Here is a 57,003-nt window from a genome sequence, read left to right as displayed (position 1 = left end):
AATGTTGAACCGGGGATTTATCCTTTGGCTAAAGCTTTGGCACTTGCTGATGAACTGGAATTGGATTTGGTAGAGATTTCGCCGAATGCAGTGCCTCCGGTTTGTAGAATTATTGATTACAGTAAGTTTGTTTACGAGCAAAAGAAAAAGCAGAAAGAGATAAAATCGAATGCAAAGCAAACTGTAATTAAGGAGATTCGTTTTGGTCCTAACACGAACGACCACGATTTCCAGTTTAAGCTAAAACATGCAGTGAGTTTTTTAGAGAACGGTGAGAAGGTTAGAGCTTACGTGCATTTTAAAGGTAGAGCAATTGTTTACAAAGAACAGGGTGAAATTTTATTATTAAAATTTGCTCAGGCTTTGGAAGATGTAGGAAAAGTAGAATTATTACCTAAGTTAGAAGGTAAACGTATGTTCCTTACAGTTGCGCCTAAAGTAGCAAAAAAATAAAAATAGGTTTATAAATTAAAAAACAGGTTATGCCAAAAATGAAAACCAATTCCAGTGCTAAAAAGCGTTTTTCGCTTACTGGAACAGGTAAAATCAAAAGAAACAACGCATACAAAAGTCACATCTTAACAAAGATGAGTACTAAACGTAAACGTGCACTTGGAAATGCTAGCATGGTAACAGCAGCAGATACTGGTAACGTTAAACGTATGCTTTGTATCGGAAAGTAATTTATTAATTCACCAGGTATCAGGCTTTAAGTTTCCGGTTAAACGGAACGCCGCTTGCCAAAAAACAACAACAACATGCCACGTTCGGTAAACGCAGTAGCTTCGAGAAGAAGAAGAAAAAAAATCCTTAACCTTGCGAAAGGTTATTGGGGAGCAAGAAGTAAGGTTTATACTGTTGCTAAAAACACAGTAGAAAAAGGTTTGCAATATGCATACCGTGACCGTAAAGTTAAGAAAAGAGAATTCCGCGGATTATGGATCCAACGTATTAATGCAGGTGCTCGTCAGCACGGTATTTCTTACTCTCAATTAATTGGTAAACTTGCTTCAAAAGAAATCGGTTTAAACCGTAAAGTATTGGCTGATTTAGCAATAAATCACCCGGAAGCTTTTAAAGCTGTAATTGATGCAGTAAAATAGAAATTTTCGCTTCGGCGGTAATCATATTTTAAAAAGTCACGATGCAAATCGTGACTTTTTTGTTTAGCGGTAATCCATCTTGAATTTAATTAAATCAGGTTTCTTATTCCTGCCCCGCGACAATTCAAATTCATAAATCGTTCGGCCCAGATTTTTCATAAAAGGATAACATACCGTTTCATATTCGTACTTGTTATCATTAAAAATACCGTCTTCATTGCTTTGTACTACCGCTGTTAAGAAAAATTCAATTCCATTCTCAAAATCTACGAAATAAGAATTGTCGATAATAAAGCCATAACTATCGCCATATTTATTAAAAATCCGAATGCCTGGTTCTGGTTCAATATTTTGTTCGCGGCCATAAAAAAGCATTTTCGCATAAGTTGGCCAAAACGCTTTCGGGTCATACTTCGGATATTTACTTTGTGTTGGGTATTTGCTCATATAAGTGTAAATGAGTTTGTAATCTTCAGCAGTTAATTTATACCGCTCCTGAGCCGGAAAAGCTTCTGGAAAAATTAGTTTCTGCATAAGTTTTTGCTGGTCGTTAATGGCAAAGGCATTTTTATTTTCCAGGTTAAAAGGTTTATTTACTAATCTATCTGCACTGTCGAGATAACCCTTTCCCATCATCGTGTTAGTTAATTGGAGCACATATTCTTTTGGGTCGTATTGGGCCGGTTGTTTATAAACCAGCTTGTCGCCATTATAAAAATTTATTGGATTGGTGTGTTTAGCTGCTTCCCCGGCATCGCCAATGGCTAAACGATTCAAGATTCTGCTGTCATTTAAACCGTTTGCTTTCAACTTTCGATTTAATTCTGCACGCCCTACAAATTCGTAAAGGCGATTGAAAGCATCATTATCACTCGTTAAAAGAATTTTTTTTATGTAATGTTCAATCGATGGTAAGTGATGCTCTGCGGAGGTGTCTTTTGTTACTTTTGTTTGTCCGGCAAATGCGCTGTCTGTTAGCATGGTACTTTTTGACGTTAAGCCCTTAGCCTTTAAACCATTTACTTTTTCCAACGCAAAAATTACGGCTGCGAGTTTTACCGTACTGGCGGGATAAAAATAATGGTGTGGATTTAAATTATAGCTGTATGTTTTGAAGGTAGGCCTATTTTTTTCATCCCGATTTATCTGTGTATATAACACCTGAACTTGATTTTTATCCGGATGGTTTAGTATAGAACTGAACAATTCAGGCTTAGCTTCCATCAATTTTTTCAAAAAAACACTATCTGCTTTTTGTGCGTTTGCAGTTAAACCCATTATAAAAAGTGCTGATGTAAATATCCATCTCATAAATAAAATTTTATCTTAAAGTTAGTTATTTGTAGTACAAAAGCCATTTTACAACATCCATTTTACATCTTACTTAATTTTACTACTTTTGCAGCGCTTTTGGTTTCCGGCTTTACAACCGGAATTAAAAGGGAATGCAGTGTAATTCTGCAACTGTCCCGCAGCTGTAAGCTCCATAACGGTATTTCAATCTAAAGCCACTGTTTTTAAAAAAAGGCGGGAAGGCAGAAAATCCGGGAGCAAGTCAGAAGACCTGCCTTAGCGAATAATTTCATAGCTTTCGGGGATTGAAGCTAGGATTGAGGTACTAAACGTTTTCGTATTTTCATTTCCTTTCCTAATCTGTTGGCTGTGGGCAAAACTCACAATCAAATGAACAAAAAAAGAATTTTAATTGCGGCAAGCCTAGGGTTTGCTCAGTTAAGTATTTGTCAACTAGCTGCTGCGCAAGATAGTTTGCAACTAAAAGATGTCGTTATCACGGCAACAAAAAATGACCAGAAACAATCGCAAACGGGTAAAGTTGTTACCATAATTAGCAGCGAAGTTTTAGAAAGAAGTCATGGAAAGTCTCTTCCGGATTTAATTAGCGAACAAGCCGGAATAATTGTAGCGGGGTCTAGCAGCAATCCAGGGCTGAACAAATCGGTATTTTTCCGGGGTGCAGGAAGTGCATATGCGGTAGTTTTAATTGACGGAATTGTTCAGAATGATCCATCAGGAAATGGCGGTGCTTTTGATTTACGTTTGTTGTCAATAGATCAGATAGACAGAATTGAAATCCTTCGTGGCGGTCAGTCGACCATTTACGGTTCTGATGCTGTTGCAGGCGTTATAAACATCATCACAAAAAAAGGTGGCCCAAAAGGCAATACTATATATGGTGTTGCAAGTGCCGGCAGTTATAATACCTACAAAGGAACCATTGGCTTGAACGGTGGGGTTGAAGGCTTTACCTATAATGTGAACTACACTCAAAACAAAACTGACGGAATCTCTGAGGCTGCAAATCCTGTTGGCAATACCGCGGAGTTTGACAAAGACGGTTTTAGAACAGGCGCCTTAAATGCAAATTTTGGGCTTAAGCTTACAAACCAACTGTCAATTAATCCATTTGTAAGATATTACTATGGAAATTATAGCTTTGACGGCGGTGCTTTTACCGACGCTGGCAACTATTCGATTTTAAAAAATGTAGCCGCAGGTACAAACGCTAAATACGAATTTGGAACAGGAAAAGTAACGTTAAATTACAGCTATGAAAGTACATCAAATGATGCGCATAGTTCTTTTCCAAGTTTTACACAAGGAAAAGTAAACATTGTTGACCTATTTTATAACCAGAAATTAAATGATAAACTCGATTTATTAGTTGGGATTGATAATCGTGTGATGAAACTCACTGCTTCTGGTTCGAACCCAAAATCGAATATTTTTGCAGCCTACAGTTCATTGTTTTTACATGATTTAAGCATTTTCAACTTAGAAGTTGGCGGGCGTTACAATAAGCATGAACAATATGGCGAAAATTACACCTATTCGATTACACCGAGCATCAATATTATCAAAGAAATTAAGCTTTTTGGTACCGTATCTACCGCATTTAAAGTGCCTACATTAAATATGCTTTTCGGGCAATTCGGCGCAAACCTGGCACTTAAGCCTGAAAAATCTCAAAATTACGAGGCAGGAGTTAATTTTAGTTTTGCTGATGATAAGTTTTCCTTACGCGTTGCTGGCTACAAACGTGACCTAAAAGATGCGATAATTTATGCTTATCCCGCAGGTTATGTAAACCAGGTAAATCAAAAAACAAAAGGATTCGAGGTTGAGCCGGCAGTTAAATTAGGTAAATTTAGTTTTAACGGATATTACGCATATGTTGAAGGAAATGAATTTAACTTCGTAGATAATGCAATTGCCGATTATCTTTTCCGCCGCCCGAAACATACATTCGGATTAACTGCCGGTTTGAAAGCCACTGAAAATTTATTTTTGAGTGCTAACTACCGCTACTTTGGCAACCGCACAGACGGAAATTTTAGCACTTATACGGTTGATACCTTGCCAGCATATAAGTTACTTGGTGCTTATGCTGAATATGCAATCGCAGCTAAAAGGGTAAAAATATTTTTCGATGCTAAAAATATTTTGAATGAAAAATACAGTGAAATAATTGGTTACAATAGCTTAAGTTTCAACTTTAATACGGGTGTAACTTTTAATATCCGCTAATAAAATTTAACTTTGCGCTAAAGGGCAGAACACCTTCTAACTAAAATTTATAATATTGGCTGCAGCTGCCGATTAATTACTGCTTTAAACAAATATTTGATACAATAAGAATGGCACATTTAAAATTCAATCCACGTACATTCATTTTATTATTAATGATACTGGCAATAACAGGTTTCCGGTTACTGGTAACTTTTAATTCTGACGAACTAAAGTTTGCTAACTTTTCATCAATTGGGGCGGTTGCTCTATTTGGAGGTGCCTACTTTAAAGACAATCTAAAAGCATTCTCGTTTCCGCTTTTGAGCTTGTTTTTGAGCGATTTTATTTTGTCGACAACGATTTTTAGCAAGTATAGCAACGGTTTTCTTTATGAAGGCTGGTATTGGGTTTATTTGGCTTTCGCCTTAATGGTTTTGGTTGGCCGTTTGATGCTAAAGAATATAAATGTTGTTAACCTTTTAGCCTCTACACTGGTAATTGTGCTCATTCACTGGATTGTAACCGACTTTCCAATCTGGTTTAAAAACCCTGCTTATACGCAAGATTTAGCCGGCTTCTGGCTTGTACTGGAAAAAGCGATTCCATTTGAAATTCGTTTCCTTGAAGGAACATTAATTTACGGCGCACTACTTTTCGGTGCTTTCGAAATATTGAAATCAAGATATCCTGTGCTGAAATTGCAAACTCAAAAAGTTTAGTATCAGCTAATCATAATAATCCTCTTTTGATGTATTTCAAAAGGGGATTTTTTTTAACTTAACCTACAAGCTGATTTAAATGTCAGCTTGAAACCTTGTCTATTCCATAACGCAGAAATCCTTACACTATGAAAGTTGTTTCCTTTTTACCTGCCGCCACGAAAATGATTTATGACATGGGCCTGCAGGATTATCTTCACGGCGTAACCTTCGAGTGCCCGAAAGAAGCTGCTAACATGCCTAAAATAGTAAGGTGTATTTTAGAAGGCAAGAATTACTCAAGCATCGAAATAGACAGGATTTTTTCGGCATCAAAAGCACAGGGAAAAAGTTTATATTGGGTAGATGACGAGCTTCTGGAAAGCATAGCACCAGATATTGTTTTCACCCAGGATATTTGTGAGGTTTGCAATATTGATACAGTTTGTACGGAAACTGCTGTGATGAAGTTAAGCAAACAGCCGACGCTTGTGCCTCTATCGCCAAATAACCTGAAAGATGTTTATGATTGCGCAATAATGATAGCAAAAGCGATTGGTAAGGAAGAAATTGCTTTAAAATATCTCGCCAATCTTCAAAGTAAAACCGACACCATTTTAGATACGCTCCGAAAACATAAAGCACCTTTAAAAAGGGTTATGCTCATGGAATGGATCGAGCCAATTTACAATTGTGGCCATTGGATTCCTTTCCAGATTGCAGCCGCAGGAGGCGTCGATATGCTCTCTAACCCAGCCGGCGACTCTATTGTAACGCATTGGGATAAAATTCTGAAGTACAATCCTGAGGTACTCGTTATAGCGCCTTGTGGCTTCGATATAAATAGAAGTGTCGACGAAATGAGTTTGCTAACCTCCAAATCGGGTTGGGACAGCTTAGATGCAGTTAAAACGAATCAGGTTTTCATTGCCGACTTCGACATGTTTACCCAACCTAGTATTGGTACTTTGGTTGATGGTATTGAAGCACTGGCTTGTATGTTTCATCCTGAAATTTTTGAAGGTAATGAACGCATTAAATCCAAATTTATCAATTACTCAGAAATCGGAATCTTCAAATAATGGAAAAAATTGTTGTACTAACAGGAGCGGGCATAAGTGCCGAAAGCGGGCTAAAAACCTTTCGTGATTCTGACGGACTTTGGGAAGGTTATAACATTCATGATGTTGCTACGCCTGAAGCCTGGGAAAGAAACCCGGAATTGATACAGCAGTTTTACAACGAACGCCGTGAACAGGTATTATCGGCAAAACCAAACCGCGGACATGAAATTCTTGGGGAACTTGAAAATCATTTTGATGTTGAAATTATAACTCAAAATATTGATGATTTGCACGAAAGGGCAGGTTCGACACGAGTTACCCATTTGCATGGCATCATAACTAAATCACAGTCTGACAAAAACCCAAATTTAACCTACCCGATAAAGGGAACCGAAATCAAGATGGGCGAATGCTGCGAGTTGGGTTCTCAACTACGGCCACACGTTGTATGGTTTGGTGAATCGGTTCCAATGATTGAATTAGCTGCCGAAATCTGTAAAAAGGCCGACATTTTTGTTTTGATTGGCACATCGCTGGCCGTTTATCCTGCGGCTGGCTTGTTGGATTTTGTTCCTGCAGCAGTTCCGAAATATGTAATTGATCCAGTTATCCCGAATATTCGACGCTATCAAAACATAATTCCTATTGAAAAGGGTGCGGTAAATGGAATTACTGAACTGCTACACGTTTTGGTTAATGGTTAAAAAAAAGCTTTGCATCTTTAATTGGAGTGGCGGAAAAGACAGCACACTGGCGCTGCATTATGCCTTGCAAGATCCTTCAATAAGTATAAAGTATCTTGTTACTACGGTAACAGAAAAATATAATCGTGTTTCCATGCATGGGGTAAGAGAATCGCTTCTTATCGAACAGGCGAATAGTATCGGTATTCCGCTATATCAAATCAGGCTTCCGGAAATGCCAGATATGGATACTTACGACCGAATAATGCACCATCACCTTTCAATTTTTAAGCAGGAAGGCATCAGTCATTCAATTTTCGGGGATATTTTTCTCGAAGATTTAAGAGCCTATCGGGAAGCAAAACTCAAGGATGTTGGTTTGGAGGCAATCTTCCCACTTTGGCAACAAGACACAAAACAACTTATCCAACAATTTCTAAACCTGAACTATAAAACCATCATTGTTTGTGCCCAATACAATTTAAAATCCTTTTGTGGAAAAGTAATTGATAACGATTTGATAGCCAGTTTGCCTTCGATAATTGATCCTTGTGGTGAAAATGGCGAGTTTCACACTTTTGCATTTGAAGGACCCGTTTTTAGGAACAAAATCGCCTTCGAGACTGGCGAGATGGTGTTTAGAAGCTATAAAAAGCCTTCTGTTAATGATGATTTATCAAGCGAAATAACTGAGGATGATGAAGAACTTGGCTTTTGGTTCGCTGATTTAAAATAAGATTTTTCAAATATTTAAAACATTTTGGCATTATTTTTTCTTAAGTATCAGTAATTAACTAAATCATTCACAAATGAATTTTCATAGTGAGGTTAGGTAGCTAGGAAAAATTAATAAAATTAAAAGTTATGAAAAAGATATTCGTAGTGTTGGCACTTAGTTCAGTAATGTTTGCTTGTAACAATAAAGCAAAAGAAGAAGCGGCACTTAAACAACAACAGGCAGATAAAGAATTAGCAGTTAAGGCTGTTAAGGATAGTTTGAGATTAGACAGTTTTAAAAAAGCAGAAATTGTTAAAAAAGAACAAGCTGCAGAAACGCAACGCCAGGCAGAATTAGCTGCTGCACGTAGAGCAGGAGCGAAATCATCTAGGTCATATGCAAGCTCTGGTGGCGGAACAACTAGTTCTTACGGCGGTACGCAACCAACTGCAAAGAAAAAAGGTTGGAGTGATGCTGCAAAAGGTACAGTAATTGGTGCTGCTGCAGGTGCAGTTGGTGGTGCATTAATCGATAAGAAAAAAGGCCGTGGTGCAATTATCGGTGGTTTGGCCGGAGCCGGTGGTGGTTATTTAATCGGTAGAGGCGAGGATAGAAAATCCGGACGAGTACAACCAAAAAACTAAAGAGTACTCTTTAAATATACGAGGCGGTTATCAATGATGACCGCCTTTTTTTTTGTCAAAATTCGTACTATCTTTAAAATAAAATCCCAAATATGGAATATGATAATGTAGAAGTTGGGCAGGTACAGCATTTCGTAATGTTCTGGCTAAAACCCCAATTAACTAAAACTGAAATTGCAGCGTTTGCTAATTTTTTCGAAGCATTAAAACCGATTAAATACATCAAGACTCTCAACTATGGCTTGGCAGCTGCTACGCCAGTTAGGCCTGTTACCGATAATTCTTTTACTTACGCCCTCACGATAACATTCGCAAACCTTGCAGATCATAATGCATATCAGGAAGACAAGACGCATTTAGATGCTGTAGAAAAATTTTCTAACAATTGGTATCGGGTAGTGGTTCATGATATTGTTATCTCTTCAATGAAATAATAGCAACTAAAAAGCCGTTAATTGATTCATAAAAAACAGCTCTGGTTAATATCGCCGGGGCTTTTTTTATATGTCAACTTTAGCTAGAATGTCACTTATTTGGCAAAAAATCAAACAAAATAATATTCTCTTAGATATAATATTTAATTGACTATCAATAAGTTAAAATAATTTAAGTATTTAAAAACTTAATATAGCTCAACGTTTCGATGTCAAAAATGATTTGATATGCAAAATAAAATTCTGTCTGAACAGATTAATACCTTTAAATCAAATAGTTATAGTTTCTAACTTTAGTATTGATGCCTTTTGTAAGCCAGGTTGAAGTCGCTGCGCATGGTTTTAAAACGTTCAACCACAGTGGCGATAAATTCCTCGTCGAGGATTTCGAATACATCGTTGACACCCCCTCCGCTAAGGTCCAATTCGGCAAGTTTATAACTTTGCTCAAATACACCCTGCTCAAATTTTACGATGTATTTTTGGTTCATAGAAAAAATAGATATTTTACATTCAGGATGTGGAAGTTCTGCTATTACTCTCATGTGTTTATGGTGTTTGTGTATGCGCTTAAATTGCTTGCCCGTTTAAAGTACCATGGCTTTCGATTATTTCAAACCTGGCAAATAACTCTTCAGAATACCATTTGCGTTGCCTTGTAAGCTTAATTACATCAGAATGATCGACTGATTTGTAGGCATAATTCTTCATACATTCTACATTCTCCCAGATTGAGAATGTTGCCTGATCTAGAAACGGATTTTCACCAACGCCGGCTGACAAGATATAGCCTTCTGATTTTCTCATCTCTATTGCCGCTCTTTTGATGTTGCTACGAAACTCTTTCAATTTTTTAAATCGAATAGCAGCACGGGTAATAACCGCAACCCTAGGGTCAGCATTTTTTTTATCTTTAACTGTAAATGGTTGCTTACCAGCCCATAATCCGTGTGATGATAAAGGGTTAAGTAAGATTGTGAATTCTTCAAATCCGAAAAAACGAAACCAATTTATTACGAATGAGTTTTGGTAAAACTGGTCGCAATCAGCTTTATTATCCCATGTTGTGAGTATCGCCCAGTGCTTAAAATCCGGCCCTAAATCAACCTGGGCGTTTTTTCCGCTCCCCATTAGTTTCCAAAAGCGACAGTTCCTGTTAAGCATAAGCGGTAAACGTAAAATTGCCATTCCAATAAACGCAAATGGGATAGTTCTATTTCTAAACTTTGTTATGGTTAAAGCGACAATCATGCTTCATTGGGTTAATTCAGTCAAAACTAATGAAATTAGTGTTAGTTTCACTTCAAAATTTGTCGTTATTGGTCACAATTCTGACTTAATCATTCAGATTTGCGTCATTAATTATCGCAGGCTTTAAAATCAGTTTCTGATGTTTAACTTTGTGGCATGGCAGAAGATTTAATTATAAACCAATCAGTAAGTAAGGAAGCACAGTACCAATCGTTGCTTCCACAAATTGAAGGACTATTGCACGGTGAGTCGGATTTTGTTGCAAACATGGCTAACGTTGCGGCGGCATTGAAAGAACAGTTCCAGTGGTTTTGGGTTGGTTTTTATCTCGTTAAAGGTGACGAGCTTGTATTAGGTCCATTCCAGGGACCAGTCGCCTGTACAAGAATTAAAAAAGGTAAAGGTGTGTGTGGCACATCATGGGCGCAAAGAACAACCCTGGTTGTTCCCGATGTAGATGATTTCCCGGGCCACATTGCGTGTGCTTCAGCATCAAAGTCTGAGATTGTATTGCCCCTGATAAACGATAACGAGGTTATAGGCGTTTTAGATGTGGACAGCGAATTTTTGGATCATTTTAATGACACAGATAAGCTTTACTTAGAGCAAGTTATATCAATCTTATTAAATCAAAATAGCAAGTAAAATTGAAATTATCTCCTGCATATTATTCAAATAATGATGTTGTTTTTTTAGCAAAAGACTTACTGGGAAAGATTCTTTTTACAAAAATTGATGGAGCGGTATCTGCTGGAATCATTGTAGAAACCGAAGCTTACTTTGGGATTCAAGACAAAGCTTCACATGCGTACGGCGGGCGAAGAACTAACCGTACAGAGACGATGTACGCACAAGGCGGTGTTGCATATGTTTATCTCTGTTATGGCATGCATAACCTTTTCAATGTCGTAACCTCCTCAAGAGATGATCCACATGCGGTGCTGGTACGGGCTATAGAACCACTAATTAATATTGCGTTGATTGAAGAACGGCGAAATATGCCGGTTTCGAAACCAGCAATTTCGTCTGGCCCAGGCTCTGCTGCGAAAGCACTTGGTATCGATCGCTCGTTTAATGCGAAAGACTTATCAGGTGACGAAATATGGATTGAAGACCATAACATTTCTTATCCTGCAGAAAACATTACGGCAGCGCCTAGAATTGGCATAGCCTATGCAAAAGAACACGCTTTACTGCCCTGGAGATTTTACGTTAAGGGTAATAAATTTGTAAGCAAGCCAAATAAGCTTTAACCTCAGCAAACAATTCGGGCGCATTCCTGTTTTTCATTCAAATACTTAAAAAAATGAAAAACGAAAAAAACATAGCGATATTAAAAGAGATGGCTGAAAGCGTACGTACCTGTATGTTTACGACCTTTTCTTCAAGTGATGAACTTGGAAGCCGGCCAATGGGTACTGCAAAAATAGAAGACGATGGAAGCATTTGGTTTTTCACAAATGAATACTCGCTAAAATCAAAAGAAATATCCAAAGAAAACAATGTATTGCTGGCCTACAGCGACCCTTCTAAAAATACATATTTAACAGTTAAAGGGAAGGCAGAACTTGTTGATGATAAGGTAAGGAAAGAATCTTATTTCTCGCCATTTGTAAAAGCATGGTTCCCTGACGGGGTGGAAGACCCAAGATTGATTCTGATAAAAGTAACGCCAGATGAAGCTGAATATTGGGATTCTTCATCATCAAAATTTGTGGTGCTGTTTAGCATTTTAAAGGCTGTTGTTACGGGTGACACGCCAGATATTGGAAAACATGATACTATGAAATTCTAGAATATTAAACTTCTTTTAAAAGCAGGTTTGGAAACAATACCTGCTTTTTTTGTAATATTGAATAATGAATTTCGAAAACAATTTAAGTTTTGCAAAAGCGCTGGATGAGGCAGACGAGTTGAAAGGCTTTAGGGACAGATTTCTTTTTCCAAAACATGCTGATAAAGAATTTATCTATTTATGTGGCAACTCTTTAGGATTACAACCTAAAGTTGCAAAGGAGGTTATAAACAGGCAGCTAGATAATTGGGCGAATTATGCAGTAGAAGGTTGGTTTGATGGCGCTGAACCCTGGATGTTTTACCACAAGGAGTTGAAAGAGCTTATGGCGCCAATTGTTGGTGCAAATCCAATCGAGGTTTGTCCAATGAACACCCTGACAGTTAATCTTCATTTGCTGTTAGTGAGTTTTTACAAACCCAGTGGAAAACGTTTCAAAATAATTATGGAAGGTGGCGCCTTCCCATCCGACCAATATGCCATTGAGAGTCAGGTGAAATTCCATGGACTTGATCCAAATGAGGCGATTATTGAAGTGTACCCGCGTGAAGGTAGTGATGTGTTGGCAACCGAGGATATTATTGCTGAAATTGAAAAACAAGGTGATGAAATAGCGTTAGTCCTTTTTGGAGGAATTAATTACTATACCGGGCAATGGTATAATATGGCGGCTATTACAAACGCAGGGCACCAGGTTGGAGCGATTGTTGGCTGGGATTTAGCACATGCAGCTGGCAACGTACCTTTAAAACTTCACGATTGGGGTGTAGACTTCGCCTGTTGGTGTTCTTATAAATATCAAAATTCTGGTCCTGGTGGTATAAGTGGTATTTTTGTGCACGAGAAGCATTTTAACAACACATCGTTGAACCGTTTCGCTGGATGGTGGGGATATAAAGAAGACAAACGTTTTTTAATGGAAAAAGGATTTATACCGGAAAGCGGTGCTGACGGTTGGCAGATTAGTTGTTCGCAGGTTATTCCTATGGCTTTATATCACGCTTCACTTGGCATTTTTCGGGAGGCAGGATTTATCGAGCCTTTAAGAGCTAAGAGTATTAGTTTAACTGCTTATCTGGAGTTTATTGTTAATGAGGTAAATAAGGAAATTGGAATAGCACAATATAAAATCATAACGCCTGGCAATCCATCAGATCGCGGAGCGCAATTATCAATTATTGCGAAGGAAAAAGGAAAGCTCATATTTGATGGTTTGGTGGAAAATCATGTGCTCGGAGATTGGCGTGAGCCGAACGTTATTAGATTGAGTCCGGTTCCGCTATACAATTCTTTTCAGGATATTTATCAAGTGGGGAGAATTTTAATGCAGTTAACCAAAAAAATTATTATAGATACGAATGATTAATTATAACCCGAAAGACTGGTTCACTTTCATATTTCATATTCATAAAGCAGATACCTTTAGGAAGTTATGGCCATTGATGTTAAGCGTTGCTATATTCTCGGCATTCATATCTTTTTTAGAATTACACGTCTTCAAACTCTCTAAAAGCGATTATGTTAGCAATATTGGCATGATGCACAGTTTGCTTGGTTTCGTGATTTCAATGCTATTGGTTTTTCGTACCAATACCTCTTACGACAGGTGGTGGGATGGCCGAAAGTTATTAGGTGCGCTGACAAACGTGAGCAGAAACTTTGCCATGAAAATTAAGGCGCTAAACCTGCCCGAAAACGATACACGTTTTTTTGAATACGGTATTCCGAAATATGCGTTTGCACTTAAAGAACATCTACGCGAGAAAAAATACTTCGGCAAGAACAGTTTTTTGATAGAAGTCGAGGGTACAAAACACATTCCGAATCAAATCGCGAGCAGTATGATTTCCCGGCTTTACGAATTGACATCGCAAAACCTGATATCGCAGGAGCAGCTAATCGTGTTAACCAATGATGTAAATCAGTTTACAGATATCTGCGGTGGATGCGAGCGTATAAAAAATACGCCAATCCCGTTCTCGTACAGTGTATTTATAAAAAAGTTTATCTTCATTTATGTGCTGACGATACCAATAGGTTGGGTGTTCAGTTTGGGCTATTACCTGGTTCTTATCGTTCCCTTTATCCTTTATGTGTTGGCGAGTTTGGAGTTAATAGCTGAAGAAATAGAAGATCCTTTCGGGGAGGATGCTAACGACCTGCCGGTTGACGTAATTTGCAATAATATTGAAAAGCACGTTGAAGAGATTTTGAGTAAATGATAAAGATTGCCTGGCATCCAATATACGCCCATCCGCTTCCTGAAGGGCATCGTTTTCCAATGCTGAAATATGAGCTAATTCCTGAGCAACTGCTTCATGAAGGTGTAATTGAGCCTGAGAATTTATTTGAACCAGAACCAATAGCTGAAGACATTATTCTGCTTACGCATGATAAAATGTATTGGCAGCTACTAAAAGCGTTAACCTTGCCGCCAAAAGAACAACGTCGGATTGGTTTTCCGCTGAACGCAGAATTAGTTGAGCGGGAACTAAGAATAACGCAGGGAACAATTGATGGCGCTAAGTTTGCGATGAGGGAAGGGGTGGCTTTTAATGTTGCGGGCGGAACACACCATGCAGGAAGCAATTGGGGCGAGGGATTCTGTTTATTAAATGACCAGGCGATAACCGCTAATTATCTGTTGAATAATGATTTAAGCAAACGGATATTAATCATTGATTTAGATGTTCACCAGGGAAACGGTACTGCAGAAATATTTAATAAGGAATCAAGGGTTTACACTTTCTCCATGCATGGGGATAAAAATTTCCCCTTTCGGAAAGAAACATCAAATTTGGATGTCCCTTTGCCAGACAATATTGAAGATGAAGCCTATTTGGATGCGTTGACAGTTAACTTAAAGAAGGCTTTTGCAGAGGCAAACCCTGATTTTGTTTTTTACTTATCAGGTGTAGATGTTCTTTCCACAGATAAGCTAGGGAAGTTGGCGCTTACAAAAGCGGGATGTAAGGAGCGAGATAGGATTGTTTTGGAAGCCTGCAAAACAAAAAATCTTCCCGTTCAGGTAAGTATGGGTGGCGGGTATTCTGCTGATATAAAAGACATCGTAGATGCGCATTGTAACACTTATCGGCTTGCCTTCGATATGTTTACTTAATGCTATGGGATTGCATCTTAATTGCTGTATTAGCCAATTTCTCGTTTTAAACAATAAAATTTTTTCACATCAAACAGCTTGTCGCTTGCCTACGGCTATGTTTTCACCATTAGTCATCGCTGTTGTTCGAAAGATGAAATCAGTCTTTCAAAATAAAAATATCCTTATCTTCACCGCATGCTGGAGGTAATTTATCAGGACGATTATGTAATTGCGATTAATAAACCACATGGTTTGCTGGTGCATCAGTCATCAATTGCCAGAGATGCGAAAGAATTTGCACTACAGCTACTACGCGATCAGGTAGGTAAACATGTGAGTCCGGTGCACCGGCTAGATAGAAAGACGAGTGGTATCTTACTTTTTGCTTTCGATAAAGACTCAGAAGTTGCTTTGCATCAACAATTTATGAATGCAGAAACAGATAAAAAGTATCTGGCTATCTTACGGGGTTTTACACCAGATAATATGGAAATTGACTATCCATTAGCCAAAGAAAATGGTAGCATGCAAGATGCTTTTACAGCATTTAAAACGCTGCAACGAGCAGAGGTAGACGTAGCATTCGGGAAGCATTTAACCTCCAGATACTCTTTAGTGGAAGCAACCCCTAAAACCGGCCGAATGCACCAGTTGAGGAGGCATTTTAGCCACATTTTACACCCGATTATTGGCGACAGAACACATGGTTGCAACAAACAAAACAAGTTTTTTTTAGAGCAGTGGAACATGACAACAATGCTCTTGCATGCATCGGCATTATCTTTTACCCACCCAAAAACATCAGAACGTATTCACTTGCAGGCAGATTTGCATGATGAGTTTAGAAGGGTGATGGGTTTTATGAAAATGAGCCTGTAGCACAATTTTTTTTTCGAAAATCTGTTTATTAATCATCTATGAATAAATACTTACGTTTAGCTTTCCCAATCTTAGCGCTTTTTGCCAGCAGTTGTTCTTCAGTTTATATGCCCAATGTGCCTAACACGCCCATGCTTAGTCAGCAAGGCGAATTTAGTGGTGGAGGTCACATTTCGCTTAAGGGAAATGCAAGTATTAACGGCGCCTATGCAGTTTCTAATCATATTGGTGTTTTGTTTAGCGGTTCTACGATGAACAGCGAAAGGCGAAGTAAAGATTTCGGACACAAGCTAATAGAAATAGGCGGCGGTTATTTTGATACTTTCGGGCCAGACAATAACCGCATTATCGAAATTTATGGCGGCGTTGGAAAGGGGTGGAGTGATATCACATTTCGTGATTATAAGGACGATGTATTGGTGAAAAGTGAGGTTCAGGAAGTTGATTACAGAAAGTCTTTTCTGCAAGTGAACTACAGCTCGAAACGTAAAAATAATTTCAGGCTATTTGGTAAAGATTTTCCGATAAATTATGGTACTGCACTGAGAATAAGCCATGTAAAAATGGACAGATTTTTCTTGAATGGTGTTGTTCAACCAAAAGAGGATAATATTTTCTTCGAGCCGATATTTTTTACCAGGATGGGTTTAAATAAAAACATACAACTCCAATATACAACTAGTAGCAATATTGGTTTAAAAAACCGCGATTATATGTCTGCCGGCAACTCAATTTTTACCATTGGTGTTGTGGTAAATGTTGGTGGAAAGTAACCCATTCTGCCTTTGCGACACCGATTGCCTTCTATCCTCAGGAAATAAACCCATGATCTAAACCTTTAAGTTCAGCGATTTAGTTTTGTTCTGAAACCTAAGGAAAAGTAGGATAGAAGCAGTTAGTAAACCAAAAGTAAGGCCATACCAGATTCCATTTACACCCAGGTTGAAATGGAAGCCCAGAACGTAGCCAACCGGAATTCCAACAACCCAGTACGCTAAAAAAGTGATGAAGGTCGGCATATTAACATCGCCAATTCCACGCAGGACGCCCAGGCCAACTACCTGTGTTCCATCAAATAGTTGAAAAAAACCGGCAATAATGAGCAGTTGCGCTGCTATTTGCACAACTTTCAAATCTTCGGTATAAATAAAAGGCATCACATTGTGTGCAAGTACAAAAATGATTGCCGTACAACTCATAAACAAGAGAATTACATGATAACTGGCAATGGCTGATTTTCTTAAATCGCTAAAATTGTTTTTGCCAAAATTATTACCCGTTTTTATGGTCGCCGCCGAAGCAATTCCACTGGCAATCATGTAGGTCATTGCTGCCAGACTAATCGCAATTTGATGTGCGGCCTGTTCTACCGAGCCAATGGTTCCGATAAGGACAGCTGCACCACTAAAGGCGCTAATTTCGAAAGAATATTGCATGGCAACTGGCGCACCAATTTTAATAATTTTTAGAGCTCGTAATTTGTCAATCATGGTTATTTTAAACTCCACCAGGTACTTTTTAAAATTTTCAGATTTCAAAACGTAAATTGCCATAACTGTAGCCATCAGAACCCTATCAATGAGCGTACTTAAGCCAACACCACTTACGCCCATCGATTGTATTCCAAACATTCCTTTCACGAAAACAATGCCCAGAATGATGTTAACAATGTTCCCCCAAATTGAAACGAACATGGCTTGCTTGGTAAAACCTAATCCTTCTGCAAACTGCTTAAATGTTTGAAAAATCAGTAGCGGAATAATCGACACAGAAAGTAGGCCCAGATAAGGTTTTGCGTAGTAAACGACCGCTGGGGTTTGATGGAGATTATCAATGATTAACAGTACACCAAAATGTACCAGGATGTAAAGGAAAATACCGACTAAAACATTTATGATTAAGCTGTTTGATAGCAATTTGCCACATTCTTCGTAATTCTGCCGACCATTTTCCTGAGCAATCAGCGGCGTTAATCCATAGGAGATTCCCAGGCCAATTACCATGATGAGTATGAAAATACTGTTTACCAGAGATACTGCAGCAAGTTGTGTAGTGTCTGTAAAATGCCCAACAATAACACTATCTGCCATGTGTACAAGTGTGTGGCCAACCTGCGAGCCAACAATTGGCAATGCCAGGTGAAGATTTTCTTTATAATATGGCTTGTATTTGGCGTAGATTTTCGAAAACATAAGTGGGGCAAAGGTCTGATTTTTAACGCTCAAAATGGCGCCTTTAAAGAATTTGTTTGAACATTATCAAGAGAACCCGACAGCTCGGTTGGTTAAGGTATTTAAACCCTCAATATCAGGGAAATAGAATACGGCAAGCTTACTTTACCGCCGTAAAATATTCTTCTTTTTCGGAAGTATGGGTTTTGACTACGTTGGTTAGAATTAAATTAACCAGAATTTTTTGCGCCTTTCTGAAGGAACACCTAAGCAACTTACTCAATTGCTTTAAAGTAATGCGTTCATTTTCCTCCAGATATCTAAGTAATTTTTGCTCATTTTCAGAGTAGGAAATAAGTACACCGCCATCTTTATTATCATGTTTCAAAACCTCTACAATAATTCTGCTTGCTAAAACACTTTTATCATTGATACGAATATAGGCCCACCATTTCTTCTGGTCATCTAACGCATAATGTGGTTTAGTATCGCTTTCAGGAATATTTACTACCAAAACCAGTTTGTCATCAACATAAATTTCTTCGAAGTTAGGTTCAATAGCAGGCTTACAAAATTGATGTGCTGAGGTTAAAATCATATATTTTTCTTCATCCTCAGATTTCACGCCTTTAATTGTACCATCGTCGGCAACACCAATTAGTAATTTGCCGCCTCTGTTATTGGCAAAAGCGACCAAACTTTTTGCTATCTTCTCGGTGCTGGTAATGGTTTTCTTGAAATCGAGGTTTACGCCCTCGCCCTGCAAAATTAAATTCTTAATACTCGGCATAACGGCATCTTAATAGGCAACCCTAGGCATTTCGCCTTGGTGCAGGTTTCGGATATATACTTCATTCATCACAGTAGCACAGAGTTCGCCTTCTTTATTTGTTATCTCCATTGGATAGGCTTTAACAAACTTTCCGACAGTTTTTAATGCTTCCTCCGCTTCGGCAATCATAACTTCGGTTACACGAATGGTAAAATATAGATTACCGCGACCCGGTTTGAGGTACTGAATAGAAGCACTTTTTAGCCAGACGCGAACTTTAAATCCTCGTCTTTGCATAAGTTGATCGAATAACAAAGCATAAAAAGGGTCGGTTGCCGCATAAATAGTACCACCGAAAATAGAGCCGTTGTAATTTTTGTTTAAAAAGCTTTTGCTAAGTTTTACTGAACAACTTGTGAAATCACCTTCAAACTTTTGAACCCAAATGCGCTGAAAAAACAATGGTGGATATAGGCGCATCACCCATTTAAGCGTGTTTTGAGAAATAATCATATTTACTAATATCAGAAAGATTTATCAGCTTTTAAAGTTTTGCCGCGGATGTTTCCGTAATATTTTAGTAAATTCGAACTATGCATGTTTACGATACAGTTACGGCTGCTTTAGCCGATTTAGATAGCCGGGGATATAATTTAGATTTCAATCTGACGGCCGAAGCCCTTGAGTGTAAAGAAATTGATTTACTCTTAATGCCTGAAGAATTTGAAATTGATGAGGTGTACCGATTTGAGGGGATGACTGACCCTGCAGATAGTTCTGTTGTATATGCAATTTCATCCAATGTTGGCAATTTGAAAGGCGTATTGGTTGATGGTTATGGCGTTTACGCAGAGAATGTTTCGCCACAACTTCTCGATAAGTTGAAAATTCATCATGAGTAGGTTTAGATAAATACCTGTTATACTGATGTTTGTAAATTATTTTGGGTTGATTTGTTTAAAAAATTAAAACCAAATGATTGAAAGGTTGTTAAGACTACAGATAACATTAAAAAAACTATGAAAAAAATAATCTTAAGTCTTGCTTTCGTTGGCACATTAATGGTTGCCACTTCAGCATGCAATTCGTCTAAAAACATGGCTGGCTCATCAGACAGCACTACGATGGATTCGACAACAACAACGACTACAACGCCGATGGATACTACTAAAACCACAACTCCACCGGATACTTCGAAAACGACAACACCGCCGGACACAGCGAAAAAAATGCCTCCAATGTAGGAGAATAAAAGCCACTCTAAATATAGGGTGGCTTTATTTTTATAATCTGTTTTAAATATTTGCGCTAATTTGTACTTTCAGCAAATAAACCAAGTATTTAAAATGGACTTACAAGCTAAAGTCAACAATCGCAATGTAATCTTTCTGGTCATAGTAACCGCCCTGGGCTATTTTGTAGATATCTATGACCTCGTCTTATTCTCCGTTGTCCGTGTCCAAAGCCTCACCGAAATAGGGGTTTCCCCTGAAAACATGCGTAGTGATGGTTTCCTAATTATTAACTCCCAAATGTTTGGCCTTTTATTGGGTGGTATCCTCTGGGGTATTCTGGGCGATAAACTTGGACGAATAAAAGTTCTCTTCGGCTCCATCTTATTATATTCCTTGGCCAATATTGCCAATGGGTTTGTAACCTCCGTTAACAGTTATGCAATAATCAGATTTATTGCCGGCATTGGCCTTGCGGGCGAGTTGGGCGCAGGAATCACCCTTGTTGCTGAAACCATGGACAAAGAGAAGCGTGGTTATGGTACTATGATTTTTGGTGCTATAGGTCTTTTAGGCGCTGCAGTAGCCGCAACCGTTGCATCCAAATACACCTGGCAAACTTCTTATTTTGTTGGTGGCGGTATGGGTTTGGTTTTGCTTTTACTTAGGGTCGGCACTTTCGAATCCGGCATGTTTAAGCACGCTGCTAAAACCGACATATCAAAAGGCAACATTTTAATGCTTTTTAACAATAAAAAACGATTTTTAAAATATTTGTATTGCATTTTAATTGGCATTCCGCTATGGTTCGTTGTTGGAATTCTTGTAACGTTAGCCCCCGAATTCGGAAAAGCATTGGGTGCAACAGAACCATTGAAAGCTGGAACAGGCATCATGTTTACCTATTTTGGTATTGCCATTGGTGATGTGGTTACCGGCTTACTCGCACAGGTGCTTAAATCCCGAAGAAAAACTGTGTTCATATTTCATCTTCTATCGGTTGTAAGTGTAGTTATTTACCTTACCAGTTTCGGCTTGAACAGCAGTTCGTTCATTTGGATTTGTTTATTTATGGGCTTTTCTGTAGGCTACTGGGCAACCTTTGTAACGATTGCCTCCGAGCAGTTTGGCACCAATATCCGGGCGACGGTTACAACAACAGCACCCAATTTTGTTCGTGGTGCACTTATCCCAATAACATTTGTATTTGAATTTTTTACACAGAAATATGGGCTGATTGCTGCAGGATATATTGTAATGGGAATTTTAACTATCATAGCCGTTTTTGGCCTCAGTCAGTTAAAAGAAAGTTTTAATAAGGATTTAGATTACCTGGAAGAATAAATCCGAAAAGCATCGGGGATATCCTTAATGTCAAAAAAATGTACTTTATAATTTTAAATCCCGATAGCTGTTTTAATACCGTTAAATTTGCTTCAGATATTGAATTTGATGATGTTTAAAGAAGAGGTAGCAGAGCGATATAAGCAAATACAGGATGAAATTTGCAAGGGATTGGAACGTGCCGACGGCAGCGGAAAGTTTGAGGAAGAGCTTTGGGAGCGAAATGGTGGGGGAGGCGGACGAACCCGGATTATGCAAAATGGCAATTTAATAGAAAAGGGAGGCGTTAATTTTTCTGCCGTTCATGGAATATTGCCAGAAGCAGTTAAAAAAGCTTTCAACGTAACCGAAGACGAGTTTTTTGCAACCGGCGTTTCAATAGTAATTCATCCAAATCATCCGCTGGTACCAATTATTCACATGAATATTCGGTATTTCGAATTAAATGAAGAAACACGCTGGTTTGGTGGCGGAATTGATTTAACTCCGCACTATGTTTTTGAAAATGATGCCCGTTTCTTTCATCACAAATTAAAACAAGCATGCGACGAATTTGATGCCGGTTTTTATCCAAAATTTAAGGAAAATGCCGACAACTATTTTTTTATTAAACACCGGGAAGAAACCCGTGGGATCGGTGGAATATTTTACGACCGGTTAAAGCCAGAAAACACAAACCTTAGCTGGGAGCAGATTTTGGATTTCTCAGCCAATATCGGGGAAACATTTTTGCCAATCTATACCGAATTAATTGACAGAAATCGCGATAAAGCGTTTACCCAGGAACAGAAAAACTGGCAATTTCACCGCCGGAGCAGGTATGTAGAATTTAATCTCGTTTACGATTCGGGCACAAAATTCGGTTTAGAAACCAATGGCAGAATTGAATCTATCCTGATGAGTTTACCACCGCAAGCGAACTGGGGCTATAATGTTCAGCCCGAAATCGGTTCTGCCGAGCATAACACTCAACAATTGCTTAAAAAAGGAATCAATTGGGTCTAATATCTTAACGGGTCATCGTATGGATAGTTCCGTCTGAAAAAGAAACTTCCAGTGCTTTCATTTATTCTCGCGTCTGCTGCAATATTACAAAGCGTAAATGTCACATCTTCGGTTGTTAAAGGCATGTGGATTGCGCCAACAGACCACAAAAATCGCGGACAACTAATTTCGTCCAGACCAAGATTCTGGTTGATATTGAAGCAGATTATTGGCAACGTAAGCGAGATTACTTTTTTTGAATCCTCCAAAAAAACGGAATGTAAATAATTTGTGCTTGGGCCAATTACAAAAATAATTCCCTGAATATTTTGCTTAGAGATCTCTTTCAAAATATCCATTGATTGATTTCCCTTTATATTAAACGGAAATAAAAAGAAATTACAAGTCGACCATTCTTTCAGCGATTGCGTTTCTGTAGCCTGGTTTTCCGAGTCAAATAATACCAACCAGTTCTGTATCGTATGGGATGAATTCACAGGTTTAATTTATCAATATCACTCAATTGAAATAAACAATGGTTTCGTCTTATAATTAATATTATGTTAATATGGTCTTCAAATTCCTCAGATTTTGAATGGTCCTATCAGCCTATTATTACTAAAGTTCACGCAACCTGCGCTGCAAATCCTGCACCTTATCCTGCTCTTTTTTACGTGTGTAAATTTCAATGAGCAACTGAACAGTTGGTTTATCATTTGGATTGATTTCGTTGGCACGCAACAAGGCAAACTGCGCACGGTTAATCAAGGAATTGTATTGAGAAATCTTATCTGCTTCTGGCTTTTTCAAGGCATCATTTGCCGTGTTCACATATGCTAAGCCCATCTGATATAAGGCATCAAAATAATTTTGATCGGTTGTTAGGGCTTTATTATATGCTAAAATTGCTGTAGAATTATTTCCACCGAGCTGTTGCAGATAACCATAAAGAAAGAACAGCAACTTATTTCCTTTTTCGACTTTCAGGTTATTCTCGATTAAGCCCTGTGCTTTATCGAAGTTTTCTGTATCTAACAAGAGATTTATGTAATCATTTGTAAGCGTGTGGTTATATGCGTTTAAAGCTAAACCGTCTTCTAACACCTTTATAGCGCTTTCATTATCACCTTTTGCACTATATAACTGCGCCATTTTTTGGAAAACAGCTGGATTCCTGATACTATCGTCTTTCGCTCTTTTAAAATACTTCAATGATTCGTCGTATTGTTGTACATTTTGGGCGCAGATTGCCGTATTAAGTGCAAGTGTAGAATCATTAGGAAACTTATCACTTACTTCCCGCAAGTCTTCAAGGGCTTCTTTAAAGTCGTTATCGAAATATGATAGATTGCCCCGCTCCTGCTTCTTAATCAATATGTTATGCTCCGAAGCCTTAATTAAACCAGATGGATCTTCATATTTATCCAAGCTATTGGCTTTTTTTATGGCCACAACAGCAGTATCGAAATATTTGAAAGAAGCGGCTTTTTCCGTTTCAATTATTGAAGCATATGATGTTAAATACGATTTGATTGCCCAGGTTTCGGGCCAGTTTTTAGTTTTGTTGTCCTTTTCGGCCAGCTCAATCGCTTTTAAACCTTCGGTTATTATCCCTAATTGCTTCTTGGCATCCTCTTTACTGGCAAACGAGGCCTGCAATTTGCCAACAGCGTTACGTGCTATTAACATTTGGCTTTTTTGAGCAAATGAATTAAGAGAAAGCGTAAGCAGGATAGCTAATAAGATTTTAGGCACGTTTTGCATATGTAAGTATGGTGATGAGTGGTAAAAATAAACATAAAAAAAAAAGCCCCGAAATTTCAGGGCTCTTTTTTTGGAATTGAATTAAATTATTGTTTAGGAAGTGCGTCTAAACGTTTTTTAATCTCATCGTAGTTTTTTGTATCGTTTTTGAAAGCATAAATCGTTTTCAATGTTTCTAATGCACCGGCATTCTTGGCATCAATATCTAACGCTTTTTTGTAATAAGGTACAGATTTATCAAGCAAACCATTCATTTTGGTGGTTACTTCAGTAAATTCTTTCACTTTTTTCGCGTCAATCTTATTGCGATCGTTTTGAAGCTTTAAAGCCTGCGAGAAGTAAATGTTGCCAAGCAAAACTTGATAGGTTGCATTGTTTGGTTCTTTCGTAGCTAAAGTATTTAACATTTGCTCAGACTTCGCAGCATCACCTTTGTCTATATAGATTTGGGTTTCTGTTTTAATGAAGCTTGGTTCTTCAGGAAACTTCGCTGCTGCCTCTTTAATTAAAGCCAAACCTGCAGTTGTATCTTTCTGTTGTTTCAATGTGATGTCGATAATTTCTGCATACAAATCTTTAGATTGAGGAGAATTTAAAGAAATCACTTTTTTAAATTGTTGAATCGTACCAGGATAGTCACCAAGTGTTCTAGCGGCTATACCGGCATTCAAATACATAGAAGTATCTGCCGGATTAATTGTTGTAGCCTGTACAAATTTGTTGTAAGCGGTTTTAAAATCCTTTTTGTTATATGCTATAACACCTGCATTTCTTACTGCATTTGCAACATTAGTTTCCGCTAAAGCAATGTTCTCTTTTTCGGCACCTTTGGTGTCTAAAGTTTTAGCTTGCGCGATAGCATCTGTAGCAATTTTCAAATTTGCATCAGCATTCTGCACATTTGCAGTATCTACCATCGCAATTGCCGACGATAACAATGCACGGTATGACCAGGCCTCAGGCATAATCTTCGATTTTTCATCAGCGATAGCTTTATCTGTGTGCGCTAATGCGCCAGATAACGTTTCTAATTTTTTAGCCATCGGCACAGAAGCATTTTGTCCTGTAATCTGAAAGATTCCCCAGGCTTTTTTAGCCTCGGCAACTTCACCTTTCTGAGCAAATGCAAAGCTTGTTACACCTGCTAAAATTATACTTAGAATTACTCTTTTCATAAAATTATTATTGTATTCTTATTTAGTGGATTAATTTTCTTCGTCTGTTTCACCTTTGTCCGCTTCGCTTTCATCGTCATCGCTCTCCTCAATTTCAGCAGTTGGGTCGGCTTCTACTTCCTCGCCATCAACAACTAATACGCTGTCCAAATCAACAGTTTCTTCTTCGTCTTCCTCGTGGTCTATTTTTGTAACTGATGCAATTTCGTCATCACCTTTTAAGGAAATTAGTCGCACGCCCTGCGTTGCCCGACCCATAACCCTTAACGCTGAAACAGGTATTCTAATTACAATACCAGAGCGATTAATGATCATTAAATCCTCGCTATCGGTAACGTCTTTAATCGAAACTAACTGACCGGTTTTCTCGGTAACATTTATCGTTTTTACACCTTTACCGCCACGGTTCGTAACGCGGTAATCTTCAATATCAGTCCGTTTTCCGTAACCTTTTTCTGATACTACTAACACCGTAACTTCAGGATTGTTTACAGCAATCATGCCAACAACTTCGTCTTTATCATGCGCCAGTCTAACACCGCGTACTCCAGTTGCCGTTCTTCCCATTGGGCGCACGGTACTTTCGTTAAACCTAATCGCCCTTCCAGAGCGTAAAGCCATAACAATTTCGCTCTGTCCGTTGGTTAAGCAGGCTTCTAAAAGTACATCACCTTCGTTTATATTGATGGCGTTTATACCGTTAACACGAGGACGAGAATAAGCCTCAAGAGAAGTTTTCTTAATTGTACCCTGTTTGGTACACATTATGATAAAGTTATTCTCTAAATATTCCTGATCTTTTAAGTTTTTAACTTTTATGTAAGCCTTAATTTTCTCCTCTTTCGGAATATTTATTATATTTTGAATCGCACGACCTTTACTGGTTCGCGTTCCCTCCGGAATCTCATAAACCCTTAGCCAAAAGCATCGTCCGGCTTCGGTAAAGAACAACATATAATTATGGTTTGTTGCAACCAGCATGTGTTCAATAAAGTCTTCATTTCTGGAATTACTACCTTTTGAACCTTTACCGCCTCTACCCTGCGCTCTAAATTCTGTTGCAGGCGTACGTTTCACATAACCTTCGTGAGAAATGGTAATTACAACTTCTTCATCATCGATGAAATCTTCCATGCTCATGTCTTCTGCAGAATGAACAATAGTTGTTTTACGCTCGTCTCCAAACTTCTGCTTTACCTCTTCCAGCTCATCCTTAATGATCTGCATACGCAAACCTTCATCTGCCAAAATCGACTTCAAATAATCGATGGTTTTCATCAATTCAGCATATTCTTCTTTAATTTTATCACGCTCTAGTCCGGTTAAACGACGCAAGGTCATATCCAGAATCGCACGGGCCTGTATATCACTCAACCCAAAACGCTCCATTAAGCCAACACGGGCTTCTTCTGGTGTTTCTGACGCACGAATTAGTTTAATAACCTCATCTAAATGATCAAGCGCAATTAAGTAACCTTCTAAAATATGTGCACGTTTTTCTGCCTCAGCCAATTCATATTTGGTGCGGCGAATAACAACATCATGACGGTGATCAACAAAGTGTACGATCAAATCTTTCAGATTTAACATTTGCGGGCGGCCTTTTACCAATGCAATGTTATTTACACTAAAAGAAGTTTGAAGAGCAGTATATTTATAAAGGTTGTTTAGAACAATTGAAGCGTTCGCATCGCGTTTAATTTCGTAAACGATACGGATACCGTCCTTGTTAGATTCATCTTTGATGTTGGAGATACCTTCAAGTTTCTTTTCGCCAACTAATTCAGCAGTACGCTCAATCATTTGTGCCTTATTCACCTGGTAAGGAATTTCTGTAACGATGATAACTTCGCGGTCTTTTAAATTTTCAATTTCTGCCTTTGCACGCATCACAATACGTCCGCGGCCAGTTTCGAAAGCTTCTTTTACACCGGTATAGCCATAAATAATACCACCTGTTGGAAAATCCGGAGCTTTTACAAACTTCATTAATTCCTCAATGGTGATATCCCTGTTGTCGATATAGTTAACAATACCTTCAATACATTCGGTTAAATTGTGTGGGGCCATATTTGTGGCCATACCTACAGCAATACCGCTTGATCCGTTTACCAATAAGTTAGGGATTTTTGCCGGTAAAACCGTTGGCTCCTGTAAGGTATCATCAAAGTTCAACTGAAAATCTACAGTGTCTTTATTGATATCAGCAAGCATTTCCTCGGCAATTTTTGAGAAACGTGCTTCAGTATAACGCATTGCAGCCGGAGAATCACCATCGATGTGGCCAAAATTTCCCTGGCCATCTACCATCGGGTAACGCAAGCTCCAATCCTGAGCCATACGTACCATTGTAAAATACACAGATGCATCGCCATGCGGGTGGTATTTACCCAATACCTCACCCACAATACGGGCAGATTTTTTATGAGGTTTATTACTTGTTACACCAAGGTCGAGCATTCCGTATAAAACACGGCGGTGAACCGGCTTTAATCCATCGCGTACATCAGGCAAAGCCCTTGATACAATTACCGACATTGAATAGTCAATGTAGGCCGATTTCATCTGCTCCTCTATGTTAATTTGGATGATTTTGTCGTTTTGTTGATTTTCTAAATCTTCTGCCATAGTTTATTATTCTCGTTATCAAAAACGATATTTAAAAAAGGTATTATTATAACCTTGCGAATTTAACAAAAATATGGCGAAATAAGGCATTGTGGAAAAGTTTTAGCCATTGACAAAGGTTTTTGATGCTTCAAATTTTTAGCTGGCTTAAAGCTGTGTTTAAATCATTTTTGCAATTTATCATTTTCTTCGTAAAGACCTCCGTTAAGTATAAGCGCTTTTCGGTTCGGTGCTATGGTCGAAAGTAAATTAAAGTGCTATTTTTGTGTTCAAAGATAAAGCGAACATGGCAAAGCAAAAGCAATCGGCAATGATTTTCATCATGATTACGCTGCTGATAGACTGCACAGGATTTGGGATAATTATCCCGGTATTACCGAATTTAATAAAAGAGTTTACCGGTGGTGATACCAGCGTTGCAGCAGATTACGGTGGCTACCTAATGGTTGCCTTTGCTTTACCGCAATTTATTTTTTCGCCAATTTTAGGTGGTTTGAGCGATAAATATGGAAGGAGGCCAATTTTGCTGTTCTCGTTGTTCGGTTTGGGAATGGATTATCTCTTTCTATCTTTCGCACCATCCATTTTTTGGTTTTTTATCGGTAGAATAATCGCCGGTATTTCTGGCGCCAGCTTTACCACCGGAATGGCATACATTGCAGACATCTCTACTCCAGAAAAAAAGGCCCAGAATTTTGGCATGGTTGGCGCTGCTTTCGGTTTAGGTTTTATATTAGGGTCAGTTGGCGGTGGCTTACTAAGTCATTTCGGCTTGCGTGTTCCTTTTATGGTTGCTGCAGGTTTATCGCTTATAAATTGGCTTTATGGCTATTTTATCCTTCCAGAATCTTTAGCGAAAGATCAGCGTAGAAATTTTTCATGGAAACGGGCAAACCCTATTGGCTCTTTCGTAAACGCATCAAAATATCCAGCCATCCTGGGTCTTCTGGCTACCCTGCTCCTTTTGTATGTTGCCAGTCATTCGGTACAATCAAACTGGTCTTACTACGTAATCGAAAAATTTCAGTGGAGTCCCACGATGATTGGTTACTCACTGGCCGTTGTTGGCATTACCGTTGCCATTGTTCAAGGAGGGCTAATACGCGTAATTATTCCTAAAATTGGCAACAGGAAAGCAATATATATCGGCTTAACGCTTTACGTTATCGGCTTTATTTGTTTTGCATTTGCCGCCAACGGTTTAATGATGATGCTATTTATCATTCCATATTGCCTGGCCGGTATGGGCGGACCCGCGATGCAAAGCATTATCTCGAATCAGGTTCCTGAAAATGCCCAGGGCGAAATTCAAGGAATAACGACGAGCCTGCAAAGTTTAGCGGCGATTATAGGACCATTTCTTGCGAGCCATATTTTTGTCTACTTTATTCAAGATGGAACACCGTTTTATTTCCCTGGCGCACCGTTTATATTGAGTGCCTTTTTAACGCTTATAGGCTTGTTTATCGCCGTAAGGGCCTTAAGAAAATACCATTAAAGGAGTTCGTTGGCCAGGTTTGCAAGTTCGCTCCTTTCACCTTTGTGCAAGGTAATGTGTGCATAAAGCGGATGGTTCTTTGCATTTTCTATCAGATAAGATAATCCATTACTTTCTGAATCGAGATAAGGGGTATCAATTTGGTAAATATCGCCGGTAAACACAATTTTGGTATGCTCCCCAGCCCTTGATATAATTGTTTTAACCTCGTGTGGCGTAAGATTTTGTGCTTCATCGATGATAAAAAAGATCTTTGTTAACGTTCGTCCCCTTATAAATGCCAAAGGTGCAATGGCAATTTTTTCAGTGCTGATTAGCTCGTCAATTTTTGCCACCATTTTATCGTCGCCATTAAATTGCTCTTTTATAAAACGAAGGTTGTCCCAAATAGGCGCCATAAACGGGTCTGTTTTGGATTTTGCATCGCCGGGCAAAAACCCAATGTCTTTATTGCTTAAGGAAACGATTGGCCTTGTAATGTAAATCTGCCTGAAATCTCTCCTTTGCTCGAGCGCACTTGCCAAAGCCAGCAAGGTTTTGCCGGTGCCTGCATTGCCTTGAATGCTTACCAGTTTAATATCCGGATTGAGAAGGGCATTTATCGCGAAGGCCTGTTCAATGTTTTTAGGCTTAATTTTAAAGATAGGTTCTGTAGAAACCGAGGAAATTGTTTTCAATGCGTGGTTATAGAACACATTCGCTGCTTTTCGCTTATTTTTCAATAAAAAGAAATGGTTCCCATCCTTGGCAGGAAGGTCTATTTTAGAAACATCAACAAGATTTTCTTTTTTTACAAGATCAATAACAGTCTCGGGGAAGTTATACAATTCAGTTTTGCCTGCGTAAAGCTCCTCAACATTTTTTATTTTTCCTGTTTCGTAATCTTCCGCGTTCAAATTAAGCGCTTTCGCTTTTAAACGAAGGCAAATATCTTTCGAAACCAGAATAACCTTGCTGCCGGGGTATTCTTCCTTCAGACTCAGGGCGGCATTTAAAATTTTATGGTCGGTTTTGCCTTTACCGTAAATATCTTCCGCATCTGTTTTCGAAGGTTTTTCATTGAGCAAGACTTTAAATTTACCCGAATTTGGTGGTGCCAAAGCAATCCAGTCACTAATAATCTTTTGCTTTGAGGCAAGGTCTATTAGCCGGATAAAGCTTCGTGCTTCGAAATTTCTTGTGTCGTTTCCACTCTTAAAATTGTCGAGTTCTTCTAGTACCTGAACTGGAATGGCAACATCGTGTTCGTGGAAGTTATTGATCGCATCGTGATCGTATAAAATCACGGAGGTATCTAAAACAAAAATCTTTTTTGATGGATTTAAAACCGATTTGCCTTTTTTAGCCATTCTGTAAATTTAATATTTTCTACAGATAATGAATAAAAGGCTGCAAAATATTACCAGGCTAACTGCAAAAAAAAACGGGGCTCTTCGTCTTGCGATTCAGTTCCCCGTTTTAACCATATTAACAACCGTGGTCGTTAGCAAGGCATCTAATAAATCTGTAATTTGATTTTCTACGTTTTTACCTGGTTTTGCAACTTTCGTAAATCGTTTAGAAATTATTTCCGGTAGCGATGTTCCGTAAAACACGACCACTTTCAATAATGTCTGCTTAAGCCTTTGATTTTCCTACGCTTCCGCCTTTCAACTTCTGCATTCATATTCTTATCGGTTTAACCCGGCTAAGAAACAATCATATCTTTTGAAGATTATTCGAAACAATTACTTTTCAGTGCTTTGTTTCTTTTGAATACTCTCGGCAAACGCTCAAACTACTCCGTATTTGATATAAACTAATATAGGATGTAAAAGCATTCATGTCAACACCTTTTAGGTTATTTTTATAAACAAAGTTATCCACCTGAAAGTCAGTATTATTAACATCTATTTTCATAAATAATATGGGTTAAAAGCCATTCAAATGCAGGTGCTTTCAGGTTATCCACATTTAACGATAGTAGGCTTATAAACAATCACTTACATCGTCTGCTTTTAAAAACATTCTTATTTCTGCGTGCTTTGTTAAAAACCAGCAAAAAGTTAAATAAAAACCTGCAACAAAAGAATGGGTATTATGTTATTTTTGTAACCATGCAGATGAGGCAACCCATTAGAAATGTTCAGGATTTTTTACTTAGCACCTACTTTGCCGATGGGTTGCGCATAACTATTGGTGTTTTGCTGCCTTCTCTAATTCTGGCGCAGTTCGGTATGCTCAAATATGGGATGACATTATCGCTCGGAGCGCTTTGCGTAAGCGTGGTTGATAGTCCGGGGCCAATGGTGCACAGGCGAAATGCAATGTTGGTTACTACGGGATTGATATTTGTGTTCTCCATTTTAACCGGACTTACCAATAAAAGCCACTATTTTATCGGGGTGTTGCTTGCCGCATCGAGTTTTATTTTCTCCATGTTTTACATTTATGGTGTTAGAGCTGCCGCGATTGGTACCGCTACCCTACTGATAATGGTGCTCGGTATTGATGACATCAGGCCTTGGCAGGAAGTGTTAATTCACTCTTTAATGGTTTTAGCAGGAAGCTTGTGGTATACAGGTTTGAGTTATTTCGTTTATCGACTCCGTCCCTTCCGCATGGTGCAACAATCTTTAAGCGATTCGATAATTGAAGTTGCCGAGTTTTTGAGGGAGAAAGCAAAATTTTACCACCGAAATAATAATTATGATAAAACCTATGCCGATTTAATTCAGTTACAGGTTTCGGTACACGAAAAACAGGATGCTGTAAGGGAGCTGCTTTTTAAAACCCGCGAAATTATTCGGGATTCGACTCCTGAAGGCCGGTTTTTAATGCTTGTTTTTGTAGATATGGTAGATTTGTTTGAGCAGGTGATGTCTACCTATTACAATTACAAACAACTTCATGAGCAATTTGATTCTGCAGGAATCCTGTCTGATTATGAGATGGCCATTAAACGCATCTCCTATGCTTTGGATGATATTGCTTTTGCTTTGAAAAGTGGCGGAACGCCTGTAGTTTCGAAACGCTTGCTTATAGAAATTGAAAGGTTAAAAATTAAAATCAACGATTTTGAAAAGCATAACGACAAACAGCAATTTAGCACTTCCGGCATTATTGCATTAAAGAATATCGAAGTTAACATCGAAAACATTTTAGCCAGGGTTAAAACGATAAACAGCTATTTCAAGCTTCGAAATAGTAAAGATATCCGCAAGGCTGATGTAGACACTGAAAAGTTTATTACCAGACAGAAATTCGACTTTAGTCTTTTTACGGAGAATCTTACGTACAGTTCCTCAACTTTCCGGCATTCGTTAAGGGTAACTGTTGTAATGGTACTAGGCTTTGTGGTGTCTCAAATCTTAAATTTTTCGCATAGTTACTGGATACTTTTAACCATACTTGTGATTTCGAAACCCGGTTTTAGTTTAACAAAAGAGCGTAACTACCAGAGGTTAATCGGCACTACCGTTGGTGCTTTTGTTGGTATGGGCGTTTTAAGTTTTGTGCACGATAGAAATGCCCTGTTTGTTATTTTGCTCATTTGTATGATTGGCTGCTACAGTTTCCAGCGAAAAAATTATGTTGTAAGCGTTTTATTCATGACCCCTTACATCTTGATTCTTTTTGATTTTCTGGGCATGGGTTCACTTGCGCTTGCCAGGGAAAGAATTTACGATACGTTTATCGGCTCGGGAATTGCCCTTTTAGCCAGTTATTCTCTTTTTCCAACCTGGGAACACGAAAAATTGAAGGAGGCTATGTTGAATATTCTTCGTGCTAACAAGGCTTATTTTGAGCAGGTTGTAAAGCTATACTTTGAAAAGAATTATAACCGAACGGAATATAAACTGGCCAGAAAAGAGGTATACGTTAGCACGGCGAACTTGGCGTCGCTATTTCAACGGATGTTTTCCGAACCAAAAAGTAAACAAATGTTTATTAAAGAGGTTCATCAGTTTACTGCGCTAAACCATTTGATATCATCATATATTGCTACGCTGTCGCTATACAACAAAGAGCACGACTTTCATTTTGAGAATTTCGATGCCCTGAAGCCAATTGCCAACAATACGATTTATTTGCTGGATACTTGTGTAGAAAGTTTGGAAAAAGGACAAAGTGTTGTAGAAAATGTACCGCTTATCAGACTTAACGATAATGCAATTGTAATTAAGTCTGGCGAAGATTTGGTGCCTGAACAATTCGATTTGATACAAAAAGTTGCGTACGACCTTTACAAACTTTCTGTTAAAATAAATATTTAGTCTTTTAAACCGCTTTCAGTTGTGTTGCAAAGCACTAAAGGCAAGGTATAAATAATGCCGTTATCCATTTTGAACCTAATTTTGGCTTCGCAACCGAGCACTTTCTCGTCAAGTTCTTTTTTACTAAACATTATTGGATAAAATTTTAATTCCGGATTATCTGATGAAACTACGTCTTGCCGCATTTTGAATTTCAGCTTAATTTCCTCTGCTCCTTTCAAAATGTGTATTTTATCGATTTTGCTTAGCGTTCCGTTCGATGCAAAATTGAGCATCAAAACATCATCGTTTGAGGAGGTGTTTTTAAAAAGCTCAAAAGCATAATGCTGCTTGTCATCTCTAAAATATTCGTAATCGATAGTTTGCCTGGCTTGTTGCGCCGTTGAAAACTTTGCCGAGATTAAACAAAGAAGTAATATAATGGTCGTTTTCATAACTTAAAATTTAGGGCACGGAACTTTAAACCCCTTGAAATTGTTGTGGCGGTAAATGAGCGAAATTTCGTATGTACGAGGTGTAGCGCTTAATACCTTATTGCCATAAACCGTATAATTCATTCCGGCGGTAACACGCCCCATTGTTAGCCCTAAGTAGGGATAATATGACGACTCATTAAATTTGTACCATAAACCAGCATCGAGTTTAATTTTTGTTTGGTCATTAGGTTTGAAACCTAAAACAACTCCGGTAAGCTTATCAGTATTTACACCCTGAATATTATAAACACCTGTGAAATTTAAATCGACATAATTGTTTACTAGGTATACCATGCCAAAGTTTATAGTCTTTCTGGAAGACAGTGCATCCTTATTAGTACCAAGCAATGTTTCTACAGGTCTGGTTAAATGGTATTGCGCATAGCCAACGGCAATGCTCATTTGCTCAAAAGTTGCCGAGAAATTAGCGCCAACGCTTAGGTCAAAATACGAAAGCTTATCATTTTGCAAATCGAGGTAATTAGGCAGCGAAGTATCAAAGCCAATGCCATTGTATTGAGAGGCGAAGGTTAGTTTATTATAATCAAGAAACCTGGAAACATAAGATAATTGAGGCGCCAAACCGAACTTGAAACGGTGATTAACATCCAGATATTGATAATACGATGCACTGGCACTTATGTACTGAGATTTTAAGGCCTTGTTGAAAGACTCATCAAACAGACCACTCAAGCCGATACTAAATACGCTGTTTGTGAAATTCTCATCCTGAATCAACTTGATATCACCTGATACACTATAGGTATTATAAGGATCGCCAAGGTTCCCCCACTGCTGCCTGGTGTTTAATGCAACCCGGTACTCGCCATCGAAAAAGCCGGTATAGGCAGGGTTTAATGTTAAAGGTGCAGCAAAATACTGGGAAAATTTCGGGTCTTGTGCAACACAGATTTCACCACAAAGAATTAAAAACAAGGCAGTTACAATATTCTTCATTACAATATCAATATGGTTTTACCTTTCGACTGGAATTTGCCACCCAAAACATCGATACCCTCGGCAAACCATGAGAACGTTTCCATAGGTTGCATTTTGGTCTTAAACTGGCCATCCCACCCTGGCGCAGTCATTGTGTTGGTTTCATAAACAAGTATGCCCCACTTGTTAAAAATTTTAAAGCTGGTTAACTGGGCAATGCTGGTAAAAAATGGATATAGATAATTGTTGTTTAATTTTTGTGGTGTAAAAGCTGTTGGAACGATAATTTTCGGTGCGGGAAGAATGCTTATCTCGAGCGAAGCTGTTATAGAACAACCTTTATCGCTCTCTAAAGTGATGTAATAAATGCCGCCTTTATTCACTTTTGTTGGGTCGGCAACGGGTTTGGTAAGTGCGGCGTCTGTAAAATAAAATGCTTTTACGTAGCCCTTACTGCCTTTAACAATCGGCTCAGCAGTTAAGTCGATGTAGTCGTAATCAAAAATTGGTTTTGGTTTGTTTAAAACAATTATTGGTAACGGATTAATTTTAACCTGAATCTTTTCTGAAACAAAACAGCCGTTCGCATTCGTAACTTTTACATAATAAGTTCCACTTATACCAATCTGGCCCGGCTGCAAAACTTTTGTCTTTAAATCAGCATCGCTGAAAAAAGTATATGTTACGCCTGCTGTTGTTCCCGTATAAAGTGAAGGATCCGTAACGTCAACGGTAGATGGATAACAAACCGGCGCTGGATCTTTAACGAGCAGAACCGGCAATTCGTAAATTAAAACGGAAATTTTTTCATTCACTACACAACCTAGCGCATTCGTTGCCTTTATGTAATAGGTGCCCGATTTATCAATTTTCTCCGGATCGCTTATCGGTTGTGTTAATGCTGCGTCGTAAAAGTATGCATACTTTAAATCAGCATCGCTACCTGCGAAAACATTTGGTGAGGCGATATTTACGGTAGCGGGAAAGCATACACCCGCCGGATTTGTAATCTTCAACACAGGTTTAAGGTTAACAACCACATCAATCGGCAAGACTTTGCTGCAGCCAAGGTTGTTACTCACTTTTGTATAGTATCTGCCGCTTACATTTACCCTCGTTGGGTTTGCTAATGCTTTAGTTGCAGCAATATCGGTAAAGTAAGTTCTTGTAATATCAGTCAAATCGCCCACATAAAGGTCTTCATTCGTAATGTCTACTGTTTCAGTATAGCATACCTGTGCCGGATTTTTGGCCGTAATATTCGCAACCTCAAAAATTGATATGTCCACGCTCGCAACGCTTTCACAACCCTTATAGTTTGTGGCCTTAATGTAATAGGTATTATTTGAGTTGATTACAACCGGGCCAGAAATTGGAATCGTCAAATCCTTATCCGCAAAAGCGAAATAACTGAAAGCTGCATTCCGATTCAATACGTAGTCATCAGATGTTAAATCTACTTTAGTACCCTGACAAACCGTATTTTTTGGTAAAAGTTGCAGGTTGTAATCCACGCTCTGCACCATAGCTGTAAGGGTGCTCGGGCAACCAAATCCAGGAAATGGAATTAAATCCAAAACAATTTTGGTTCCATCGGGCGGCGTTGGTTTAATCTTAACACCCACTCCTGTTCCATACTTTATTGTTCTATCTCCATTATACCAGTTGTAGGTTTGAAACCCACTTGGGCCGGAAACATTTAGTTCATCGGAACTTTTACAATAAGTGTTCCCAACAATAAGATCGCCGCATAAATTATTAACATCAACATATGCGTAACCAAAATGCCCGCCTAATGTGCAATCGCCAGTTACAAATTCAATTAAGAGTTGCTTTCCCTGATAACCCGATAAGTTTATTGTAACAGGTGTCCACTCTTTGTAAATTACAGTACCCGAACCGCTAAGCGATTTTTTAAAACCCGGCAGGGTCGATGTTGCGATATATTCAAATGAAGCACATGGAATGTATTTACCCGTTTCAAGGTCTTTCACCCGTGCTAAAAACCTTGGTTGCTCTGACACGCTGTGGTTCGGATCTTCGAAAACTACCGCGTATTGATAGGTTAAGGTAAATTCTGGTCTGTTGGCCGGAACATTTATTAGATATGAAATACCCTCTGCCTGCGCACCGGTTCCGTTATTCCCCAGTTTTACCGTATAATTTCCAGCATTCTTTGGTACGATTGGGAATTTTCCGTAAGCATCGAGTGCAACCCTGTCGTTTTGGAGCGTATGCCGGCCTAACGTGGCGTTTGCCACTTCGTTTATGCTAACGCCCGATGTTGAGATTGTGCCTGTGTAAATCTTCCAGTTTTTGAAACTTCCATTTTCAAAACCGATATTTTCCGGACAGAGCTGAGCGAATGATTTCGATGTTATAGCCAACAAGACTATAAATAACATTGAGAGAATTTTTTTGACCAATTTAGGGAGCGATTTTAAACAGTTCGGTGCAAAAATATTATTTTCTCATACTTAAACCGCCGTTTCACTATGAGCCTGGCTAATTATTACACAAAGAGCCATAGGTTGTGGCTGAGCTCTTCTTGGTTTTAACAAAATTTTATCGTAATTTATTCTTTATCAGTATCTTAATAATGATTGAGTTGATTTGAAGTTGTCTAAGTCAAAATTTCGCAGAGGGATTTTTTACACGAAATTGCTTTCCTTTTAAGCTTGCTATACTTGCCTGGAGTGAGCAAATGAAACAATGAGGGCTTATTCTTGTTACCTATACTCAATAAAATAATTATGGAAAAGCTATATACAGCTGAAGTTACAGCTACCGGAGGCCGAGACGGACACATTAAATCCGGCGATGGCCAGTTAGATTTTGAAGTTAGAAAACCTAAAGAGTTGGGCGGACAAGGTGGTGCTACAAATCCAGAACAATTATTTGCAGCCGCATGGGGCCCGTGCTATTTGGGTGCATTAGGTTCAATCGCAGAACGCGAAGGCGTAGACGTGAGCGAAGCAAATGTAAATGTGTTGGTGTCTTTTAATAAAGATGGAAATGCATATGTTTTATCGGCAGACTTAGATGTTCACATTCCTGGTATTTCGCATGAAGAAGCACAAACGCTTGCAGAGAAGGCGCACAAGGCATGTCCATATTCTAAGGCTACACGAGGAAATATTGAAGTAAGAATAACAGCAGTTTAAACTGTTAAAAAAAAAGAGCGACTTAGGTCGCTTTTTTTATGCGCTTAAAATCACTTTAAAGTAACAGTTTGCTTGCTAAACCTAGGATTAAAAGAAAGCCAAAAACATCAGTAAAGGTGGTAATTATAATTGATGAAGCAATTGCCGGGTCGATACCTACCCTCTTTAAAATTAAAGGGATACCTGCACCGGTTATACCAGCAATGACGAGATTTCCTGTCATTGCCAGAAAAATTACCAGACCAAGCATCGGGTTTCCATCAAATAAGAAGGCAAAAATAAACACAATAAGTCCGTTGGCGGCGCCATTAATCAGCCCGACAGTAAACTCTTTCAAAACCGTTCGGTAAGCTTGCTTATCGGTCAAATCGTAAAGCGAAATCCGCCTAACGGTTACGGCCAGCGCTTGTGTAGCGGCATTTCCTCCCATTCCTGCAATAATCGTCATGTAGGCAGCTAAAGAAGGAATCAATTTAATAGTTGGGTCGAAATAACGAACAACCGATGAGGCTAAAAACGCTGTTCCCAAATTAATAATTAACCAGGGCAAACGTGATTTAACAGCTTCAACCCAGTTACCGCTTAATTCTTCATCTTCTGATACACCGGAAATTTTCAAGATATCTTCCGTGCTTTCTGCCTGCATCACATCAATTACATCATCGAAAGTTACCCTGCCGAGTAATTTTTGATGCTCATCAATTACCGGTATACTCGTTAGGTTATATTGTGAAATCAGGCTGGCAACTTCCTCCTGGTCGGTGTTTGGGTGTACATAAACAGCATCAACCTTTACCAGCTCGGTAATTTGTGCATTATGCCTGGCTTTAATAATATCTTTTAGAGAAACAATTCCTTTAAAAATTTCAGCATCGTCAACTACATAGATGGTATAAAATTCTTCCATCTCTTCGCTCTGGCGGATGATTTCATCGATCGCATCTTTTTTGGTAAGGTTGATGTTAACGCAAATTAGATCGGTATTCATCAAGCCACCTGCCGTTTTCTCGTCGTAGGTTAACAGATTCCTGATATTCGACGCATCTTCCTCATTCAGCTCGTTCAGAATCTCTTTCTGTTCGTGATCTTCTAGTTGGGAGATGATATCTGTGGCATCATCGTAATCAAGCTCTTCAACAATTTCTGTACGTTTATCTGGATGGAGCTGAAACAGCAGGTCCTCAGGATGAGATTCTTCATCCATCTCAGAAATAATTTCTGACGCAAGTTCTGCAGGCAGTAAATTAATGATGTGCTGCTGCTCGGTTTTATCTAACCGTTCGAATAAAATCGCGATTTCTGAGGCATGGTAATCCGCTAAAACTATTTTTAAAGTCTCATCTCCGGCTAAAATCGCATTTTTAACCTTTAGTACGTCGCTTTTATCTATTTCGAATGATGATTGCATGTTGCTGAAAGCTTCTAAAATAGCAAATCTAAAGCGATTTTAATATTAAATTTTCTTTTTTGACTTCCGTTGGATCTGTTATTTGAACCAGCCTCGTCGCCAAAAGTAAATAACCTGAATAACCGCGATTACGCCCATTACAATCCAGGTATAAATGTAACCATGTGGAGCGTACAGTTCGGGCATATTGGCGGGCAAAACCTTGCCGGTTACAGGGTCTTCCCTGCTAAAGTTCATACCGTAAATTCCGGCTATGAAGGTTAAAGGAATAAAAATTGATGAAATGATGGTGAGCACCTTCATTATCTCATTCATTCGGTTACTGATGATGGAAAGATTCATATCAATGTTGGCCGAAGCTATCTCCTTTAATGATTCGATAAAATCGATAATTTGAATGCAGTGATCATAAGCATCTTTAATATAGGTCTTGGTAACACTGTTAATTAAATCACTATCACTTCTCAAAATGTCGTTAAGTTTATCCCGCTCTGGCCAAGCAACCTTTCTTATTGTAATTAGCGAGCGTTTTATGGCCTGGGTATCGTACATTATCCTTTTATCAGGGTTGTCGAACAAACGGTCTTCAATAGAATCCAATTCCTCGCCCCAGTGATTTAATAGTGTAAAGTAGTTATCCACAATAACATCCATTATGGCATACATAAGGTAACTCGGGCCGCCAATTCTTATATTGCCTTTACCAATTTCCAAGCGCTTCCTTACCGGATTAAAACAATCTTCATAATTTTCCTGAAAGGAAATTAAAAATTTTGAGGTCAGGATAAAAGATATCTGCTCGTTGCATAATTGTTTATCGTCATTTAAATATAGATGGCGGCTAACTGCGAACACGTATTTGTCATTATCATACTCGTCTAATTTTGGTCGCTGATAGGAGCTCGTTATGTCTTCAAGCACAAGCCTGCTTACATTTAATTTGGAGTATAACGTTTCGAATATTGCCGGGTCTGCCAAACCTTTAATGTCAAACCAATAAAAAAAATCAGCATTTTCAGTGAGTTTATCGATGTTATTGATGTTGTCGATTTCCTCCTTTTTATAACTCTTCTCGTTATAGGTATGAAATGTGATTTTTGGTTGCAAGGCGTTCTCGTCAATCGAATATAAACCCGGACTGGTGCCAGGTTCAGGCACTTTATAATGTTTATGACGGTTACGAGGTTTGTTTTTAGCCATTGTTTAAAGATATAACCGGGCTTGCGGGCCTTGATTAAATAGTAAATCTACGATACTCAAATTAGGTAAAAATTGATGTTTATCTTCAAAAACCTGATAATATGGCTTATTGTTTACAAGATCGTCACTTTTCTTCGGACTCATCATCTCCCGATAGTTCATTGATGATGGTAACTCATCTAAATACTCGCTGGTGAATTTGTATTCTACATTAAGTTTTAGTTTTTTCGTTAGCCATTGCAGAAGCTCAAGATTATAATCGAAAAGAAACTCAAATTTTTTCGTGTAAAATGGCAATAATTCATCTTCGTAAAATTCAAAATATGCGGAGCTTCGGTAACAACTTTCAAGGCTCATCCAGTGCAGGCGCTGCCAGTTAAAATCGTAGCTTATTTTAACATCTTTCATTGCGGTACGCATTTTAGAACCTCTAACAACCGGGACGGTAATGTCTAATTTCCCGTTTGGCGAATATATGCTCGCCCTGTTTCGATAGGTTTGTTTAGGAAAATGCTCGTATTTTTCTAATAAAAAACCAGGATTAAGTTGCTGTAATTTAGTAAAGTAGCTAACAGGAGGAAGATAAAATAATGGAAGTATAGCAGTATTTTGCATTTGAAAATATATGTTTGTAGTTCAAACGTTTTAAAATTAATGATTAAAAGAGGGATTGCGCACGTGGGCGTGTTTTTTTTATGCCTGATATCGCTACTACCCCTTCCGGTGTTGTATGTTTTTGCAAGATTACTATATTATCTTCTTTATTACGTAATCCGTTACCGAAAAAAAGTTGTCAGCGCAAACCTAAGTAATTCGTTTCCCGAAAAATCTGCAGCCGAAATCATTCGTATCCAAAAACAGTACTTCAAGTTTCTTGCCGAATTAATTTTCGAAATCATAGAATTAACAACAATATCAAAAACTACTGTTTTAAAGCGGGTAAAATTTTCTGGTTTGGAGCAACTGGAAGCCCATTTTGAAAACGGCGCCAGCGTGCTTGCATGTACCGGCCATTATGGTAACTGGGAATTAGGCACGTTGGCCCTGGGCTTAAACATATCGGCAAAAACGATTGTAATTTTCAAGCCGATAAATAATAAGATTTTCGAAAACTGGTTTAATAAAATGCGTACCAGGTTCGGGAATGTTTTTGTGGCCATGAGGCAGACTTTGCGCTGTATGGCCACGTATAAAAATGAGCCTAGTTTATTGTGCTTTGCCAGCGACCAATCGCCGGTAAGGGAAGAAAGTAAGTATTTTCTTAATTTCTTAAACCAGCCAACAGCAGCTTTGCTGGGGGTAGAAAAAATCGCCAAATCTACTAACAGGCCAATTTATTATTTTAAAGTAACGCCCGTTAAAATGGGTTACTACAACGTAGAAGTTTTGCCAATGTGCTTAAATCCGGCAAGCACAGTTGATGGAGAAATAACTAATTTGCACTTTCGTTTTTTAGAAGATATAATTAAAGAGAAACCACAGTATTGGCTTTGGAGCCACAAACGCTGGAAATTTAAACCTGAATAAATATAAATGAACCCATCAGTAGCGGTTGTAATTTTAAATTGGAACGGAAAATCTTTTCTCGAACAGTTTTTGCCCGGAGTTTTGAAGTCTGAATATGACAACCTCCAAATTGTTGTCGGCGATAATGGCTCTACAGATGATTCTTTAGCGTTTATCGAAACAAACTTCCCCACGGTTACAATTTTAAAAAATGAAAAAAACCTGGGCTTTGCGGGTGGCTACAATAAGATTTTAGAACGCGTAAATGCTGATTACTTTGTGCTGCTAAACTCAGACGTTGAGGTAACGCCGAATTGGATTAGTCCGGTGATTGAGTTAATGGAAAGCGATGATAAAATTGCTGCGGCTCAACCAAAAATTAAGTGGCAACTGGATAAGGACCAATTTGAATATGCTGGTGCCGCAGGCGGTTTTTTAGATATTTATGCCTTCCCTTTTTGCCGCGGGCGATTGTTTAACGTTTATGAGCAAGACCGCGGACAGTACAATGAAGTGAAAGAAATTTTTTGGGCAAGTGGTGCTGCATTTTTTATAAAAAGCAGGTATTGGAAGGAAACCGGCGGATTAGATGCCGACCTTTTTGCGCACATGGAGGAGATAGACCTGTGCTGGAGATTAAAAAACCTGAATTATAAGGTGGTTTTTTGTCCTACTGCAGAGGTATTTCATGTTGGTGGTGGCACACTTCAAACCGAAAATCCTTTTAAAACCTACCTTAACTTCAGAAACAACCTGATAATTATGCAGAAAAACCTCCCGGTTGGCGATGCAGTTTTCAGGATTGCTATAAGAATGTGTATTGATTTTATCGCCTGGTGGCATTTCCTGCTTTCAGGTAAGCCAAAATTTACGCTTGCCGTAACTAAAGGTCACTGGCATTTTGTTAAAGATATAGCCAGAACCGCAACAAAGAGGAAGCTGTTTCAAAAGCCATACAATGAACATACCGGAGTTTACAAAAAAAGTGTGGTCTGGGCATTTTTTATCAGGAAAATAAAATTCTTCTCCGATCTTTAATTCACAGCCAGCGATTCATCGATAGATTTTTGGATCCAGGCAATCGTGTTTGGCGCTAGTCCCAAGGTGCTAAATTTTATTATGCCCATTTTATCGATAACAACATGAGTTGGATAGCCTTTTACGCCATATTTATCTGCAATAAAGCGCCCGCTATCAATAATATTGTAACTAAATGGATTTGTTTTTAAGAATTCTTTCAAGTCGTATTTTGGGTCGAGCGCTACGGCCAGGAAAATAACGTCTTTATCTTTATACGTTTCAGTCAGCTTATTTAGGTCGGGAATTTCGCTTTTGCAGGGCGGACAATTGATGAACCAAAAATTTAGAACGATAACTTTTCCAACGGTGTTTCTAAGGTCAAACTTATTTCCATTGATGTCTGAAGTTCTGAAGCCCTGAAATTTTTCACCTGCAACAAAGGAGGCACTTTGCCTCGGTTTAGCCATTTTCTCCAAAATTGCCTTTGCATGTTCAGCAGTTAATTCATAAACAACCCATTCAGGCTGACCAGTTTCAGTGCTCGTATTTCGTGATTTAATTGCATATTTTCCTGTCTGTACCAGTTTTTTCCAAATGCTTGCCGGGTAAACCTGCCCATTTTCGCCTCGCACTACAGACTGTTCATTTAATACCCGCTTCTTGCTCTGATTGTTAACAGTTTGTGCTCCTGCAATCAATGAAATCATCAGGAGTATAATTGAGAGTGATGCCTTTATCATTTTGTTATTTTATCAGTAAACTTTCCAAGGCTAATCTGTAGCCATTCATGCCGAATCCCGTTAAAACCCCCTGGCAGTTTTTCCCTGTTAAAGAAACATGCCTGTATTCTTCGCGGGCGTAAATATTCGAAATATGCACTTCCACTACCGGCGTTTTTATTGCGGCAATTGCATCTGCAATAGCAACTGATGTATGTGTGTAGCCGCCTGCATTCAAAATTATGCCATCATAACTAAATCCCACTTCATGAAGCTTATTAATTAATTCTCCCTCAATATTGCTCTGAAAATAGTCGATGTCAACAATGCTGTAAATTTCTTTCAGTTCTGCAATATAATCTTCAATGCTCGTGTTTCCATAAATTGAAGGTTCTCGAACACCCAGAAGATTTAGGTTTGGTCCGTTTATTATTTGAATTCTCATCGTTAATTGGTTTTGCTACTACGCCGGGTCCAAAAAATCCTTAGAACCTTGATGTCTTGTAGCGTTAAATTTGTAACGTTGCAATGTTATAAAAAAAAATTAATTAAAAACATGCTTTGGCCATCATATACAAAAGGATTTAAGGCTTATTTAAAGTTGGAACGCTCACTTTCCGGGAACTCCGTCCAGGCATATCTTAATGATATTGATAAACTGAGTCAATATTTTAAATCTATTGATGCAGCACCTAATGTAAGTGAAATTTCGGCGACTGACATTAAAGCATTTATAAGTTGGCTAAACAACCTCGGCATGTTGGGAAGCACCCAGGCCAGAATTATCTCAGGGTTAAAGGCTTTCTTCTCTTATTTAATGCTCGAGGAAATTATCGTTGTAGATCCTATGGCGCTCACGGAAGCACCAAAACTCGTTAGGAAACTTCCGAATACGCTTAATATTAACGAAATAAACAGTCTAATTGATTCGATTGACGCATCAAAACCCGAAGGGATGCGAAATAAGGCCATTATAGAGGTTTTGTATGGCTGTGGCTTACGTGTTACAGAGTTAACAGAACTAAAAATTTCGAACCTCTATCCACAAATAGAGTTTATTAAAGTGATTGGGAAAGGGAATAAAGAACGTATTATTCCGATTGGTAGCGTTGCTTTGAAGCTTTTAGATATTTACTTACATCAAATCAGGGTACATGTAAAAATAAAAAAAGGAAACGAGGATTTTATTTTTCTAAATCGTTTTGGGGCCAAACTGTCAAGGATCACAATTTTTAATTTGATTAAAAGCCTGGCAGTTCAGTCTGGAATCCATAAAACCATTAGTCCACATACCCTGCGCCACTCCTTTGCAACACACTTGATAGAAGGCGGTGCAGATTTGCGGGCTGTTCAGGAAATGCTAGGACACTCGAGTATTACTACAACTGAAATTTATACACACCTGGACCGCGACTATCTGCGAGAGGTTGTAACTCAGTTTCATCCCCGGTCTTAGGGATTCGTTCTAGCCATAATCATCCTATCCTTTCCCTGCATGTCTTTTCTCAACTCAATGTTTTTAAACCTTTTATCTATTAGTACCTGAAGTGTTTCGGACCATAAATTCTCGTTGATTTCGAAAAATAAATAGCCATCAGGATTTAAATTTTTAGTCGCAAACTCCGCGATAGCCTCGTAAAAGATTAAGGGATTTTTGTCATCTACAAACAACGCCAAATGAGGTTCATGTGCCAAAACATTCTCATGCATATTCCCTTTTTCAGATTTACGAATGTAGGGTGGATTGCTCACAATAACATCATACTTCTCGCCATCTGAAAACGCAAGAATATCGGCTTCTATAAAATTAATTTCTACAGCGTTTAAAATTGCGTTAGCCTTAGCCACTTGTAGGGCGTCAGCGGAGATGTCCAAAGCGGATACGTCAAGAGAAGGCAAATTCTTCTTGATGCTTACAGGGATGCATCCGGAGCCAGTGCCAATGTCAAGTAGCGAATGTTTTTTATCTCGAATCTCTTTAATAATCCAATCGGTCAGCTCTTCGGTTTCTGGCCTCGGAATTAAAACATGCTCGTTCACCTTAAACGTTAAGTTATAAAAAAGGGTTTCGCCTAGTACTTGCTGAACGGGTTTACTGGTTTTTAAGTCAGCTAAAATTTTTAAGACAGAAGCCGAATCATTATCTGATAATGGCTTATCCTTTTTTATAATTAACTCGCTGTAATTTAGTTTCAGGATGTTCGAAGCGGAGAGGTAAAAAATTGATTTAGCTTCATCGGGACCGTACAATTGACTTAAATTCTGTATAAATTCTTGTTCTAGCTCTTTAATGTTCATCGAATGCAAAAGTAATAATTTGGTGCAACTATACTTGTCATAATTTAACTACTTTTGCGCTAATGAGCGATGAATTTTACATTAAACGCTGTTTAGAATTGGCGGCCTCAGCTATCGGGAATGTAAGTCCTAACCCGATGGTTGGCTGTGTAATTGTGGCCGATGACAAGATTATTGGAGAAGGCTATCACCAGAAATTTGGCGAAGCCCATGCAGAACCAAACGCCGTAAAGTCTGTGTTCGATAACTATGGGTTAAAAGCCGAATCTTTACTTAAAAAAGCCACTGCTTATGTAAATCTGGAACCTTGTGCACACTTTGGCAAGACTCCGCCGTGCGCAGATTTGTTTGTAAAACATCAACTTAAAAAAGTGGTTATTGGAAACCGCGATCCTTTTTCGGGCGTTGACGGTAAAGGAATTGAGAAACTTAAAAATGCGGGCATAGAGGTGCGCAGTGGTATCTTGGATGATGAATGCAAACATTTTAACCGGCGCTTTTTTACCAGAATTCAAAAGCAAAGACCGTTTATTATTTTAAAATGGGCACAAACCGCGAATGGCTATTTTGCTACTCTGGACGGCCATCAAAAATGGATTAGCGGTGGCCTAGCAAAAAGGCTTGCGCATAAATGGCGGACAGAAGAAGATGCCATTTTAGTTGGAAAGCAGACTGCGATAATGGATAATCCTCAGCTAACAGTAAGAGAGTGGCCAGGAAAGAACCCGGTTAGACTAGTTATTGATAAAAATCTTGAGGTTCCTTTAAACAATCATATCTTTAATGATGAAGCAAAAACAATAATCTTCAATCACATCAAAACAGATGTTTTAGGAAATGTACACTATATACAAATGGAAGATATGCAGTTTTACCTACCTCAAAAAATTGCTTTTCAACTGTATTTGATGGATATACAATCCGTAATTATTGAAGGTGGTGCCAATATTATTAATCAGTTTTTGACAGCAAATTTGTGGGATGAGGCCAGGATTTTCACTTCAAAAAATAGCTGGACCGAAGGAATTGCTTCTCCTGTAATAAATGGTACTTTAGCCGAAGAAATACAAGTGGGCACGGATAAACTTTCACTTTATCATAATTTATCAAACTAAATGATTTACATTGTTTTAAGTATTATTTGCAGTGTAACCGTAGCCGTGCTACTTAAGCTCGCCAAGCGATATCAAATTAATATAATACAGGCAGTTACCGTTAATTATTTAACTGCATTGCTGTTGTGTTTCCTCTTTTTTAAACCAGACCTCAATGTAATAACTGCAGCTTCACCCTGGCCTATATATTTAGGGCTGGCCGTTTTATTGCCTACGATATTTTTATTTCTCGCGGCTTCGGTGAAAAGGCTTGGGATTGTTAAAACCGATATCGCCCAACGCCTTTCTCTATTTATCCCCATTTTGGCAGCTTATTTCATTTTTAAAGAAGATTTTAATCAGCTAAAATTTATCGGACTTGCCGTCGGCTTCCCCGCCATTGTATTAACGTTTCTAAGAAAAACTGATGGTGAGTCAAATTCAAAAAATTGGGTTTTTCCAATCATTGTCTTCTTTGGTTTTGGAGTAATCGACGTGCTTTTTAAGCAAATTGCGTTGCATAAAGAACTCCCCTACACAACTTCTTTGTTTATTGTTTTTTGCTTAGCTTTTTTGGTGTCTTTAGTGATAGTGATAATAATGGTAATCCGCCGGAAAACAAAGCTGCAGCTCGTTAACGTGGTTTGCGGTTTAATATTAGGACTATTTAACTTCGGTAATATATTGTTTTACTTAAAAGCACATAAAGCATTTGCAACCAACCCGTCTACGGTGTTTGCAGCCATGAATCTGGGCGTAATCGTTGTTGGAACTATTATCGGAATCGTAGTATTTAAAGAAAGGTTATCAAAACTTAACTACTTTGGAATTGTACTGGCAATATCTGCCGTTATTTTGATTACACTATCCCAGATTTATGTTATTTGATGATGCTTACAGAACGATTGAAGGGCCTGCAGAAGGTATATTCCGTGAGAAGGGAAGTAAATTCATCGCATATGCTTATCCTATTCGTGCTGAACATGAGGTGAAACCAATTATAGCGGTTTTAAGATCAGAACATAATAAAGCACGGCATTTTTGCTACGCTTATCGTTTAACGCCAGACCGGTCAGTTTTCAGAATCAATGATGATGGAGAACCATCAGGCACTGCTGGCCGGCCCATTCTAAATTGTCTCTTATCTGAGGATTTAACAAATATTTTGGTTGTAGTTGTGCGCTATTTCGGTGGAACGCTCCTAGGCGTGCCGGGTCTAATTAACGCCTATAAAACTGCTACACTAGAGGCACTTAAAGCCTCGTCAATCGTTTCCAGAACGGTAAATGATGTTTATGAAATTCAATTCGATTACCAACAGATGAACGATGTTATGAAACTGGTGAAAGATGAGCAGCTTGAAGTGTTGGAGCAAAATTTCGACATTAAATGCATTATAAAATTTGAAGTACGGAAAGCGCAACTTAATCAGGTTTTAGCTAAGTTTGATAAAATCGAAGAAGTCAGATTAGCTTACCTTCGCACTACATAATAACCGAATATGAAAATAGCCGAAAGTGATTTAATTATCAATCCAGATGGCAGTATTTACCACCTGAACCTACTTCCCGGAGATGTAGCTGAAACAATAATTACCGTTGGCGACCCGGACCGCGTTGGCGAAGTAAGCAAACATTTCGATAGTTTAGAACTTAAAAAAGGTAAGCGTGAGTTTATTACACACACGGGTTTTGTGGGAAGAAAACGTGTAACGGTACTCTCTACAGGTATTGGAACCGACAATATCGATATTGTTTTTAATGAACTCGATGCCCTCGTAAATATCGATTTTCCAACCAGAACTGTGAAGAAAAATCTAACATCTTTAAATATCATCCGTGTCGGTACTTCCGGGGCAGTACAGCCAGATATACCGATGGGGACAATTTTAGCTTCATCATACGGCTTAGGTTTGGATGCTTTGATGAACTATTATGTACACGAGCTGTCTGGCGATGAGCGAATTTTGCTGGATGATATCAAAAGTCATTTTGCCCAATTTAAAAATATTAATCCCTACTTAACAGCGGCAAGCAACAACTTATTGAATACTATAGGAAAAAATATGGCCAAGGGAATTACCGTAACGGCTCCGGGCTTTTATGCACCGCAAGGCCGCCAGGTTCGTGCTAAAACTGCCATACCCAATTTTGTCAGCCTTATTAGTAGTTTCAAGAGCAATCAAAACCAGATTACCAATCTGGAGATGGAAACTGCCGGGATATATGCGTTGGCAAAGGTGTTGGGTCACAATGCACTCTCAGTAAATGCGATTTTAGCAAGCAGGGTTAAATTCGAATTTAGCAATGAGCCAGATAAAATTGTTGAAAAAGCAATTAAAATGGTTTTGGAAATACTTTAAATTAAATTTTTAGCATTAGACAGCACTAAACTTCAGGAATTTTCTCCTGAAAAAGTTCATTTTGCGCTGTGTCCAGGTAACTACCAGTCATTGCCTTTAAATCAGTTACCCACTTCTCTACACCTGCATCAGCGGCTTGCCTGCAAAAGGCAAAGTAATCTGAATCCCCCTTTTGGTGAACCTGCAAAGCATGCATAAGTTTTTCAGCTGATGCCTCATTATTGATTATTAATTCTGGGTATTCATCCGGGGTAGCCTGAACGGGATGATCACTTTCATCGAAGTAAACCGATAATCCGTTAGCAACATATACGTCGTTCCGGACCACACCGAGCTTTTTAATTTCTTCAATAAATTTAGGAAAATCAGCTCCACTTTTTATTTTGGATTCGGCTGCTTTAATTTCTTCGATGCTGAACATAACTATTTATTTACTGAGATTTTAAAAATTGTAGTCTGTGTATATAACTCATCAGGACGCAAAATTGTAGATGGAAACTCGTAAATGTTAACTGCATTTGGATGGTGTTGGGTCTCTATGCAAAATGCATCGAATGCACCATAATATTTTCCATCTTTACCATTTTTTGCCCTCAAATATTTTGAAGTGTACAAATGTGCAACGCTCTCTGTTGTGTATATACTTAAAGTTAAACCGCTTTCCTCCTCAAAAGTTTTCGCAGCTAACGATAAGTCGCCATAAATTTTATCCAGTACAAAGGTCTGGTCATAACCTTCTGATGGATTCCAGTCCTGTTCGAATGTTTTAGGCTGAGTAAAGTCGAGTGGTGTATTCTCGACCGGAATTACCTTTCCCGTTACGCAATAGTTTTCGTCTTGTTCTAAATAGGCGGAAGCAAATATTTGTTGTGTATGTTTACCAACGTTTCCACCATTTGGCGCTAAATTGAAATAGCCATGATGGGTTAAGTTTATAGCCGTAGCTTTATCCGTTTCGCCTTCGTAGGTTAAAATGAGTTCATCATTTTCAGTAAGCTCAAAAGTTAAATCAATAATCAGGTTACCAGGAAATCCTTCTTCCCCATCAACACTTTCATATTCTAGTGTTACAAAAGACTGACCTTCATCACCAACTTCTACAATATCCCAAACCTTCTTATCAAAACCGATATCTCCGCCGTGAAGTGAATCCGTTCCGGTGTTTTTAACTAACTGATAATGCTCATCATCAATACTAAATTTTCCATCCTTAATACGATTGGCATACCTCCCGATAACTGCACCAATATGTGGGTTGTTTATCAGATATTCTTCATCAAGATATTGCGTTACATCCTCAAATCCTAAAACGATATCCTGTAACTCCCCTTTAGCATTTTTAACAATAAATTTATTTATTATGGCACCGTAATTAAACAGTTGAATGTATGTGCCTTTGCTATTGGTAAGTTCTATAGCAATAACTTCTTCACCATTAATAATTTTTCCTGTAGGTATTTGCTGAACGCTCATAAATTGTAACTTAGGGCTTTTGTTTCCTAAACAAACATACCATTATTTAAATATTTCCAACCAAATGAAGATTAAACTTGAGGAAAAATTTGCCGAGCAGTACCGTAAGAATCCTGATGCAGTTTATTTTACACCGGGCCGGGTTAACTTAATCGGCGAACATATAGATTACAACGGCGGTTTAGTAATGCCGTGTGCAATAACTTTAGGAACCTGGGTTGCCATTGCCCCAAATGCAGATAGCAAATTCAGGTTTAAGAGTTTAAATTTTGAAGCTCAAACTGAGGTCGAAAGTAATAGAAGCCACGAAAAAAATGGCAGTTTGTGGGCGAATTATCCCATTGGTGTAATTAACGAATTTATAAAAGATGGGAAGCAGATTCCAGGTTTGGATTTTCTCTATTTTGGAAACATACCCATTGGATCGGGTTTATCGTCTTCTGCGTCAATAGAAATTGCAACCGCTTATGCGATAAATGATTATCTAAATCTTGGTTATGATAATCTTGAGCTAGTGAAGATTGCAAAACGTGTTGAAAATGAATTTATCGGCCTCAACTCTGGCATTATGGATCAGTTTGCTGTCGCCTTTGGAGAAAAGGACAAAGCTATAGTTTTAGACTGCGAATCGCTGAAGTACAAAATGGTCGACGTTAACCTGGGCAATTATGTGCTTGCAATTATCAATACAAAGAAACCGCGTGAGCTGGCCGATTCTAAATACAATGAACGTGTTGAGGAATGCCAAGCGGCTTTAAGGCTTCTTAATGAAGAGATTAACTTAAACAACCTGTGTGAGCTTACGGCAGAAAAATTCGCTTTACACAGTCATTTAATTGAGGATAAAACAATTCTGGACAGGGCCACCCATGTTGTTAAAGAAAACGACCGGGTTCACCTTGCTTCAAAGGCGCTAAATGCTGGCGAGTTACAGGAATTTGGCCGGTTGATGTACGCATCACACCAGTCTTTGCGAGAACTTTATGAAGTTAGTGGCAAAGAATTAGATGCCGTTGTAGATTTTTGTAAAGATTATGATCATGTTATTGGTGCGAGAATGACTGGTGCAGGTTTTGGAGGTTGCGCCATTGCATTATTAGAAAAAGGTTTTGAAGAAGATTTCGCTAAACATCTTACTGATTTTTACGTTGGGAAAATTGGTTACCCAGCCGAAATTTATGTGAGTGAAATCGGTAACGGTCCGGTTAAATTATAACATTAATGTTGATTTCGCTTGCTGGCAGAAATCGTTTTTGAAATGAGAAAATTAAAATTAGATGAGTTAAACCGACCGGATGTTGAAGAATTCAAATCGCAGGAAAAATTACCGGTCGTAGTTGTACTCGATAACGTTAGGAGTATGCATAATGTTGGTTCTGTTTTTAGAACTGCAGATGGCTTTGCGCTCGAAAAAGTAGTGCTTTGTGGCATAACCGCCCAGCCTCCGCATAGAGAAATTGAAAAAACCGCTTTGGGTGCTACACAATCTGTTGATTGGATTCATTATGTAGATACTGTGACCGCTGTAACTGCCCTGCGTGCTTTGGGCTACGAAATTATTGCAATTGAGCAAGCTGAGCATAGCACCATGCTAAATAACTTTACACCTGATAAAAGCAAAAAGTATGCGTTGATTTTTGGTAACGAAGTGGATGGTGTTAGCGACGAAGTGATGGCAAAAATTGATGAATGCATTGAAATTCCACAGTTTGGAACTAAACACTCTTTCAACATTACCATTTCTGCGGGCATCGTTTTTTGGGATTTTTTTTCCAAACTGAGGCTTTAAAAATTCAAATGGAAAGTCTACTTTTCAAAAAACTGCAAATAAAGCCAGGATTCATCATTAAAATTATTGATGCCCCCGAAAATTCGGCTTCGATTTTTGATGAAGTACCCCAAAACATTCAGCTTGTTTTTAGTGATGTAAATCGGTTTGATGCACTAATTGCTTTCAGCACATCTAAAGTTCAGCTCGAAAGGCAAATCCAAAATGAATTACCTTGGATAAATGATAAAACAATTTTTTGGATTTTTACGCCGAAGAAATCGTCAAAAATAGCATCTGATTTAGATTTGATGAAAACCTGGAATGAATTGGCGAAGTTCGATTTAAGTCTCTGCGCCTCGGCTTCAGTAAATGAGACATGGACTGCACTACGCCTTAAATTTATTTCTGCAATGAAGCCCTCCGGCCAGAGAAATGACCACATTAAACAAAACGATTTCTCACAATATATTGATGTGGAACATAAAGTTGTGAAGCTCCCGGAGCGCTTGCTTTCAGCATTGCTACAAAAACAAAGCGCCTTGGATTATTTTGAAAGCTTATCATATTCCAACAAAAAAGAATATGTTTTATGGATTCTGACTGCCAAGCAAGAGAAAACTAGAGCGATAAGGATTGAAAAAGCCGTGGAAATGTTAGCAAACCAGAAAAAAAATCCATCTCAAAAAGCCTAGATTCTTGTTACTTTTTCAATTCTGTAGGCAATAGTATACGAAATTTCTGTCAAACAAATGTCTTAAGTAACATTTCTGAAATATTTCTATTATTCGTAAGCTTCTGATTTGATGCTACTTGAGTCTTAAATGATTTAATTGGCAAGATTTTTTCTTAGCGGAGTCAAAACAGTATTATCAAAAGCCTGTTTATGATTACAATTACAAAATAAGAAAACATGAAATCGAGAATTACAAAATCAACAATGTTGGTTGCTTTATTAGGACTATCATCCCAATTATTTGCGCAGGAAACGCCAACGACAACAAGCAGATTCGGAAAACAATCACTAAGAACATGGAGCATTGGTGCTCACGGGGGCATACTTAGTCAAAACACATTTTTAGGTGGTGGAAGCGTAGATGCGAGAGAATTTAAAAGCATTGGTTATGGTGCTTTTATCAAAAAACAAATTTTACCAGCTTTAGGTTTACAGGCAGATTTTTTACGTGGTGAACTTAAAACAGCTAACGCACTTGGAAACTTAGAACAAAAGAACAGCATCTCTTGGTCGGGTTCATTAACTGCAGTTTTAAACATTGCGAATTTCAGTTTAAACACACAGAATGCGGTATTAATTCCATATGTTAAAGCTGGTGCTGGTTACATGTCTTCAGATTCACAACTTGGAACAACTCAGGTATTCGAAGGAAGAGAAGGCTGGTTTATCCCAACAGGTGTTGGATTTAAATTAGGTGTTTCAAAAGGAATTAATTTAGATTTCGGTTACGACATCAATTTTATCAAATCTTCGCCAACTGTTAAAAGTGCATATAACGAAAGCAGATTCTCTTATGCTCACGCAGGTGTAGAATTCGCACTTGGAAACAAAGAAGAATCACAGTTGCAAAACTACAGCGCAGTGGCTGACTTACGTAAACAAAGTGCAGAAGAAAGTGCTGAATTAAGAAGAGCATTATCTACTGCAGAACAAAATGCAGCAAGAGACAGAGAACAATATGCAAAAGATTTAGCTGATGATGATAACGACGGCGTTGCAAATAAATTTGACAAATGCCCTGGAACACCATCTGGTACAGTTGTAGACGGTTCTGGTTGTCCATTAGCAGCACCAACTACTAAAGTAATTAAAGAAACTACAGTAATTACTGAAGCTGACCGTAAAGTTGTTAGAGATGCGATTTCGAACTTAGAATTCGATTTAGGTAAATCAACTATCCGTTCTAAATCTTATGCTACTTTAAACAGAGTTGCTACATTATTAATGGAGAAAAACTTTAGCTTAAAATTAGCTGGCCACACTGATAACACTGGTGGTAGAGAATTAAACCTTCGTTTATCTAAAGACAGAGCAGAATCAGTAAAAGCTTATTTGGTTTCTCAAGGTGCTAATGCATCAAGAATCGAAGCAACTGGTTACGGTCCAGACCAACCAATTGCAACTAACAAAAGTGCATCCGGACGTCAGGCTAACCGTCGTGTAGAATTCACTTTATTCTAGTCGAAATTAGTTACAACGCAAAAAGCCCCGATTTTAATCGGGGCTTTTTGCGTTATAGTATTTCTAAAAGAGGGTTGCTTAATTAAGACAATCCTTTTTTGTTTTTATAGGTCATTTTGGCTTTCGTGCCAGCGCTATAATTGTAGTTTTTTAAATTACTGGCCTTCTTTTCGTGAAAAGCAGCACCACGGTCTGCGTTATCTTCCTCGTCTTCTTTTTTCTTCTTTTTTGCTTTAGCGGCAGCATCAACAACTTTCAAATCTTCGGGCAGTTCCATTACGTCCATTCTTTGTCCGATAGCCTGTTCAATTTTCTTCACCTCAATCAATTCAATGTCCGTAGAAAATGTAATGGCAACCACTTCATCATCGCCATTTTTAACAATACGCTGAATAAGCGTTTCCTTCTGCTCTGGCACTTCCAAATGAAGAATAAACGGTATACCGCTAATATCCAGCGCTCCTAAATTTTCGTTTGCAACGATGAGAACCCTTGCATTTTCGTTTGCTTTGAAGTCTTCAATATTATCATAACCTTTATCATCGAAAAATAAAGAACGATAAATGCTGATTTCGCCTTCTTTTGGATGATTGAAGTTTTTATAAACGGTTTGAGCCGTGAGCCTTGTATTTACGAAAACGATGACCTTATCAAAAAACTCGGCATCGTTTAGCAATAAAGTTAAAAGATTTAGCTTAGTGCTAAAATTTGGTACCTGATAAAGCATCTGCGGATAAACCTCTGCTTGTTTTTCGCCGATGTCATCCACCTCAATCGTCGTCGCCGAATCTTTCATAAAAGGTGAAATCATATGATTCAGTTTCTCATGTATAACCTCCGTAAAAACGACATGCTGAGATTTGTAAGCACTATTCGCTAACTCAACAACTGGCAACTGCAAGCCTTTTTTAACGATAAGTTCTGCATTATCTACAATAAATAACTGGATTTTATTTGTATTCAGCGCAAGTTTCAGGTATAATGCACGTGCCCTATCCGGTACTGCTACAATAATATCGCAACCATCGGTAATCTCATTCATTTGTGTATCCACAGCTCCCCGGCTATCAATTCCTAAAATTCTGAACGTACTGTTGCGATTCAATAATTTAAACTGCTCCAACACATGGTCTACGTGTTCGGCATCAGGAACTAGTATTAATGCTCTCGGCGCTTCTTCAAAAGCATATTTCAACTTCATTAACGTAGCTAAAACGTAAGTTGTCGTTTTCCCTGCTCCCTCTGGCCCTACTGCTATAACATCCTGGCCACCCAAAATTCGAGACATGGTTTTAAGCTGGATTTCCTTTGGAGTTAAGAATCCTGCATCCGTCATGGCTGCAACAAGTGGTTTACTCAGTTTTAATTTATCTAGTGACACGCCTATCTTTTTTAATTTGAAAATGCAAATATCCTGAAAATAATTAGCTTTTAAGGCATTGAATTGATGATGTAGATAGACAGCAATCAAACCTGAAAAAAATTAACCAACACAACCGCTCTACGCTTTAATATGAATCATTATCGTTTAATATTAATTTACAACACATTGAAAATTAGTATGAAGAAATTAAAATCCTGTATTATAGCCAGTTAACAGACTTTTTAAAATATATACTATAATTCCTATAGACTTTATATATTAATAAATATAT

General features: G+C 38.4%; 59 protein-coding genes and 1 riboswitch (1 of these 60 only partly in view). Of the genes, 36 read left to right on the top strand and 23 right to left on the bottom strand.

All coding sequences use genetic code 11. From position 1 onward, the window contains the following. The 3 genes from infC to rplT form a co-directional block, all read left to right on the top strand. A protein-coding gene (gene infC, locus ASG14_RS19745) for a translation initiation factor IF-3 (RefSeq protein WP_056872808.1) crosses the window boundary here: on the top strand, positions 1–453 show its 3' portion. Its footprint begins 117 nt before the window's first position; the window shows 453 of its 570 coding nt (coding positions 118–570); its start codon lies beyond the left edge, outside the window; it ends in the stop codon at positions 451–453. Positions 454–482: 29 nt separating this feature from the next. Next, entirely contained in the window at positions 483–683 is a 201-nt protein-coding gene (gene rpmI, locus ASG14_RS19740; protein ID WP_056872807.1) for a 50S ribosomal protein L35, read from the top strand. A gap of 75 nt (positions 684–758) precedes the next feature. Beyond that, entirely contained in the window at positions 759–1,103 is a 345-nt protein-coding gene (gene rplT / locus ASG14_RS19735; protein WP_056872855.1) for a 50S ribosomal protein L20, read from the top strand. A gap of 63 nt (positions 1,104–1,166) precedes the next feature. Here rplT and ASG14_RS19730 read toward each other — a convergent pair whose 3' ends face one another. Further along, the gene (locus ASG14_RS19730) at positions 1,167–2,414 is read right to left on the bottom strand and encodes a serine hydrolase (RefSeq protein ID WP_056872806.1); all 1,248 of its coding nucleotides are present in this window, start codon (positions 2,412–2,414) and stop codon (positions 1,167–1,169) included. Positions 2,415–2,497: 83 nt separating this feature from the next. Continuing rightward, positions 2,498–2,690, top strand: a riboswitch (cobalamin riboswitch). Between the two features lie 96 nt (positions 2,691–2,786). Here ASG14_RS19730 and ASG14_RS19725 point away from each other — a divergent pair. From ASG14_RS19725 to ASG14_RS19695, 7 genes are all read left to right on the top strand, one after another. Further along, the gene (locus tag ASG14_RS19725) at positions 2,787–4,649 is read left to right on the top strand and encodes a TonB-dependent siderophore receptor (protein ID WP_157275027.1); all 1,863 of its coding nucleotides are present in this window, start codon (positions 2,787–2,789) and stop codon (positions 4,647–4,649) included. Positions 4,650–4,759: 110 nt separating this feature from the next. After that, the gene (locus ASG14_RS19720) at positions 4,760–5,350 is read left to right on the top strand and encodes a DUF6580 family putative transport protein (RefSeq protein WP_056872804.1); all 591 of its coding nucleotides are present in this window, start codon (positions 4,760–4,762) and stop codon (positions 5,348–5,350) included. Between the two features lie 128 nt (positions 5,351–5,478). Beyond that, positions 5,479–6,411 carry an ABC transporter substrate-binding protein gene (locus ASG14_RS19715; RefSeq protein ID WP_056872803.1) on the top strand — a complete coding sequence of 311 codons (933 nt, stop codon included), beginning with the start codon at positions 5,479–5,481 and terminating at the stop codon, positions 6,409–6,411. After that, entirely contained in the window at positions 6,411–7,097 is a 687-nt protein-coding gene (locus ASG14_RS19710; RefSeq protein WP_056872802.1) for a Sir2 family NAD-dependent protein deacetylase, read from the top strand. The genes ASG14_RS19715 and ASG14_RS19710 overlap by 1 nt, the downstream gene beginning before the upstream one ends. Beyond that, a complete protein-coding gene (locus ASG14_RS19705) occupies positions 7,090–7,812 on the top strand; it encodes an ATP-binding protein (RefSeq protein WP_056872801.1) in 723 nt (240 codons plus the stop codon). Before ASG14_RS19710 ends, ASG14_RS19705 begins: the two co-directional genes overlap by 8 nt. 128 nt (positions 7,813–7,940) lie before the next feature. Beyond that, positions 7,941–8,438: a YMGG-like glycine zipper-containing protein gene (locus ASG14_RS19700; RefSeq protein WP_056872800.1), complete on the top strand. Its 498-nt coding sequence runs from the start codon at positions 7,941–7,943 to the stop codon at positions 8,436–8,438. Between the two features lie 92 nt (positions 8,439–8,530). After that, the gene (locus tag ASG14_RS19695; RefSeq protein WP_056872799.1) at positions 8,531–8,872 is read left to right on the top strand and encodes a Dabb family protein; all 342 of its coding nucleotides are present in this window, start codon (positions 8,531–8,533) and stop codon (positions 8,870–8,872) included. A 293-nt stretch (positions 8,873–9,165) separates the two neighbouring features. Here the strand turns inward: ASG14_RS19695 and ASG14_RS19690 are convergent, their stop codons facing one another. Both ASG14_RS19690 and ASG14_RS19685 read right to left on the bottom strand, forming a co-directional pair. After that, positions 9,166–9,417: a hypothetical protein gene (locus ASG14_RS19690; RefSeq protein WP_056872798.1), complete on the bottom strand. Its 252-nt coding sequence runs from the start codon at positions 9,415–9,417 to the stop codon at positions 9,166–9,168. A 25-nt stretch (positions 9,418–9,442) separates the two neighbouring features. Next, the gene (locus ASG14_RS19685; protein ID WP_056872797.1) at positions 9,443–10,123 is read right to left on the bottom strand and encodes a DUF3291 domain-containing protein; all 681 of its coding nucleotides are present in this window, start codon (positions 10,121–10,123) and stop codon (positions 9,443–9,445) included. Positions 10,124–10,279: 156 nt separating this feature from the next. Here ASG14_RS19685 and ASG14_RS19680 point away from each other — a divergent pair, with 156 nt between their 5' ends. The 8 genes from ASG14_RS19680 (at position 10,280) to ASG14_RS19645 (ending at position 16,673) form a co-directional block, all read left to right on the top strand. After that, a complete protein-coding gene (locus tag ASG14_RS19680; protein ID WP_056872796.1) occupies positions 10,280–10,768 on the top strand; it encodes a GAF domain-containing protein in 489 nt (162 codons plus the stop codon). 2 nt (positions 10,769–10,770) lie between these two features. Next, a complete protein-coding gene (locus ASG14_RS19675; RefSeq protein ID WP_056872795.1) occupies positions 10,771–11,376 on the top strand; it encodes a DNA-3-methyladenine glycosylase in 606 nt (201 codons plus the stop codon). A 53-nt stretch (positions 11,377–11,429) separates the two neighbouring features. Then, entirely contained in the window at positions 11,430–11,918 is a 489-nt protein-coding gene (locus ASG14_RS19670; RefSeq protein ID WP_056872794.1) for a pyridoxamine 5'-phosphate oxidase family protein, read from the top strand. Positions 11,919–11,982: 64 nt separating this feature from the next. After that, positions 11,983–13,284 (top strand): kynureninase, encoded by a 1,302-nt coding sequence (kynU, locus tag ASG14_RS19665; RefSeq protein ID WP_056872793.1) that lies wholly within the window; start codon positions 11,983–11,985, stop codon positions 13,282–13,284. Beyond that, on the top strand, positions 13,277–14,140 hold the full coding sequence (locus ASG14_RS19660; RefSeq protein ID WP_056872792.1) for a bestrophin family protein: 864 nt from the start codon (positions 13,277–13,279) through the stop codon (positions 14,138–14,140). The genes kynU and ASG14_RS19660 overlap by 8 nt, the downstream gene beginning before the upstream one ends. Further along, complete coding sequence (locus tag ASG14_RS19655) at positions 14,137–15,039, top strand: histone deacetylase (protein WP_056872791.1); 903 nt, start codon at positions 14,137–14,139, stop codon at positions 15,037–15,039. Before ASG14_RS19660 ends, ASG14_RS19655 begins: the two co-directional genes overlap by 4 nt. 177 nt (positions 15,040–15,216) lie before the next feature. Beyond that, entirely contained in the window at positions 15,217–15,900 is a 684-nt protein-coding gene (locus ASG14_RS19650) for a pseudouridine synthase (protein ID WP_056872790.1), read from the top strand. 38 nt (positions 15,901–15,938) lie between these two features. Further along, positions 15,939–16,673, top strand: a complete 735-nt coding sequence (locus ASG14_RS19645) for a hypothetical protein (RefSeq protein WP_056872789.1) — start codon at positions 15,939–15,941, stop codon at positions 16,671–16,673. 57 nt (positions 16,674–16,730) lie between these two features. Here ASG14_RS19645 and ASG14_RS19640 read toward each other — a convergent pair whose 3' ends face one another. From ASG14_RS19640 to ASG14_RS19630, 3 genes are all read right to left on the bottom strand, one after another. Next, positions 16,731–18,092, bottom strand: a complete 1,362-nt coding sequence (locus ASG14_RS19640) for an MATE family efflux transporter (protein ID WP_056872788.1) — start codon at positions 18,090–18,092, stop codon at positions 16,731–16,733. Between the two features lie 139 nt (positions 18,093–18,231). Then, a complete protein-coding gene (locus ASG14_RS19635) occupies positions 18,232–18,861 on the bottom strand; it encodes a helix-turn-helix domain-containing protein (protein ID WP_056872787.1) in 630 nt (209 codons plus the stop codon). Positions 18,862–18,870: 9 nt separating this feature from the next. Continuing rightward, positions 18,871–19,356, bottom strand: coding sequence for a DUF4442 domain-containing protein (locus ASG14_RS19630; protein WP_056872786.1), 486 nt, complete (start codon positions 19,354–19,356; stop codon positions 18,871–18,873). An 80-nt stretch (positions 19,357–19,436) separates the two neighbouring features. Here ASG14_RS19630 and ASG14_RS19625 point away from each other — a divergent pair, with 80 nt between their 5' ends. The 4 genes from ASG14_RS19625 to hemF all read left to right on the top strand — a co-directional run bounded on the left by ASG14_RS19625 (position 19,437) and on the right by hemF (position 22,424). Beyond that, complete coding sequence (locus tag ASG14_RS19625; protein ID WP_056872785.1) at positions 19,437–19,745, top strand: hypothetical protein; 309 nt, start codon at positions 19,437–19,439, stop codon at positions 19,743–19,745. A 117-nt stretch (positions 19,746–19,862) separates the two neighbouring features. Next, the gene (locus ASG14_RS20115; RefSeq protein WP_082491731.1) at positions 19,863–20,087 is read left to right on the top strand and encodes a hypothetical protein; all 225 of its coding nucleotides are present in this window, start codon (positions 19,863–19,865) and stop codon (positions 20,085–20,087) included. Between the two features lie 102 nt (positions 20,088–20,189). Next, on the top strand, positions 20,190–21,419 hold the full coding sequence (locus tag ASG14_RS19615) for an MFS transporter (RefSeq protein ID WP_056872783.1): 1,230 nt from the start codon (positions 20,190–20,192) through the stop codon (positions 21,417–21,419). Positions 21,420–21,527: 108 nt separating this feature from the next. Continuing rightward, positions 21,528–22,424: an oxygen-dependent coproporphyrinogen oxidase gene (gene hemF, locus ASG14_RS19610; RefSeq protein ID WP_056872782.1), complete on the top strand. Its 897-nt coding sequence runs from the start codon at positions 21,528–21,530 to the stop codon at positions 22,422–22,424. Here the strand turns inward: hemF and ASG14_RS19605 are convergent. The 4 genes from ASG14_RS19605 to gyrA all read right to left on the bottom strand — a co-directional run bounded on the left by ASG14_RS19605 (position 22,421) and on the right by gyrA (position 27,970). Continuing rightward, positions 22,421–22,900 (bottom strand): hypothetical protein, encoded by a 480-nt coding sequence (locus tag ASG14_RS19605; protein WP_157275025.1) that lies wholly within the window; start codon positions 22,898–22,900, stop codon positions 22,421–22,423. The genes hemF and ASG14_RS19605 overlap by 4 nt on opposite strands. Before the next feature lie 121 nt (positions 22,901–23,021). Further along, positions 23,022–24,092 carry a lipopolysaccharide assembly protein LapB gene (locus ASG14_RS19600; protein WP_235528628.1) on the bottom strand — a complete coding sequence of 357 codons (1,071 nt, stop codon included), beginning with the start codon at positions 24,090–24,092 and terminating at the stop codon, positions 23,022–23,024. Between the two features lie 161 nt (positions 24,093–24,253). Further along, entirely contained in the window at positions 24,254–25,342 is a 1,089-nt protein-coding gene (locus tag ASG14_RS19595) for a lipopolysaccharide assembly protein LapB (RefSeq protein ID WP_056872779.1), read from the bottom strand. A 30-nt stretch (positions 25,343–25,372) separates the two neighbouring features. Then, positions 25,373–27,970: a DNA gyrase subunit A gene (gene gyrA / locus ASG14_RS19590; protein WP_056872778.1), complete on the bottom strand. Its 2,598-nt coding sequence runs from the start codon at positions 27,968–27,970 to the stop codon at positions 25,373–25,375. 286 nt (positions 27,971–28,256) lie between these two features. Between gyrA and ASG14_RS19585 the strand changes: the two genes are divergently transcribed. After that, positions 28,257–29,468 carry a TCR/Tet family MFS transporter gene (locus ASG14_RS19585; protein WP_056872777.1) on the top strand — a complete coding sequence of 404 codons (1,212 nt, stop codon included), beginning with the start codon at positions 28,257–28,259 and terminating at the stop codon, positions 29,466–29,468. Here ASG14_RS19585 and ASG14_RS19580 read toward each other — a convergent pair. Continuing rightward, positions 29,465–30,817: a PhoH family protein gene (locus ASG14_RS19580; RefSeq protein WP_056872776.1), complete on the bottom strand. Its 1,353-nt coding sequence runs from the start codon at positions 30,815–30,817 to the stop codon at positions 29,465–29,467. The genes ASG14_RS19585 and ASG14_RS19580 overlap by 4 nt on opposite strands. Positions 30,818–31,570: 753 nt before the next feature. Between ASG14_RS19580 and ASG14_RS19575 the strand changes: the two genes are divergently transcribed. Then, complete coding sequence (locus ASG14_RS19575; RefSeq protein WP_056872854.1) at positions 31,571–33,724, top strand: FUSC family membrane protein; 2,154 nt, start codon at positions 31,571–31,573, stop codon at positions 33,722–33,724. On the opposite strand, the gene ASG14_RS19570 is transcribed toward ASG14_RS19575, so the two are convergent. From ASG14_RS19570 to ASG14_RS19560, 3 genes are read right to left on the bottom strand one after another with little or no spacing between them, the layout of a single operon-like run. Continuing rightward, positions 33,721–34,158, bottom strand: coding sequence for a hypothetical protein (locus ASG14_RS19570; protein WP_056872775.1), 438 nt, complete (start codon positions 34,156–34,158; stop codon positions 33,721–33,723). The two genes, ASG14_RS19575 and ASG14_RS19570, sit on opposite strands and share 4 nt — an antisense overlap. 3 nt (positions 34,159–34,161) lie before the next feature. Continuing rightward, on the bottom strand, positions 34,162–35,157 hold the full coding sequence (locus ASG14_RS19565) for a PorP/SprF family type IX secretion system membrane protein (protein ID WP_056872774.1): 996 nt from the start codon (positions 35,155–35,157) through the stop codon (positions 34,162–34,164). Then, complete coding sequence (locus ASG14_RS19560) at positions 35,157–37,544, bottom strand: gliding motility-associated C-terminal domain-containing protein (RefSeq protein ID WP_056872773.1); 2,388 nt, start codon at positions 37,542–37,544, stop codon at positions 35,157–35,159. Before ASG14_RS19560 ends, ASG14_RS19565 begins: the two co-directional genes overlap by 1 nt. A 348-nt stretch (positions 37,545–37,892) precedes the next feature. Here ASG14_RS19560 and ASG14_RS19555 point away from each other — a divergent pair, with 348 nt between their 5' ends. Further along, positions 37,893–38,303 (top strand): organic hydroperoxide resistance protein, encoded by a 411-nt coding sequence (locus ASG14_RS19555; RefSeq protein ID WP_056872772.1) that lies wholly within the window; start codon positions 37,893–37,895, stop codon positions 38,301–38,303. A 55-nt stretch (positions 38,304–38,358) separates the two neighbouring features. Here ASG14_RS19555 and mgtE read toward each other — a convergent pair whose 3' ends face one another. The 3 genes from mgtE to ASG14_RS19540 all read right to left on the bottom strand — a co-directional run bounded on the left by mgtE (position 38,359) and on the right by ASG14_RS19540 (position 41,526). Next, complete coding sequence (gene mgtE / locus ASG14_RS19550; protein WP_056872771.1) at positions 38,359–39,711, bottom strand: magnesium transporter; 1,353 nt, start codon at positions 39,709–39,711, stop codon at positions 38,359–38,361. 78 nt (positions 39,712–39,789) lie between these two features. Further along, a complete protein-coding gene (gene corA, locus ASG14_RS19545; protein ID WP_056872770.1) occupies positions 39,790–40,911 on the bottom strand; it encodes a magnesium/cobalt transporter CorA in 1,122 nt (373 codons plus the stop codon). A gap of 3 nt (positions 40,912–40,914) precedes the next feature. Continuing rightward, the gene (locus ASG14_RS19540; RefSeq protein ID WP_056872769.1) at positions 40,915–41,526 is read right to left on the bottom strand and encodes a WbqC family protein; all 612 of its coding nucleotides are present in this window, start codon (positions 41,524–41,526) and stop codon (positions 40,915–40,917) included. Positions 41,527–41,565: 39 nt separating this feature from the next. Here ASG14_RS19540 and ASG14_RS19535 point away from each other — a divergent pair, with 39 nt between their 5' ends. Both ASG14_RS19535 and ASG14_RS19530 read left to right on the top strand, forming a co-directional pair. Next, on the top strand, positions 41,566–42,438 hold the full coding sequence (locus ASG14_RS19535; protein WP_056872768.1) for a lysophospholipid acyltransferase family protein: 873 nt from the start codon (positions 41,566–41,568) through the stop codon (positions 42,436–42,438). Positions 42,439–42,444: 6 nt separating this feature from the next. After that, on the top strand, positions 42,445–43,455 hold the full coding sequence (locus ASG14_RS19530) for a glycosyltransferase family 2 protein (protein ID WP_056872767.1): 1,011 nt from the start codon (positions 42,445–42,447) through the stop codon (positions 43,453–43,455). Here the strand turns inward: ASG14_RS19530 and ASG14_RS19525 are convergent. Beyond that, on the bottom strand, positions 43,452–44,177 hold the full coding sequence (locus ASG14_RS19525) for a TlpA disulfide reductase family protein (protein WP_056872766.1): 726 nt from the start codon (positions 44,175–44,177) through the stop codon (positions 43,452–43,454). The two genes, ASG14_RS19530 and ASG14_RS19525, sit on opposite strands and share 4 nt — an antisense overlap. A gap of 4 nt (positions 44,178–44,181) precedes the next feature. Continuing rightward, positions 44,182–44,601, bottom strand: coding sequence for a type II 3-dehydroquinate dehydratase (aroQ, locus tag ASG14_RS19520; protein WP_056872765.1), 420 nt, complete (start codon positions 44,599–44,601; stop codon positions 44,182–44,184). Between the two features lie 111 nt (positions 44,602–44,712). On the opposite strand from aroQ, the gene xerD reads away from it, so the two are divergent. Then, positions 44,713–45,612 (top strand): site-specific tyrosine recombinase XerD, encoded by a 900-nt coding sequence (xerD, locus tag ASG14_RS19515; protein ID WP_056872853.1) that lies wholly within the window; start codon positions 44,713–44,715, stop codon positions 45,610–45,612. Here the strand turns inward: xerD and prmC are convergent. Beyond that, on the bottom strand, positions 45,609–46,454 hold the full coding sequence (gene prmC / locus ASG14_RS19510; protein ID WP_056872764.1) for a peptide chain release factor N(5)-glutamine methyltransferase: 846 nt from the start codon (positions 46,452–46,454) through the stop codon (positions 45,609–45,611). The two genes, xerD and prmC, sit on opposite strands and share 4 nt — an antisense overlap. A 62-nt stretch (positions 46,455–46,516) precedes the next feature. Here prmC and ribD point away from each other — a divergent pair, with 62 nt between their 5' ends. From ribD to ASG14_RS19490, 4 genes are read left to right on the top strand one after another with little or no spacing between them, the layout of a single operon-like run. Then, positions 46,517–47,569, top strand: a complete 1,053-nt coding sequence (gene ribD / locus ASG14_RS19505) for a bifunctional diaminohydroxyphosphoribosylaminopyrimidine deaminase/5-amino-6-(5-phosphoribosylamino)uracil reductase RibD (RefSeq protein ID WP_056872763.1) — start codon at positions 46,517–46,519, stop codon at positions 47,567–47,569. Next, entirely contained in the window at positions 47,570–48,436 is an 867-nt protein-coding gene (locus ASG14_RS19500; RefSeq protein ID WP_056872762.1) for a DMT family transporter, read from the top strand. It begins immediately after the preceding gene. Then, the gene (locus ASG14_RS19495) at positions 48,426–49,040 is read left to right on the top strand and encodes a YigZ family protein (RefSeq protein ID WP_056872761.1); all 615 of its coding nucleotides are present in this window, start codon (positions 48,426–48,428) and stop codon (positions 49,038–49,040) included. Before ASG14_RS19500 ends, ASG14_RS19495 begins: the two co-directional genes overlap by 11 nt. A 9-nt stretch (positions 49,041–49,049) precedes the next feature. Further along, on the top strand, positions 49,050–49,910 hold the full coding sequence (locus ASG14_RS19490; RefSeq protein WP_056872760.1) for a nucleoside phosphorylase: 861 nt from the start codon (positions 49,050–49,052) through the stop codon (positions 49,908–49,910). Positions 49,911–49,935: 25 nt separating this feature from the next. Here ASG14_RS19490 and ASG14_RS19485 read toward each other — a convergent pair whose 3' ends face one another. Both ASG14_RS19485 and ASG14_RS19480 read right to left on the bottom strand, forming a co-directional pair. Then, positions 49,936–50,331, bottom strand: a complete 396-nt coding sequence (locus ASG14_RS19485) for a DUF1398 domain-containing protein (protein ID WP_056872759.1) — start codon at positions 50,329–50,331, stop codon at positions 49,936–49,938. A 2-nt stretch (positions 50,332–50,333) separates the two neighbouring features. Beyond that, positions 50,334–51,383 (bottom strand): aldose epimerase family protein, encoded by a 1,050-nt coding sequence (locus tag ASG14_RS19480; RefSeq protein WP_056872758.1) that lies wholly within the window; start codon positions 51,381–51,383, stop codon positions 50,334–50,336. A gap of 64 nt (positions 51,384–51,447) precedes the next feature. Between ASG14_RS19480 and ASG14_RS19475 the strand changes: the two genes are divergently transcribed. The 4 genes from ASG14_RS19475 (at position 51,448) to ASG14_RS19460 (ending at position 55,348) form a co-directional block, all read left to right on the top strand. Further along, a complete protein-coding gene (locus tag ASG14_RS19475; protein ID WP_056872852.1) occupies positions 51,448–52,599 on the top strand; it encodes a galactokinase in 1,152 nt (383 codons plus the stop codon). 42 nt (positions 52,600–52,641) lie between these two features. Then, a complete protein-coding gene (locus ASG14_RS19470; RefSeq protein ID WP_056872757.1) occupies positions 52,642–53,172 on the top strand; it encodes an RNA methyltransferase in 531 nt (176 codons plus the stop codon). Between the two features lie 8 nt (positions 53,173–53,180). Then, positions 53,181–53,846, top strand: a complete 666-nt coding sequence (locus ASG14_RS19465; protein ID WP_056872756.1) for a YdeI family protein — start codon at positions 53,181–53,183, stop codon at positions 53,844–53,846. A gap of 218 nt (positions 53,847–54,064) precedes the next feature. Then, the gene (locus ASG14_RS19460; RefSeq protein ID WP_056872755.1) at positions 54,065–55,348 is read left to right on the top strand and encodes an OmpA family protein; all 1,284 of its coding nucleotides are present in this window, start codon (positions 54,065–54,067) and stop codon (positions 55,346–55,348) included. Positions 55,349–55,430: 82 nt separating this feature from the next. Here the strand turns inward: ASG14_RS19460 and ASG14_RS19455 are convergent, their stop codons facing one another. Next, the gene (locus tag ASG14_RS19455) at positions 55,431–56,729 is read right to left on the bottom strand and encodes a DEAD/DEAH box helicase (RefSeq protein WP_056872851.1); all 1,299 of its coding nucleotides are present in this window, start codon (positions 56,727–56,729) and stop codon (positions 55,431–55,433) included. Between the last annotated feature and the right edge of the window lie 274 nt (positions 56,730–57,003).

Source organism: Pedobacter sp. Leaf194, assembly GCF_001423945.1.
Classification (GTDB): Bacteria; Bacteroidota; Bacteroidia; order Sphingobacteriales; family Sphingobacteriaceae; genus Pedobacter.
Note: the sequence above shows the minus strand (reverse complement) of the source record. Positions and strands in the feature narration are given on the sequence as shown.

Excerpts from the sequence above, each read along its gene's own strand:
- ASG14_RS19490 (WP_056872760.1), top strand. The coding sequence starts at position 49,050 with ATGAAAATAGCCGAAAGTGATTTAATTATCAATCCAGATGGCAGTATT.
- gyrA (WP_056872778.1), bottom strand. The coding sequence starts at position 27,970 with ATGGCAGAAGATTTAGAAAATCAACAAAACGACAAAATCATCCAAATT.
- ASG14_RS19670 (WP_056872794.1), top strand. The coding sequence starts at position 11,430 with ATGAAAAACGAAAAAAACATAGCGATATTAAAAGAGATGGCTGAAAGC.
- ASG14_RS19585 (WP_056872777.1), top strand. The coding sequence starts at position 28,257 with ATGGCAAAGCAAAAGCAATCGGCAATGATTTTCATCATGATTACGCTG.
- prmC (WP_056872764.1), bottom strand. The coding sequence starts at position 46,454 with ATGAACATTAAAGAGCTAGAACAAGAATTTATACAGAATTTAAGTCAA.
- ASG14_RS19475 (WP_056872852.1), top strand. The coding sequence starts at position 51,448 with ATGAAGATTAAACTTGAGGAAAAATTTGCCGAGCAGTACCGTAAGAAT.
- ASG14_RS19525 (WP_056872766.1), bottom strand. The coding sequence starts at position 44,177 with ATGATAAAGGCATCACTCTCAATTATACTCCTGATGATTTCATTGATT.
- ASG14_RS19695 (WP_056872799.1), top strand. The coding sequence starts at position 8,531 with ATGGAATATGATAATGTAGAAGTTGGGCAGGTACAGCATTTCGTAATG.
- ASG14_RS19575 (WP_056872854.1), top strand. The coding sequence starts at position 31,571 with ATGAGGCAACCCATTAGAAATGTTCAGGATTTTTTACTTAGCACCTAC.
- ASG14_RS19555 (WP_056872772.1), top strand. The coding sequence starts at position 37,893 with ATGGAAAAGCTATATACAGCTGAAGTTACAGCTACCGGAGGCCGAGAC.
- ASG14_RS19500 (WP_056872762.1), top strand. The coding sequence starts at position 47,570 with ATGATTTACATTGTTTTAAGTATTATTTGCAGTGTAACCGTAGCCGTG.
- ASG14_RS19615 (WP_056872783.1), top strand. The coding sequence starts at position 20,190 with ATGGACTTACAAGCTAAAGTCAACAATCGCAATGTAATCTTTCTGGTC.
- ASG14_RS19565 (WP_056872774.1), bottom strand. The coding sequence starts at position 35,157 with ATGAAGAATATTGTAACTGCCTTGTTTTTAATTCTTTGTGGTGAAATC.
- ASG14_RS19470 (WP_056872757.1), top strand. The coding sequence starts at position 52,642 with ATGAGAAAATTAAAATTAGATGAGTTAAACCGACCGGATGTTGAAGAA.
- kynU (WP_056872793.1), top strand. The coding sequence starts at position 11,983 with ATGAATTTCGAAAACAATTTAAGTTTTGCAAAAGCGCTGGATGAGGCA.
- ribD (WP_056872763.1), top strand. The coding sequence starts at position 46,517 with ATGAGCGATGAATTTTACATTAAACGCTGTTTAGAATTGGCGGCCTCA.
- ASG14_RS19690 (WP_056872798.1), bottom strand. The coding sequence starts at position 9,417 with ATGAGAGTAATAGCAGAACTTCCACATCCTGAATGTAAAATATCTATT.
- rpmI (WP_056872807.1), top strand. The coding sequence starts at position 483 with ATGCCAAAAATGAAAACCAATTCCAGTGCTAAAAAGCGTTTTTCGCTT.
- ASG14_RS19715 (WP_056872803.1), top strand. The coding sequence starts at position 5,479 with ATGAAAGTTGTTTCCTTTTTACCTGCCGCCACGAAAATGATTTATGAC.
- ASG14_RS19645 (WP_056872789.1), top strand. The coding sequence starts at position 15,939 with ATGAATAAATACTTACGTTTAGCTTTCCCAATCTTAGCGCTTTTTGCC.
- ASG14_RS19460 (WP_056872755.1), top strand. The coding sequence starts at position 54,065 with ATGAAATCGAGAATTACAAAATCAACAATGTTGGTTGCTTTATTAGGA.
- ASG14_RS19655 (WP_056872791.1), top strand. The coding sequence starts at position 14,137 with ATGATAAAGATTGCCTGGCATCCAATATACGCCCATCCGCTTCCTGAA.
- rplT (WP_056872855.1), top strand. The coding sequence starts at position 759 with ATGCCACGTTCGGTAAACGCAGTAGCTTCGAGAAGAAGAAGAAAAAAA.
- ASG14_RS19650 (WP_056872790.1), top strand. The coding sequence starts at position 15,217 with ATGCTGGAGGTAATTTATCAGGACGATTATGTAATTGCGATTAATAAA.
- aroQ (WP_056872765.1), bottom strand. The coding sequence starts at position 44,601 with ATGAGAATTCAAATAATAAACGGACCAAACCTAAATCTTCTGGGTGTT.
- ASG14_RS19530 (WP_056872767.1), top strand. The coding sequence starts at position 42,445 with ATGAACCCATCAGTAGCGGTTGTAATTTTAAATTGGAACGGAAAATCT.
- ASG14_RS19485 (WP_056872759.1), bottom strand. The coding sequence starts at position 50,331 with ATGTTCAGCATCGAAGAAATTAAAGCAGCCGAATCCAAAATAAAAAGT.
- ASG14_RS19560 (WP_056872773.1), bottom strand. The coding sequence starts at position 37,544 with ATGTTATTTATAGTCTTGTTGGCTATAACATCGAAATCATTCGCTCAG.
- ASG14_RS19710 (WP_056872802.1), top strand. The coding sequence starts at position 6,411 with ATGGAAAAAATTGTTGTACTAACAGGAGCGGGCATAAGTGCCGAAAGC.
- ASG14_RS19660 (WP_056872792.1), top strand. The coding sequence starts at position 13,277 with ATGATTAATTATAACCCGAAAGACTGGTTCACTTTCATATTTCATATT.
- ASG14_RS19635 (WP_056872787.1), bottom strand. The coding sequence starts at position 18,861 with ATGCCGAGTATTAAGAATTTAATTTTGCAGGGCGAGGGCGTAAACCTC.
- ASG14_RS19705 (WP_056872801.1), top strand. The coding sequence starts at position 7,090 with ATGGTTAAAAAAAAGCTTTGCATCTTTAATTGGAGTGGCGGAAAAGAC.
- ASG14_RS19465 (WP_056872756.1), top strand. The coding sequence starts at position 53,181 with ATGGAAAGTCTACTTTTCAAAAAACTGCAAATAAAGCCAGGATTCATC.
- ASG14_RS19640 (WP_056872788.1), bottom strand. The coding sequence starts at position 18,092 with ATGTTTTCGAAAATCTACGCCAAATACAAGCCATATTATAAAGAAAAT.
- xerD (WP_056872853.1), top strand. The coding sequence starts at position 44,713 with ATGCTTTGGCCATCATATACAAAAGGATTTAAGGCTTATTTAAAGTTG.
- ASG14_RS19535 (WP_056872768.1), top strand. The coding sequence starts at position 41,566 with ATGATTAAAAGAGGGATTGCGCACGTGGGCGTGTTTTTTTTATGCCTG.
- ASG14_RS19630 (WP_056872786.1), bottom strand. The coding sequence starts at position 19,356 with ATGATTATTTCTCAAAACACGCTTAAATGGGTGATGCGCCTATATCCA.
- corA (WP_056872770.1), bottom strand. The coding sequence starts at position 40,911 with ATGGCTAAAAACAAACCTCGTAACCGTCATAAACATTATAAAGTGCCT.
- ASG14_RS19580 (WP_056872776.1), bottom strand. The coding sequence starts at position 30,817 with ATGGCTAAAAAAGGCAAATCGGTTTTAAATCCATCAAAAAAGATTTTT.
- ASG14_RS19680 (WP_056872796.1), top strand. The coding sequence starts at position 10,280 with ATGGCAGAAGATTTAATTATAAACCAATCAGTAAGTAAGGAAGCACAG.
- ASG14_RS19600 (WP_235528628.1), bottom strand. The coding sequence starts at position 24,092 with ATGTTAATAGCACGTAACGCTGTTGGCAAATTGCAGGCCTCGTTTGCC.
- ASG14_RS19495 (WP_056872761.1), top strand. The coding sequence starts at position 48,426 with ATGTTATTTGATGATGCTTACAGAACGATTGAAGGGCCTGCAGAAGGT.
- ASG14_RS19625 (WP_056872785.1), top strand. The coding sequence starts at position 19,437 with ATGCATGTTTACGATACAGTTACGGCTGCTTTAGCCGATTTAGATAGC.
- mgtE (WP_056872771.1), bottom strand. The coding sequence starts at position 39,711 with ATGCAATCATCATTCGAAATAGATAAAAGCGACGTACTAAAGGTTAAA.
- ASG14_RS19725 (WP_157275027.1), top strand. The coding sequence starts at position 2,787 with ATGAACAAAAAAAGAATTTTAATTGCGGCAAGCCTAGGGTTTGCTCAG.
- ASG14_RS19570 (WP_056872775.1), bottom strand. The coding sequence starts at position 34,158 with ATGAAAACGACCATTATATTACTTCTTTGTTTAATCTCGGCAAAGTTT.
- ASG14_RS19540 (WP_056872769.1), bottom strand. The coding sequence starts at position 41,526 with ATGCAAAATACTGCTATACTTCCATTATTTTATCTTCCTCCTGTTAGC.
- ASG14_RS19700 (WP_056872800.1), top strand. The coding sequence starts at position 7,941 with ATGAAAAAGATATTCGTAGTGTTGGCACTTAGTTCAGTAATGTTTGCT.
- ASG14_RS19595 (WP_056872779.1), bottom strand. The coding sequence starts at position 25,342 with ATGAAAAGAGTAATTCTAAGTATAATTTTAGCAGGTGTAACAAGCTTT.
- ASG14_RS19720 (WP_056872804.1), top strand. The coding sequence starts at position 4,760 with ATGGCACATTTAAAATTCAATCCACGTACATTCATTTTATTATTAATG.
- ASG14_RS19685 (WP_056872797.1), bottom strand. The coding sequence starts at position 10,123 with ATGATTGTCGCTTTAACCATAACAAAGTTTAGAAATAGAACTATCCCA.
- ASG14_RS19480 (WP_056872758.1), bottom strand. The coding sequence starts at position 51,383 with ATGAGCGTTCAGCAAATACCTACAGGAAAAATTATTAATGGTGAAGAA.
- ASG14_RS20115 (WP_082491731.1), top strand. The coding sequence starts at position 19,863 with ATGAAAAAAATAATCTTAAGTCTTGCTTTCGTTGGCACATTAATGGTT.
- hemF (WP_056872782.1), top strand. The coding sequence starts at position 21,528 with ATGATGTTTAAAGAAGAGGTAGCAGAGCGATATAAGCAAATACAGGAT.
- ASG14_RS19730 (WP_056872806.1), bottom strand. The coding sequence starts at position 2,414 with ATGAGATGGATATTTACATCAGCACTTTTTATAATGGGTTTAACTGCA.